The sequence below is a fragment of the Nonomuraea sp. NPDC050404 genome (genome assembly GCF_040655495.1).
In the GTDB taxonomy this organism is placed as follows: domain Bacteria; phylum Actinomycetota; class Actinomycetes; order Streptosporangiales; family Streptosporangiaceae; genus Nonomuraea.
Genome location: NZ_JBFAKB010000038.1, coordinates 57672 through 114931 on the forward strand (window position 1 = coordinate 57672; position 57260 = coordinate 114931).

Here is a 57260-nt window from a genome sequence, read left to right on the forward strand (position 1 = left end):
ACGACTACCACGGCCGCCCGTACTTCCACGGCGACGACCTCATGCTCGAAGTCCCGTGCACGTCACTGACGATCACGGCCGCCAGGGGAATGGAGTACGGCGAGGCCAGGCTGGAGCTGACCCCGCGCCCCGGCCTGGAGCACCGCGTCGGCCTGGCCCCCGCCCGCCTGTACGACGCGGCCGCCCGCGGCTGGTACGGCGGCGACATGCACGTGCACCTCAACTGGGCGGGCGACATGGTGGCCGTGCCCGCCGACGCGGCCGTCGCCCAGCACGGCGAGGACCTGCACGTGCTCAACCTGCTGGCGGGCAACGTCTCGGGCAGGCGCGTCTACGACCGCGAGGCGCTGGAGCACTGGACGGACCGGGACCTGCCGTGGTCCGACGCCACGCACGTGGCCAGGATGGGCGTGGAGTACCGCAACGACCTGCTCGGTCACATCTACGCCTTCGCGCCCCGCGCGGCCCCGGGCCGCTACCACACCGGCTTCGACGGCGACGCCGACTGGCCGCCCAACGCCGACGGGCTGCGTGAGTTGCGCGGGCTCGGGGCGCTGGTCGGCTACAGCCACCCCTTCCGCACGCCCATCGGCGACGGCGACCCGCCCAAGGGCGTCGTGTCGCCCGTGCCGCGCAACTGCGCCGCCCGCGAACTGGTCGCCGACGCCGCGCTGGGGCTGGTGGACAGCCTCGACGTGCTCACCCACGCCTCGATCCCGGCCACCGCGGCGGTGTACCGGCGGCTGATCGGCGCGGGCAACCGGATGGCGGTGACCGCGGGCACGGACGCGATGATCTCCTTCACCCGGTCGGACAACCAGTCGAACCCGCCCGGATGGGCCCGCGTGTACGCGCGCGTCGAGGGCGAGCTGACCGCCAGGTCCTTCGCGCAGGCCGTACGTGCCGGCCGGACGTTCGCCACCACCGGCCCCTGGCTGGAGCTGAGCGTGAACGGCCACGGCCCGGGACACGTGATCGACGCCCGCAGGGGTGAGCGCATCAGCGTCACGGCCACCGCCATCGGCCCCGAGGTGGTGGCGGTGCGCATCCGCACGGCGGACGGCACGCGGGCCGGGGCGGAGCGGCTGCGCGCGGCCGGCCGGGGCGACGACCCGCTGACCGTGACGGCCGAACTGGTCGTGGACGCGCCCACGTACGTGATGGCCGAGGTCCTGTGCGACCCCCATCCGCGCACCCTCACCTCCACCGGCTACGCCCTGACCAGCCCGGTGTACGTGGACCTGGACGGCAGGAAGGTGGCCAGGCGCGAGGACGTGTTGTGGTGCCTGGAGTGGCTGGACCTGCTGGAGGACCTGATCAAGCAGCACGGCAGGCTGGCCAGCCCGTACCAGGTCGGCGACCACATGTCCCTGTTGCAGCAGGCCAGGGCGGTCTACCAGGCGCGGCTCGGTTGAGAAACTGGCCCGGCGGGACAAAACCAGGCCGTGTGTGTTAAATTTTGGCCATGCGGCCAGAAAATGAGCCAGCGGGCCAGAAAGGACGCTCCTTCATCGAGGAGGCCAGACGGGCCCAGATCGTGGCCAGCGCCATCGAGGTCATCGCCGAGGTGGGCTTCGCGCAGGCGTCGCTGGCCAAGATCGCCAAGCACGCGGGCATCAGCAAGGGCGTCATCTCCTACCACTTCACCGGCAAGGAGGAGTTGATGGAGGAGGTGGTCGAGCGCACCTACGGAGGCATCGCCGAGAACGTGGTGGTGAGGATGGACGGTCTGACGACGGCGACCGAGCTGCTCAGGGCGCACATCCTCAGCGTGGCCGAGCAGATGGCCGACCACCGCACCCACATCAAGGCGCTGGGCGAGATCCTGATCAACCTGCGCACCGCCGACGGCGAGCTCCGCTACGGAATGCACACCAACGAGGGGCTCTACCAGCCGATCGAGGGGATCTTCCGCCTCGGCCAGGAGAGCGGGGAGTTCCGGCCGTTCGACCGCCGTGTCATGGCCGTCACCCATCAGGCGGCCGTCGACAACATGTTCGCGTATTGGATCGCCAACCCGGGCCACGACTTGAACGCGCACGCGGCGGAACTCGCCGATCTTATGGAAAGGGCCTGCAAGGCATGAAGGTGGAGACACGCACGCGCCTGTACGCGGTGGACAACCTGCGGATCTTACTGACCGCGCTGGTCGTCGCCCACCACGTGGCGCTCACCTACGGCAACATCCCCCTGTGGTACTACTCCGAGCCCGCCAAGGACCCCACGGGCATCGCGCTCGATGTCCTGGTCGTGGCCGACCAGGCGTTCTTCATGGGGTTCTTCTTCCTGATCTCCGGCTTCTTCACCCCCGGCTCCATCGACCGCAAGGGGCCGCGCGTGTTCGTGCGCGACCGGCTGGTGCGGCTGGGCATCCCGCTGCTGGTCTACCTCCTGCTGCTGCGCCCGCTGGCCGGCATCGGCGGGGTGCTGGGGCGCGGTGAGCTGTCCTTCTGGGAGTACTACCTGATCTCCTGGGACCCCGGCCCCATGTGGTTCGTCGAGGTGCTGATCGTCTTCGCGCTGGCGTACGCGGCCTGGCGGGCCGTGCGCGCGCCGCTCGACGAGCGCAGCGCCCCGCTCAGGCTGAAGTGGATCGTGCTGTTCACGCTGGGGCTGGCCGTGGCCACGTTCGCCTGGCGGCTGCTGGTGCCGACGAACACGTACTGGCCGGTGATCGGGCTGCCGACGCCCAGCTTCCTGCCGCAGTACGCCGCCATGTTCGTGCTGGGCTGCGTGGCCTTCCGGCGCGGCTGGTTCGAGACGCTGCCCGAGCGGGCCTCCGCGCTGGGCTTCACCGTGGCAGGTGCGTCGGTGCCGGTGCTGCTGGTGCCCTCGCTCGTGACCACCGGGGCGCTGTCGTCGGGGCTGACGGCCCTGTGGGAGTCCGTCTTCGCGGTCAGCCTGATCCTCGCGTTCTCCGCCTACTTCAGGAAGCGGCACAACACGCAGGGGCCGCGCGGCCGGTTCCTGTCCGAGCACGCCTTCACCGTCTTCATCATCCACCCGCTCGTGCTGGTCGGGCTGGGCCACGCGCTGCAGTGGCTGGACACGCTCGCCATCGTGAAGTTCGCCGTCATGCTGGCGCTCGCGCTGCCGCTGTGCTGGTGGCTGGCCTACCTGGTACGGTCCCTGCCGGGCGCCAAGCGGGTGTTGTGAACAGCCGCCGGCGCCCTCGGCGAGTGCGTCAGGTGTAGAAGGAGTCGAGGGTGGTGCCGTGGCGTTCCTCGACGGCCTTGCGCTTGATCTTGAGGCTGGCCGTCAGCTCGCCCGTCTCCACCGAGAAGTCCTCGGCCAGGATCGCGAACTTCTTGACCGTGGCGTAGCCGGCCTCGTCCGCGTTGACGCGGGTGATCGCCTGCTCGACCTCGGCGCGCATGCGCGGGTGCTCGCGCAACTCCTCGGCCTCCGTGGGCAGCGACTCGGCCCGCGCCCACGGGCCGACCACCTCCATGTCGAGGGTGACCAGCGCCGTGACGTAGTTGCGCCGGTCGCCGTGCACGAACACGTGCGACACGTACGGGCAGGCCGCCTTGATCCGGCCCTCCAGGTACGTCGGCGCCACGTACTTGCCGCCCGAGGTCTTGATCAGCTCCTTCTTGCGGTCGGTGATGCGCAGCCGGCCGGCCTCGTCCACCTCGCCGATGTCGCCCGTGTGCAGCCAGCCGTCCTCCAGCGCCTCGGCCGTCTCGGCCGGCAGCCCGTGGTAGCCGCGCATGATGCCGCGCCCCCGGATGAGGATCTCGCCGTCGTCGGCGACGCGGACCTCGGTGCCGGGGAACGGCTCGCCGACCGTGCCGAACCTGACCGTCTCCGGCCGGTTGAGGAAGCTGCCCGCCGACGACTCCGTCAGGCCGTACCCTTCGAGGATCGTCAGGCCGGCGGCGTCGAAGAACTCGGCGACGTCCTGGTTCAGCGGGGCCGCGCCGGAGATGAAGTAGCGGATCCGGCCGCCGAACCGATCACGCAGCTTGGCGAAGACCAGGCGGTCGGCCAGGGCGTACTCGGCGCGGGTGGTGATCGGGATCGTGGCGCCGCGCTGCCTCGCCTTGCTGACCCGCAGGCCCGTCTTGCGCGCCCAGTTGAAGATGCGCAGCTTGACGCCGCCGTCGCGGATCATGTTCGCCGCGACCGTGTTGTGGATCTTCTCGAAGATGCGCGGCGCGGCGGCCATGACCGTCGGCCGCAGCTCGCCGAGGTTGTCGGCGATCTTGTCCAGGCGGCCGTCGATCGCGGTGGGCACGCCGATGTCGATCATCACGACCTCCAGCAGCTTGCCGAACGAGTGCGACAGCGGCAGCCACAGGAAGTGCAGGTCGGAGGGGGAGATCAGGTCTATCTCGCGGACCGCGCCGGCCGCGTAGAGCCAGTTGTCGTGGGTCAGCTCCACGCCCTTGGGGCGGCCGGTGGTGCCGGAGGTGTAGATGAGCGTGGCCAGGTCGTCCTGGGCGATGGCGTCCACCATCGTGTCGTAGGCGGCCTGCCGGTCCTCGCCTTCCGCCCCGGTCAGCGAGTCGAGCGTGACCACCCAGCCGTCGTCGCTCGGGGAGCCGTCGATGACCACCACGTGCGTGACGTCGGGCATCTCCTTCTGCACCGAGCGCAGCTTGGTCACCTGCTCGTCGTTCTCGGCGATGACGATCGTGCTGCCGGAGTCGGTGATGACGAACGCGCACTCGGCGGCCGTGTTGGACGGGTAGATCGTGGTCGTGGCCGCGCCGGTGGCCAGGACCGACAGGTCGCAGAGGATCCATTCGAGGCGGGTGGAGCACAGGATCGACACCCGGGTGCCGGGGGCGGAGCCGAGCCCGGACAGGGACAGGGCCAGGGCGCGTACCCGTTCGCCCACCTCGCGCCATGACAACGAGGCCCACGCGCCGTCCGAGGGCACACGGTAGGCCTCGGCGTCGGGGGTCGCCGCGATGCGGTCGCGCAACAGGGAGGGAATGCTGGACATGCCGGACCTCCTGGGGGTGTTGGCCCCGACTCTAGGACGGCGGCACCGTCTCAGTCGATGGTCACGGCCGATCAAGGGCGTGGCGTCGCGGGTCGGGTACGAGGTTGGGGTGTCTGCTTGCGATGTGCTCCGGGCTCGTGTATAGTGCCCAGCGTCTTATCGCCAATCTACGGGGGCAGTTGACGTGAGGGTCTGAGGTCGCGGGCACCGCGCCGTTCCGCCCTTTCCTGGGCACGTGCGCATCACCTGGACCTCGTAGGCACCCTCGTCCCCCGATTGCGGGCCGCGGCGAAGCCTGGTTTCCACGTGTCGCGTGCGTATGCGGTGATTCCCGCCAAGTCACGAAATTTCGACTTTTGTGATGGGAACCGCCTTATGTCATTTTCCATTGTCATCGACCACGTGTCCTTCGGCTGGGCCGACGGGACCAGGGTGCTCGACCGGCTCGACGCCGCGTTCCCCGCCGGCCGTACCGGGCTCATCGGGGTCAACGGGTCGGGCAAGTCGACCCTGTTGAAGATCATCGCTGGGGAGCTGGCCCCGCTGTCCGGATCCGTGTCGGTCTCGGGGGTGGTGGGCTATCTGCCGCAGAACGTGCCGCTCGGCGCCGACCGTACCGTCTCCGACCTGCTGGAGATCAGCGGGAAGCGGGCCGCGCTGCACGCCATCGAGAGCGGTGACGTGGCCGAGGAGCACTTCACCGCCGTCGGCGACGACTGGGACGTCGAGGAGCGCGCCCGCGCCGAGCTGGACCGGCTCGGGCTGGACCACATCGGCCTGGACCGCACGGTCGGCACGCTGTCGGGTGGCGAGACCATCATGGTCGCGCTGGTCGCGCAGCTGCTGAAACGGCCCGACGCGCTGCTGCTCGACGAGCCCACCAACAACCTCGACCTGGAGGCGCGGCGGCGCCTGTACGCCGCGGTCGCCGCCTGGCAGGGGGTGCTCCTCGTGGTCAGCCACGACCGGGCGCTGCTCGAACTGGTCGACCAGATCGCCGAGCTGCGCGACGGCGACGTGCGCATGTACGGCGGCAACCTCACCTCCTACGAGGAGCAGGTCGCCACCGCGCAGGAGGCCGCCGAGCGCTCGGTGCGCAACGCCGAGGGCGAGGTACGCCGCCAGCAGCGCGAGCTCATCGAGGCCAGGACCAGGCTCGACAGGGCCGCGCGGACCGGTCAGAAGGCGTTCGAGAACAAGCGGGTGCCCAAGATCGTCGCGGGCACCCTCAAGCGCAAGGCCCAGGTGAACGCGGGCAAGCAGCGCAACCTGCACATCGACAAGCTGGAGGAGGCCCGTGAAAGGCTGACCGAGGCCGAGCTGGCCGTGCGCGAGGACGCCGAGATCCGCATCCAGCTCCCGGGCACGGAGGTGCCCGCCGGCCGCACCGTCCTCACCTTCCCTCTGGAGTGGCAGCAGGATCGGGCCGGGAAGGCGGCACCGGAGCGGGAGGCCGTGCCGGAGCAGGGGAGTGCGCCGGAGGGACAGGGCGTGCCGGAGGGACAGGGCGTGCCGGAGGGACAGGGCGTGCCGGAGGGACAGGGCGTGCCGGAGGGACAGGGCGTGCCGGAGGGACAGGGTGCGCCGGAGGAGCAGGATGCGCGGGCGGCCGGGCGGGTGGCCGTGCTGGAGACGCTGGTCGTGCGGGGGCCCGAGCGGATCGCGTTGCTCGGCCCCAACGGCTCGGGCAAGACCACGCTGCTCAGGCGCATCGTCGAGCAGGGCGCCCACGTGCCCGTCCGCTACCTGCCGCAGCGGCTCGACCTGCTCGACGACGCCCTGAGCGTGGTGGACAACGTGCGCGCGGTGGCGCCGTCCGCCTCGGTGAACGACGTGCGCGCCCGCCTGGCCCGCTTCCTGTTCCGCGGGAACCGGGTCAACCAGGCCGTGGGCACGCTCTCGGGCGGCGAACGGTTCCGCGCCACGCTCGCCGCGCTGCTGTCGGCCGAGCCGCCGCCGCAGCTCCTGCTGCTCGACGAGCCCACCAACAACCTGGACATGGCCAGCGTCCGGCAGCTCGCGCAGGCGCTGGCGGCGTACAAGGGGGCGCTCATCGTGGCCAGCCACGACCTGCCGTTCCTGGAGACCCTGGGGATCACCCGCTGGCTGCGGCAGGATCGGGACGAGGGACTGGCCGAAACGTCATTGACGGTTGGGGATGAACCGGACGATAGTGTGGCAGGTGGTTAGACCCCGGTTGATCTCCTGCGTTGTGGCTGTGGCGACGCTCTCCACCCTTGGCGCGTGCTCCACCGGCACGCCGGCGTCCACCGGCGGCGAGCCGAGGGTCACGGGCGTCGCCGGCGGCGGTGGCGCCGTCAACGGCGGTCCCACGGGCGGGACCCCGGGCAGCCAGAGCACGGCGGCGCTGACGCCGGAGGCGTACAAGGGCGAGCTGGAGAGCAGGCGCAAGCCGACGGCCGACGCCATCTCCGCGCTGGCCTCCGCGCGCGGCGTCAAGGCCCTGGACCAGCGGGTGGGGCGGGCCGAGGAGACGCTGACCGGCGCGGCCGACGCGCTGTCCGCGCTCACGCCGCCCGAGGCCGTACGCGCCCAGCACGAGGCGTACGTGAGCAGCCTGCGCGACGTCGCCACCGAGCTGGGCTCCACCTCGGGCAAGGTCGGCGCGCGGGACCTGTGCACCTCCTCCGCCGTGCTCGCCGACCTCGGCGACAAGCTGGGCACGCTCGACGAGGCGGGCCGGGCACTGCAGGAGGCCGGCGACTACCCGGCCGACGTCGTCTCGGTCAAGGCGGGGAACCGGCAGAGCAGGAGGCTGAGCAACGGCTCCTACATCCGCAAGGGCACGCTCAACGGCCGCGGCTCACTGGAGATCAACAACGGCAGCAGCCTCGACGGCGTGGTGACCGTCGTCAGGGGCGGCAGCAAGGCGTTCAGCGTCTATGTGCGCAAGAAGGCGAAGTTCAAGGTCAGGGGCGTGCGGGACGGCAGCTACAAGATCTACTTCACGCACGGCGCCGACTGGGAGGGCAAGAGCAGGGCGTTCACCAGGAACTGCAGTTTCGAGCGGTTCGACAAGACGGTGAAGTTCAAGACGACGTTCACCGCCACCCAGGTCCTCTGGCACGACTATCGCATCACGCTGCACGTCATCTCCGGCGGCAATGCCCGCACCGCGCCCGTGAACCCGGAGGATTTCCCCAGCTGAACCCATCAAATTCGGACAATTACCCCATTTGGGGATATTTCTCCTTCTGGAGGCTCGCCGAGAAGGCCGCGCACCCCCGGGGTGCGCGGCCTTTCCGCATCAGGTCGAGAACAGCATGCCCACCCAGCTGTCCTTCTTGCGACGGTGGCCATAGTGGCCGCCGCCGTGGTGCGGGGCGCCCCAGGCGGGGCCGGGGGCGTGTCCGGGGGCGGGGGGAGGAGGCGCGTGGTACTGCGACTCCATCCGGCTGAGGGTCTCCAGCTCGCCGTAGTCGAGGAAGATCCCGCGGCAGTTGTCACACTGCTCGATGTGGACGCCGTTGCGCTCATAGGTCCGCATGTTTCCGCGGCACTTAGGGCACTGCATCTAAGTCGCTCTCCTTGGCTTTGAGGTCTCCAAAGTGAAACCTACCGCGCACAACTCCGTCACGCTCTGACGATTCTGTTGCACGATTCGATTAACGAATGTTCGACCTCGTCCAGTTCCCGGCCTTCGTAGTCCGCGTTCATCACCGCCACGGCGGCCAGTTGCACGGTGAGCGCGCGGGCGGGCACGTCGAGCCGCGCCCAGGGGTCGTCGCCCTGGCCGAGCGCGGGACCGCCCGAGGCCAGGTACGCCCCCAGGAAGCGTTCCCACACGGCCGGTTCGAGCAGCCCTGCGGCATACCAGGCGGCAGGTCTGGCCAGATCCCAGGCCGGGTCGCCGACGCCCAGGTCGTCCACGTCGATGAGCAGCCACCGGTCCCGGTGGACGAGCTGGCCCAGATGCCAGTCGCCGTGCGTGAGCAGGCCGGGCAGCGGAGGCGGCTCCGGCAACTCCTTGAACGCCCGCCGTACGAGCTGCTCGACCGGGCCGTCGCCGACCATCCGGCCCACCGCCCGCGCCGCCCTGGCGGGACCGCCCGCCGCCGGCAGCCCCGGCAGCAGCGTGAGGGGAGTGGCGTGCAGCCTGGCCAGCAGCCTGGCGCCCTCCTCCCACGGCGCGGAATCGGGATCCTCGTGCGAGACCGGGCGGCCCGCCGGCCACACCGTCACCGCGCGCCCGGCCGCCGACAGCACCTCGGGCTCCAGCGGGGGCAGCATCACGCCGTTGACCGCGGCCGACGCGACGGCGCGTAACCTCGGCCGCAGCTCGTCGGCGTCGTCGCGGGCCGAATGGGCCTTGACCACCACCTGTCCCATCCGCAACACCACGACGTCCGTACGCGTCGGGTGTAACACGGGCTTGCCCGTGCCGCCGTACGCCTCGGCGATACCCGCCAGCTCCGCTCGAAGACCCACTCATACAGACTAGATCTCATGAGAGTCGGTTTCGCCGTACCCGTGTCAGGGCCCTGGGCCACACCACAGAACATGCGCCGCATCGCCGTCCGGGCCGAGGAGCTCGGCTACGACGCGCTCTGGACGTTCCAGCGGCTGCTGTACCCGGTCGGCCATCCCATGGGCGGCACCTACCGCGCCGTGCACGACCCGCTGATCACCCTGGCCCACGTGTCGGCCGTGACCAGCCGCATCGGGCTGGGCGTCGCGGTGGTCAACGCGTACGTGCAGCCCGTGCTGCTGGCCAAGCAGCTCGCCACGCTGCAGACGCTCTCCGGCGGCCGGGTCACCGCGGGGCTCGGCCTGGGCTGGCTGCCCGAGGAGTTCGAGGCGACCGGCGTGGACATGGCGCGGCGCGGGCGCAGGGGTGAGGAGTTCGTGCAGGTGCTGCGCAAGGCGTGGGCCGACGACGTCGTCGAGCACGACGGCGACTTCTACCGGGTGCCGCCCGCGCACATCGACCCCAAGCCCGTGCCGGGGCCGCCGCGGATCCTGCTCGGCGGCACGGCGGAGGTCGCGCTGCGCCGCGCGGCGCGGCTGGCCGACGGCTGGGTCAGCTCCAGCAGGGAGGACCTGGCCGCCATCGCCGGCCGGATCGGGCTGATCAAGGACGAGCTGGCGGCGGGCGGGCGGGACGCGGACGGGTTCCGCTTCGTGTGCCGCGGCGTCACCCAGGTCAGAGCCGCGGATGAGGATCGTCCGCTGACCGGAACGTACGACAAGATCAGGCGCGACGTGGACGGGCTGGCCGCGCAGGGCGTCACGGACGTCTTCCACGACCTGAACTTCGACCGCGAGATCCCCGCGGCCGGCGCGGGGGAGGCGATGCGCCGGGCCGAGGAGGCGCTGGAGGCGCTGGCGCCCTAGCCGCCGCCGTACGGCACCGTGATCAAGGCCCTGAAGACCGCAGGCTCCGTCCTTCAGGGTGGAGATGGGCCGGGACAAACGAGCGAGCTTTGACACGATCATGCGATATCATGTTAAGCATGTCCCAGGTCGTGAAGCGGGCCTACAAGTACCGCTTCTATCCGACTCCTGAACAGGCGGATCTGCTGCACCGCACGTTCGGCTGTGTCCGGCTGGTCTGGAACAAGGCGCTGGCCGAACGCAATCGCCGCTATACCGACGAGCATGCATCGACCTCGTATGTGGACACCGCGAAGTGGCTGACCGCGTGGAAGCAGGACCCGGACCTGGAGTTCCTGCGCGAGGTGTCGAACGTGCCGTTGCAGCAGGCGTTGCGTCAGCAGCAGGTGGCGTTCAACACCTTCTTCGCCCGACGCGCCAAGTATCCGCGGTTCAAGTCCAAGCACAAGTCACGGGCGTCGGCGACGTTCCAGAACAACGCCTTCTCCTTCCGGGATGGCGTGCTGAAGCTGGCGAAGATGGACGCGCCGTTGGCCATCGTGTGGTCGCGTCCGCTGCCGGGGGACGTGGAGCCGTCCACGGTGACCGTGTCGAAGGATGCGGCCGGCCGCTGGTTCGTGTCGCTGCTGGTCGAAGAGAAGATCAGTCTGCTTCCGCCCGCGCCGGTGGACGTGGGGATCGACGCCGGGCTGACCCATCTGCTCACCCTGTCCAGCGGAGAGAAGATTGCCGGCCCGCGTCACGAGCGGGCCGGTCGGCGCAAGCTGGCCAGGGCGCAGCGCGCGTTGTCCCGCACGGCCAAGGGCAGCGCGAACCGGGCCAAGGCCAGGCTGAAGGTCGCCCGGGCCCACGCCCGGATCGCCGACCGGCGGCGGGACTTCCTGCACAAGGTCACCACTCGATTGGTGCGTGAGAACCAAACGCTCGCGATCGAGGACCTGACCGTCCGCAACCTGGTCAAGAATCACGCTCTGGCCCGCGCCATCTCCGACGCCTCGTGGCGGGAGTTGCGCTCGATGCTGGAGTACAAGGCGGCCTGGTACGGGCGCACACTGGTGACGGTGGACCGCTGGTTCCCCTCATCGAAGCTGTGTTCGGCGCGGGGCTGCGGACACATGCACGGCTCGATGCCGCTGAACGTCCGGCAGTGGAGGTGTCCCTCGTGCGGGACCGTCCACGACCGCGACGTGAACGCGGCCAAGAACATCCTCGCGGCCGGGCTGGCCGAGAGGTAAAACGCCTGCGGAGGGCTGGTGAGACCGGCTCCGGAGCCTTCCGGGGAGGCACGGCCCGATGAAACAGGAAACCTCACGGGCGACCGTGGGAATCCCTCTCGCTCACGGGAGGGAGGATGTCAAGGTGTGGTTCAGATGGAGCAGCAGCAGCCCCGATCCCCCGGGCATGACTGCAATCTACGCCAGGGAGATCGGAAGAGCCGCTACGCCGTTGATGAAATTCGACGGCAGCCAGGTCACCGGGCCGGTCACCTCGACGGCCGAGACCGTGGCGCGCAGCTCCGTCAGCAGGGCGCCGATCTCGGCGCGGGCGAGCTGCGCCCCCAGGCAGAAGTGCGGGCCGTAGCCGAAGGTCAGGTGCCTGTTCGGCCGCCTGCCCACGTCGAAGCGGCCGGGCTCGTCGAAGACGGCCTCGTCGCGGTTGGCCGACACCGTCCACAACGCCACCACGTCACCGGCCGCGATGTGCCGGCCCGCGAGCTCGGTGTCGCGGGCGGCGACCCGGCCGACGTGCGCGGCCGGGGTGGTCCAGCGCAGGATCTCCTCGGTGGCCGTGCCGACCAGGCCGGGGTCGGCGCGCAGACGCTCCCACTCCTTCTCGTACGTGGCCAGCGCCAGCAGCCCGCCGGCCATCGCCAGGCGGGCGGTCTCGTCTCCTCCGATGATCAGGTTGTAGCAGTTGAGCAGCACCTCCTCCTCGGTGAGGCCGGCGTCGGCGGAGACCAGCAGGCTGATGACGTCGTCGCCGGGGGCGCTCCTGCGCTCGGCGGCCAGGCGGGTGTAGTAGAGCAGGATCTCGCTCTGCGCGATCCTGGCGGACATGTCGGCGGGGCCTGTGTCGCCCTCGCCCAGCATGGCCTGGCCGGTCAGCTCAAGGACGCGCTGCCGGTCCTTGGCGGGCACGCCGAGCAGCTCGCAGATCGCGCGCAGCGGCACCTGGGCGGCCACCCGGGTCACGAAGTCGCCGCCGCCCTCGCGGACCAGGGCGGCCAGCAGGTCGCGGGTGGCCTCGGTGATCGAATGGGTGATCGGGCCGAGCGTACGGGGGCCGAAGCCGGGGGTGAGCAGGCGGCGCAGCACGGCGTGCCTGGGGCCGTCGGTGACCACGATCATCCGGCCCGAGCCCGGGTCGTGGCCGCGCAGCAGGGTGCGCAACATGTTGCCCTGGAGCGAGGTGAAGGTGTCCGGGTCGCGCACGACGCGCAGCACGTCGGCGTGCCGGGTCACGCTCCAGAACCGGTCGTGCCTGCGTACCGGGTCGTGGGCGCGCAACCTGGCCCAGACCGGGGTGAGGTCGTGGGTGGCGTGCAGGTGGGGGTCGAGGAGGTCCAGGTCGTCGATCCCGGCGGGGTCCGGCTGGGGACGGGTCATTCGAGTTCGTCCAGGAGGTCGTTGAGCAGGTCGTCGTCCTCGCCGTGCACGGCTCGGGAGATGAGGTCGCGCAGGGGGAGCTCGGTGAGGAACAGCTCGACCGGGACCTCCAGGGCGAAGCGGTCGCGTAGCTCGCTGACCAGGAAGACGGCGGTCAGGGAGTCGCCGCCGACCGCGAAGTAGGTCCGGGACAGGTCCTCGGGGCCGGACAGGGCCAGGGTGGCGGTGAACAACTCGGTCACCGCCACCGTGAGGTCGCCGTCCTGGGGGCCGGGGTTCTGGGAGGCGGGGTCGTGGGAGGCGAGATCCTGCGGGGCGGGGTTCTGCGGGGCGGGGTTCTGTGGGGCGGGTGGCGTGCCGAGGGTGAGTGCGCCGTGGTGTTCGCCCGCGAAGGGGTAGGTGGGCAGCTGCGCCCGCCTGCCTCCGGTCCGGGGCCACACGACCTCCTGCCCCGCCACCCACGCCGCGCCCAGCCGGCTCGGCTGGGCCGGTGCGGTTGCCCGCGTCGTTTCCCGGCCGGTCGGCTGGGCCGGGTCCGGCGCGCTGCCTGTGGCGAGGGCCTCCAGGGCGGTGGCAGCCTCCTCGTGGGTCCTGGCGACCACGCAGGCGCGGATTTCCAGGGCGGTGCGGCCGTGGGCGAGGGTGTGGGCGACGTCGGCCAGCGGGGGAGCACCCGGTGTGCGCAGGGCGGCGGCCAGGCGTGCGCAGGCGGCGGCGAGCTGCGCCTCGGTCCTGGCCGACAACGGCAGCGGCAACGCGTCCTGTGCCTGTCCGGAGACCCGGGAGGGTTCCGGGGCCTCGGAGAGGACCACGTGCACGTTCGTGCCGCCGATGCCCAGGGACGACACCCCGGCCAGGCGAAGTCCCGAGGCCGGGCGCGGCCACTGCTCGGTGGTGGTGAGCAGGCGGAACGGGGTGGTGTCCAGGGCGAGGTCCGGGTGCGGGCGGGTCACGTTCACCGTGGGGACCATCGTGCGGTGCCGCAACATCAACGCCGCCTTGATCAGCCCGACGATGCCCGCCGACGCGTTCAGATGCCCGACGTTGGACTTCACCGACCCGATCGCACACCGCCCCGCGCCCGTGGCGTCAGTACCCTCGAACGCGGCCGCGGCGGCCGACACCTCGATGCGGTCACCGAGGTCCGTGCCCGTGCCGTGCGCCTCCAGGTACTGGGCGTCGGCCGGGTCCAGGTCCGCCGCCGCCCACGCCTCCACGATGGCCGCGACCTGCCCGTCCACCCCCGGCGCGGTGAACCCCACCCGCCCCGGGCCGTCGTTGGTGGCCGCCGTCCCGCGGATCACTGCGTAGATCGGGTCGCCGTCCGCCACCGCGTCCTCCAGCCGCCGCAGCACCACCAGCCCGACGCCGTTCCCGCCGACCGTGCCCGCCGCCTTCTCGTCGAAGGGGCGGCACCGCCCGTCGGGGGAGGAGATGCCACCGGGCTCGTACGAGTACCCGCGCGGATACGGCGAGTCGATCGACACCCCGCCCGCCAGCGCCAGGTCGCACTCGCCCACCAGCAGCGCCTGCACGGCCACGTGCACGGTGGTCAGCGAGGTCGAGCAGCCCGTCTGCACGGTCATGCTCGGCCCGTTCATGCCCAGCCGGTAGGACAGCCAGCCCGCCAGGAACTCCCGGTCGGTGAAGACGCGCACGTGCATGGCCCCGAGCCTGGTCCGCAACCGCCCGTCCACCTGGGCCGCGACCGAGTGCTCGCTCGGCCCGCCGCCCACGTACACGCCGGTGCGCGGGGGCGGGCGGCGCGGGTCGTACCCGGCGTCCTCCAGCGCCGACCAGGCCGTCTCCAGGAGCTGCCGGTGCTGCGGGTCCAGCGCCGCCGCCTCCGTGGCGTTGAAGGCGAACAACTCGTGCTCGAACCGGTCCGCCTCCGTCAGAAAGCCCTTCGACGCCACGTAGCCGGGGCCGCGCAACTCGGCGGCGTCCACCCCGGCCGCCAGCAGCTCCTCCTCGGTGAAGTCGGTGATCGAGCAGACGCTCCCGCGCAGGTTCGCCCAGAATTCGCCCAGGTCGCGGGCGCCGGGGAAGCGGCCGCTCATCCCCACGATGGCCACCGCCGGTACGTCGGTCATTGCGTGTCCCCCTTGTGCGTGTTCCTGCGAGCTTGTGCGTTCCTGCGGGCGGCCAGCCGTTCGCGTCTGCCCTGTCCCTGCAGCCGGGACCGCTCGCGATCGTCGGAGTCCGCGCCTTCGAGGCGGGCGGCGAGTGCGGCGACCGTGGGATGCCGGAACAGCTCCACCAGCCGGAGCCCGCCGTCGTGCCCGCCCTCGCGCAGCGCCGCCAGCACGGCCAGCAGCCGGATCGAGTTGCCGCCCAGGTCGAAGAAGTTGTCGTGCAGCCCCACCTGGGTCACGTCGAGCGCGCGGGCCCACACGTCGGCGACCAGCCGCTCGGTGGCGGTGGCCGGGGCCACGTACGGGCTGTCCAGGTCGGGACGGGTGAGCGGCGGCTCGGGCAGCCGCTGCCGATCTACCTTGCCGGACTTGTTCACGGGCAGCTCCGGCAGGAACACCACCGAGTCGGGCACCATGTAGCCGGGCAGCCGCGTCCCCAGCCAGGAGCGCAGCTCGGCCGTGGACGGCGGCGACTCTCCGGAGGGCACCGCGTACGCGGCCAGGCGGTCCCCGCGCACGGTCGCCGCCGCCACCGAGACACTGGGATGGGCGGCCAGCACGGTCTCGACCTCGCCCAGCTCGACGCGGAAGCCGCGCAGCTTGACCTGCGTGTCCACCCGGCCCAGGTAGGACAGGACGCCGTCGGCGTCGTAGCGGCCGAGGTCGCCGACCCGGTACATGCGCGTCCCCGGCGGCCCGTAAGGATCGGCGACGAAACGCTCGGCCGTCAGCCCCGGCCGGTTGGCGTAGCCTCGGGCCAGGCTCGCCCCCGCCAGGTAGATCTCGCCGGTCACCCCGACGGGCACCGGGCGCAGCCGCTCGTCCAGCACGTACGCGCGCGCGTTGGCCACCGGACGGCCGATCACCACGGGCCGTCCGGGCACCAGGTCGGCGGTGGTGGCGTACACCGTGTTCTCGCTCGGTCCGTAAGCGTCCACCACCCGGCGACCGGGCACCGCCCAGCGCTCCACGAGTTCCTGAGGGCATGCCTCGCCGCCGATGGCCATCGTGCGCAGCTCGGGCAGCGCGTCCGGCGGGCACGGCAGCGACATGGCGGCCGACGGCGGTAGGAAGACGTAGGTGATGCGGGAGTCGCGCAGCCGGGCGTACAGGTCCTCGCCGAGCCGTTCGCACTCGGCCGCCACGTGCAGCTCCGCCCCGGCCACGAACGCGAAGAACAGGTCGGACACGGCCACGTCGAACCCGAACGACACGTACTGCAGCACCCGGTCCTCGCCGGTCACGGGGAACTGGGGGCGTACGGCGGTGGCCAGGTTGAGCAGGGCGCGGTGCTCGACCGCGACGCCCTTCGGGGTGCCCGTGGAGCCGGAGGTGTACAGGATGTAGGCCGTGTTGGAGAGGGAGGGGCGTGCGGTGAGCACGGGGCCGACGGGCGGGATCGGGCCGCCGTCCACCGTGGCCACCGGCACGCCCAGCTCCCGTTGACCGTCGGCGATCAGCAGGCGGACCCCGGCGTCCTCGATCATGAACCTCAGGCGGGCCTCGGGGTGGCCCGGGTCCAGGGGCACGTACGCGCCGCCGGCGCGCAGCACCGCCAGCGCGGCCACCGCCATGTCCGTGCCCCTGGGCAGGCAGAGCCCCACCGGGACCTCCGGCCCCACGCCCGCCGCGCGCAGCCGGTCGGCCAGGTGGTCGGCCGTGCCGAGCAGTTCGCGGTAGGTGAGCCTGGTCGTGCCGTGGACCAGCGCCGTGGCCCCGGGCCGCCCGGCCGCCGTCTCGGCCACAAGGTCGGGTACGAGGGTCGCGGGGGTGGGGGCGGCGGTGTCGTTCCAGTCGCCGAGCACGAGGCGGCGCTGCGCGGCGTCGAGCAGGTCCACGGCCGTCACGGGCAGGTCGGGGCGGTCGAGCAGGCCGTCCAGCAGCGTCTCGAAGGCGCGGCCCCAGTGGCGGACCGTGCCCGGCTCGAACAGGTCGGCCCGGAAGACGAGGTGCCCCGCCAGGTCGTCGCCGACCCGCTGCACGCTCAGCAGCAGGTCGAACTTGGCGTCGTCGAGGAGGAGTTCGAGGCGCTCGGTGGTGGCTCCCGGCAGGTCCAGCCGGAGGTCGGTGTCGTCGTCGTAGGCGAGCATGACCTGCACGAGGGGGTCGTGGCTGAGCTCCCTGCCGGGGGCCAGGGCCTCGACGACCGCCTCGAACGGGGCCTCCTGGTGGGGGCGGGCGGCCAGGAGGCGGTCGCGTACGCGGGCGACCAGGCCGAGGAAGGACGGCTCGCCCGCCACGTCGGCGCGTACGGCCAGCGTATTGGCCAGCAGGCCGATCAGGTCCTGCACCTCCGGATGGTCGCGGCCCGAGACCGGCACCCCCACCACGAAGTCCCGCTGGCCGGTGACGCGGGACAGGAACGCGGCGAACGCGGCGAACATCACCGTGAACGGCGTCGCGTCGCACTCCGCGGCGACCTTGGCCAGGCGGTCGCGCAGGTCGGGGGCGAGATCGAGGCGGTGCACGCCGCCCGCCACGGACTGCACGGCCGGGCGGGGGCGGTCGGTGGGGAGCGCGAGGGTCCTGGGGGCGTCCTTGAGCGAGTCCGCCCAGTACGCGACGGCCTCGTCCAGGGCATGCGAGGCGAGGCGCTCGCGCTGCCATCCCGCGTAGTCGGGGTACTGCAGGCCCGGATCGCCGGACGCGGGCCGGTCGAGGGAGGCGGCGAGCTCGCGCAGCAGCAGGCGCAGGGACCAGCCGTCGCACACCAGGTGGTGGGCCGTGAGCAGGACGCGGTGGGTGCCGTCGTCGAGCGCGTACACGACGCACCGCAGCAGCGGCCCCGCCGTCACGTCGAACGGCGCCGCCGCCTCCGCCGCCAGCCGCGCGTCCGCCCCGGCCACCGGGACGTCCCGCTCCACCCGCAGCGCCGCCCTCGCCTCCTCCGCCACGACCTGCAGGTGCTGCCCGTCGTGCCACCGGAACACCGTGCGCAGCGACTCGTGCCGCGCCACCACCGCGTCCAGGGCCGCCCGGAAGGCGCCCACATCGAACGGCCCGCGCACCGCGAAGGCCACCGGCACGTTGTACTGCGCGGTTCCGGGGTGGAGCTGGTCGAGCACCAGCATCCTGGCCTGCGCGGGCGAGACGGGGAATTCGTACTCAACCGGGTCCATCAGAACTCCCTGAGCAGCGGTTCGAGGACTGACGCGATCTCGGCGGCGGGTCCCGGCCGCAGCAGGTCGCTGTGACCGCAGCCGACGTCGTGGACCCGCACGCGGGCGGGCCCCCACCGCTCGGCCTTGGCCGCCGAGGTCAGGCCGCCGGGCTGGGCCGTGGCCGAGAACAGCAGCACCGTCCCGTCGTACGGGGAGGGCCGGTAGGTGACGGCCAGCCGCAGATGCCCGGCCACCGTGTCCGCCACCGCCGACAGGCGGGCGTCGTCCATCCCGGACAGCGGCCCCTCGCTGTCGCGCACGGCGGCGAACACCCGCGCCCGCTCCAGCGGCCCCGGCTCGGCGTAGGGGTGCAGGGCGCGGGTGCGCAGCAGGATGGTCAGCGCCTCCTGCTCGGCGTCGTGCGGGTCCGCCCGGGTGCCGGGCGGCCAGGGGACCGCGTCCAGCGAGGCGACCAGCCCCGCCTCCTGCCCGTCCGCGCGCAGGCGGGCGGCCATCTCGTACGCCAGCAGCCCGCCGAAGGAGTGCCCCAGCAGCAGGTACGGCCCCTCCGGGCGGACCTCCCGCAGTCGCGCCAGGTAGTCATCGGCCATCTCCCGCATGCTCTCCGGCGGCCGGTATCCGGGATCCCGGAGCACCGGCGACTGCAGGGCGTGCACCGGGCGGCCGGGCGCGAGGTGGGGGAGCAGGGCGGTGTAGGACCAGCCGATGCCCCGGCCGGGGTGCACGCAGACCAGCGGCGGTCCCTCGCCGTCGGCGCGCAGCGTCAGCAGCGGGGACAGGTCCAGCTCCGGCGCGGTCCTGTCGAGGCGGACGGCGAGCGCGGCCGGGGTGGGGGCCTCGAACAGGGCGGCTATCGAGGTGCGCAGGCCGAGCCTGGACTCGATGGCGGCGGTCAGGCGCATGGCGAGCAACGAGTCGCCGCCGGACTCGAAGAAGTCCGTGTCCGCGCCCACCCGAGCGCCCGCCAGCACTTCCGAGTACAGCTCGCACAGCTCCTTCTCGCGCGGCGTCCCTGGCTCGGTGACCACGGCGCGGCGGGCGGCCGGTTCGGGGCCGGGGAGTGCCGCGCGGTCCACCTTGCCGTGCGGAGTCAGCGGAAGGTGGTCGAGGGAGACGTACTGGGCGGGCAGGAGGTGCTTCGGCAGGCGGGCGGCGGCGTGATCGCGTACCTGCGCCAGTCTCCCGCCACCGCTCAGCACCACGTACGCGACCAGCCGGGCGGGCCCGGGGACGGCGGCCACCACGGCCCGTTCCACGTCGGGGCAGCTCTCCAGCGCGGCCTCCACCTCGCCCGGCTCGATCCGGTACCCGCGGATCTTCACCTGGCCGTCCGCCCGCCCCGCGAACTCCAGTTCCCCGCCGAACGTCCACCGCGCCAGATCCCCGGTCCGGTACATCCGCGCACCCGCCGCGAACGGGTCCGCCACGAACCGCTCCGCCGTCAGCCCCGGACGGCCGAGGTAACCGCGCGCCAGCCCGGTCCCGGCCACGTACAGCTCGCCGACCGTGCCGATCGGGGCGTGGCGCAGGCGGGAGTCCAGGACGTACACGCGGGTGTTGTCCAGCGGACGGCCGATCGGGACAGGGCCCGCGCCCGGCTCGGGACCCACGCGGTGGCCGGTGGCGAACGTGGTCGTCTCCGTGGGCCCGTACCCGTTGACGACCTGGACACCGCGCCGCGCCAGCCGCAGCACCGCGTCCGGCGAGAGCACGTCGCCGCCCGCCCACACCTCGGGCACCCCGGCCAGCGCGTCCGGCGCCACGTCGGCCAGCGTGCGGAACAGCTCGGCCGTCAGCCAGATCGCGTCGAGCCCGGCCTCCTCGACGGTTTCCCGCCGGAGCGGGCCGGGCGGGGCGATGACGACGGTGCCGCCGTTCAGCAGGGGCGCCCACAGCTCGTACGTGGCCGCGTCGAAGGTGTGCGGGCTGTGCAGCAGCACCCGGCGGTGCGCGGCGAAGCGCCGGTCGCGGGCCAGCTCCAGGATGTTCGCGTGGGTGGTGACGACGCCCTTGGGGGTGCCCGTGGAGCCGGAGGTGTACATGACGTAGGCGGCGGCGTCCGGGCGCACGGGCTCCGGCCGGAACTCCCGATCGCTCTCTTCCAGTTCCGTCAGGACGACGCGCGCGCCGCTGTCCTTGATCAGCCAATCCAGCCGGGCCCGTGGTTGCCCCGGGTCCAGCGGCACGTAGCAGCCGCCCGCCTTCAGCACCGCGAGCTGGGCCACCACCAGCTCGGGCGAGCGCTCCATGAGCAGCGCGACCGGCGTCTCCGGCGCCAAATCCAGCCGCGCGGCCACCCGATCGGAGCGGGCGTCCAGCTCGGCGTAGGTGATCGTGTGCCCGCCGTGTTCGATCGCCACCGCGTCCGGTGTCCCGGCCGCCCGCGCCGCGAACCGCTCGGGCACCGACCCGCCCGCCCCCTCGCGGGCCGTGTCGTTCCAGGCCGCCAGCCGGTACGACTCCGACGGCGGCAGCACGTCGGCCCCGCCCTCCAGCGTGTGTGCGAACCGCGCCATGATCGCCTCCGCCTCGACCTTGGTCACCAGGTCGGGGCGGTACCCGAGACGCAACCAGAGCCGCTCGCCCGCCACCGCCGTCACCGTGAGCGGGTAGTGCGTGGCGTCGTACACGGCGGTCAGCCGCAGGCCCGGGGCGGACAGCCCGTCGCGGGGGTAGTTCTCGAAGGCCAGCAGGGTGTCGAACAGCTCGCCGGTGCCGCGTTGCACGTCCGCCAGCCGTACATGGTGGTACGGGGTGAGCCGGGACTGCTCCTCCTGCAGCCGCCGCAGGAGATCGGGCTCGCCGGTCCTGACGCGTACCGGCAGGGCGTTGATGAACAGCCCCGCCATCGACTCCACGCCCGCCACCTCGGGCGGCCGGCCCGACACCACCGCGCCGAACACCACGTCCGCGCGCCCGGTCATCCGCGCCAGCACCAGCCCCCACGCGGCCTGCGCCAGCGTGTTCACGGTCACCCCCGCCTCGCGGGCGCGCTGCCGCACGGCCGCGCCCGACGCCCGCGACAACTCGCGCTCCACGCTCTCCTGACGCGGGCTGGCCGCGCCCGCACCCGGCCTGAGCAGGGTCGGGCCCGGCAGGTCCGCGAGCGCCTCACGCCAGGCCCGCAGCGCCTGCTCGCCGTCCTGGGCGCGCAACCAGGCCAGATAGTCGCGGAACGGCGGCGCGGGCGGCAACGTGTCCCCGCCGCCCGCGTACAGGGTGGCCAGCTCGCGGGCCAGGATCGGCATCGACCAGCCGTCCACCAGGAGGTGGTGCAGCGTCAGCACCAGCTCGTGCCGCCCCACCAGCATGGCGCGCAGCAGCGGCGGCCTGGTCACGTCGAACGGGCGCAGCAGGTCGGCCTCCAGCATGCGCTCCAGCTCGGCCTGCGACGGCGGGTCCACCTCCGTCCAGGGCAGGCGGACGCGGTGCGGCACGAGCTGCACCGGATGGTCCAGGCCCTTGTGGCGGAAGCAGGCCCGCAGGTTGGGGTGCCGGGTGAGCAGGGACTCCAGGGCCGCGCGCAGCCGGGCCGGGTCGGCGGGCTCGTCGAGGGTGAACCTGGCCTGGATGACGTACGCGTCGGCGCCGCCGCCGTACAGGGCGTGGAAGAGCAGGCCCTCCTGGGCGGGGGAGAGCGGCAGCACGTCCGCCAGCCGGCCGCTCACCAGTCGCCGTCCAGGTCCGCCTCCAGGGCCTCTATCTGGCTCTGTGTCAGCTCGACCAGCGGGAAGTCAGAGCTGGTCGCGCCGCCCTCACCGGCGTGCTCGGCCAGCTCGGTCAGCGCTTCTTCCCATCCCTCGGCCAGCGCCGTCACCTGCTCCTCGCCGATCGCCTGCGCGGCGTAGGACCAGCTCGCGATCAGGTGGGTGCCGTCGCCGTCCGTCCGGGCCACCGCGTCCAGCTCCACCGCGTACGCCATCGGCGTGTCCGGCATGCCCAGCAGTTCGCCCTCGAACCTGCCCAGGTAGTTGAAGCGCAGGTCGGGCTCCGGCAGGGCGCTGAGCTGGGCCGACGTGCCCGGGTTGAGGTGGCGCAGCAGGCCGTGACCGAGTCCGCCCGAGGGGATGGCGCGCAACTGTTCCTTGATCCGCTTCAGGGCTTCGGCGGGGGTGCCGGTGGCGTCCAGGGCGACGGGGTACTGGGTGGTGAACCAGCCGACCGTGCCGGAGATGTCCACGTCGTCGGTGAACGGCTCGCGGCCGTGGCCCTCGACCTCCACCAGCAGGCCCCTGCCGCCGCGCCACCTTGTGACGGCCCTGGCCAGCGCGGTCAGCAGCACCTCGTTGGGACCGCAGTGGAAAGCGGCGGGGAGGTGGGTGACGGCCTGCTCGGTGAGGTCAGGGGGGAGCGTCCTGGTGAGGGTGGAACGTGTGCCGCCGCGCGCCGAGGTCCCTCGGCCGGCGGGCAGGAGGGGTTCGCCGTCCGACGCCATGCGCTGCCACAGCGGCAGCTCGGCGGCCACCCTTTCCGGGCGTGCCGCCTCGGTGGTCAGAAGGCGGGACCAGCGGGCGAACGAGGTGCCGCGCGGCGCCGGATCGGCCCGGCCGGTCTGGTCGGCCTGATCCGCCTGGGTGGTCTCGGCGGGGCCTGGGTCGGGGCCTGGGTCGGGGTCGGGGTCGGCGAGGAGGGCGGTGAGTTCCGGGCCTAGCACCCGCCAGGAGACGGCGTCCACGGCCAAGTGGTGCGCCGTCACCACCAACCGGCCGGGAGCCGTCCAGGTCGCGGCCAGCATCTGGCCCCGCTCCGGATCCGGCCGCGCCTGCGCATCGTCCCGCGCGCGGTCGGCGGGCGTGTGCATGAGGTCCCACGCGCGGTTGGCGGGTGTGCGCGTGTCGTCCTCCCACGTACGGGCGAAGGGGGGCTGTGCGGCCTCCGCCACGGGTGGGACCTCCAGCTCCCAGTCGGTCTCCGAGTGCCGCAGCAGGCGCATGCGCAGGGCGGCGTGCCGGGCGGTCAGCGTGGCCAGGGCCGTTCTGATGCGTTCCTCGTCGCAGCCGTCAGGGACGGGCAGGGCCAGGGACTGGGTGAAGGTGTCCAGGGGGCCGCCGTGCTCGCGCCACCAGTGCATGATCGGCGTGATCGGGAACCTGCCGACGGGGGAGTCGGCGACCGCGCGCCGGGCGAGCCGGGCCAGTGCCGCCAGCGCGGCCGGGGTCCTGGCGGCGAACACCTCGCGCGGCGTGAGCCCGAGGCCCCGGTCGCGGGCCCGGCTGACGAGCTGGATCGCCGTGATGCTGTCCCCGCCGAGCCGGAAGAAGTCGTCCTCCGCGCCCACCTCGGGCAGCTCCAGCAGGTCGGCGAAGAGCGCGCACAGGACCGACTCGCGGTCGGTGACCGGCTCGCGCGAGCCCGCCGAGGGAGTCTGGGGAGCGGGCAGCGCGGCCCGGTCCAGCTTGCCCTGCGGCGTGAGCGGCAGCGCCTCCAGCACCACGAAGTCGCTCGGCACCATGTGCGCGGGCAACGCGGCCACGGCGTGCGCGAGCACCTTGGCGGTGTCGAATCCGGAGGTGTCGGATTCGGGGGCGGCGGTGGCCGCAGGGGGCGCGATGGGGCCGCTGGACGGGGCCTGGGGGATGAGGTAGGCGATCAGGCGGTCGTCGTGGAGGGTTACCGCTGCCTGGGCGACCGTCTCGTGGGCCGCCAGCACCGCCTCGATCTCGGCCGGTTCGATGCGGAAGCCGCGTACCTTCACCTGGTCGTCCGCCCGGCCGAGGAACTGGAGCTGGCCGTCGGCGCGCCGGTGGACCAGGTCGCCGGTGCGGTACATGCGCTCGCCGGCCGGCCCGTACGGGTCCGCGACGAAGCGTTCGGCGGTGAGGCCGGGGCGGCCGAGGTAGCCGCGTGCCACCCCGGGGCCGCCGATGTACAACTCGCCGGGCACGCCGATGGGGACCGGGCGCAGGCGGGCGTCCAGGACGTACAGGCGGGTGCCGATGAGCGGGCGGCCGATCGGCGGGAGTGTGCCGTCCGGGGCGAGCGGGTCGCTCACGCTGGCGGCGACCGTGGCCTCGGTCGGGCCGTAGGCGTTCCAGAAGGGGATGCCCGCCCACCTGGCCACCAGCTCGGGCGGGCAGACGTCGGCGCCGGCGGACAGTCCGGCCAGGTCGGGGTAGTCGCCCTCAGGGACGGTCGCCAGGACGGTCGGCGGGATCAGCGCGAACGTCACCCGCCGTTCGCGCAGCACCCGCCCCAGCTCGTCGCCGGCCAGCGGGCCCTCGGGCGGGACGACGAGCGTGCCGCCGGAGCCGAACGCCATGCACAACTCGGCCACCGAGATGTCGAACGTCGGTGAACCGAGTTGCAGGACGCGGCTGGTCTCGTCGAGGCCGAAGTGCGTCACCAAGGTCCGGGCCAGGCTCGCGACACCCGTGTGGCTCACCACCACGCCCTTGGGACGTCCGGTGGAGCCGGAGGTGTAGATCACCCAGGCCGCACTGCGCGGATCAATGTCCGGAAATTTCGCGTTAGAGCGCGAAATTTCGGGTGTGATGCGCTCGACGTCCAGACCCGGCAGCACCCCGGGCTCCGCGACCAGCAGGTCCGCCCCGGCGTCCTGGAGCAGGTACGCCAGCCGCTTCTCCGGATGGTCCGCATCGAGCGGCAGGTACGCCCCGCCCGCCCGCTGCACCGCCAGGATCGCCACCACCATGGCCACCGACCGGCCCAGCGCCAGCGCCACCACCCGCTCGGGTCCGACCCCCCGCTCGACCAGCGCACCCGCCAGCCCATCCACCCGCTCCAGCAACTCCCGGTACGTGAGCCGCTCACCACCCGACGCACTGGCCGGTGAGTTGTCCGACGCGCTGCCCGACGCGCTGCCCGACTCCACGGCGACGGCGTCAGGGGTGAGGTGTGCCTGGCGTGCCACCAGGTCGTACAGGGTCGTGTGGGGTGGAGTCGCGGTGGTCGCGGGAGTGCCCAGCAGGCGCCGGGTCTCCTGCTCGGGCAGTAGCGCGGCCCGCGCCACGGGGGCGTCCGGTTCGGTGACCAGCGCGCCGAGCAGTGCGGTGAAGCTGTCGGCCCAGGCCCGTACGACCTCGGGCGCGTACAGATCGGTACGGATCTCCAGGCTCGCCTCGAATCCGTCGTCACCGTCGCGCACGATCCCGATCAGGTCGTGCTCCCCACCGGTGTGCACCCGCTCCGGGTCGGCGATCTCGCGCAGCCTGGCCACGCTCTCCTGGCGCGGCAGGTGCATGAACACCCACTGGAACAGCGGCGAGCGCCCGGCCACCCGCTCCGGGTCCAGCGCCTGCACGATCCGGCCCACCGGCACGTCGGCGTGCGCGAGCACCTGCGGGAACTCGGTGGTGAAGCGGGCCAGCAACTCGGCGAACGTGGTGTCGCCGCCGACCCGCCAGCGGACGGGGACGGAGTTCATGACGTACCCGATCACCCGGTCCAGGCCCTTGGCCGACCTGTTGGCCACGGGCGTGCCGGTGATCAGGTCGGGCTCGCCGGTCAGCCGGTGGGCGAAGACCGCGAAGGCCGTCATCAGCACGCCGTACACGGTGGCGCCGCGCTCCCTGGCCAGCGCGCGCACGGCGGACTCCACGCGGGCGTCGATGCGGAAGGCGATCTGCTCGACGCCGAAGTCGCCGCCCGGCGTGGCCGAGCCGACGGTCAGCGGCCTGGGCGGGTCCGCCAGGTAGCCGCGCCACCAGGCGAGCTGGGCGTCGAACGCCCCGGCCGACTCCAGCTCCCGCTGCCATCCGGCGAAGTCGGCGTACTGGATGGCGGGGCGGCCCAGACGCGGCTCGGCCCCGTCGCGCACGGCCCGGTAGGCCTCGGTCAGCTCGCCGTGCAGCACGTCGAACGACCACCAGTCGGTGGCGATGTGGTGCAGCGCCAGGACCAGCGTGGCGCGCGTGTCGTCCACGGTGATGAACTGGCCCCTGACCAGCGCCCCGCCGTCCAGCTCGAACGTGCGGCGGCTGAAGGCGTGCAGCGCCTGGCGCAGGGTGACGCCGGTGCCGCGCAGGTCGAGCCGCTCCAGCTTGAACGGCTCCGCCGGGGCGAAGTCCACCCGCAGGTCGCCCACCTCGCCCGTGATGCGCATGCGCAGGCCGTCGTGCTGGCCCTGCACGATGGTCAGCGCCGCCTCCAGGTCGGCGGGGTCCACAGGGGTGTCGAAGTGGTAGGAGCAGCACAGGTTGAGCGCGGCGGTGTCCGGATAGAGCGACTCGTACACCCACAGGTCCTCCTGCGCGGGGCTGAGCCGCACCGGGCGGGCGGGGTCGCGCGGGGGCACGACGTCGGGAACCGCCTCCAGCCTGCCCGCCGCGACCAGCCGCCGCAGCAACTCCACCCGGCGCTCACCGTCCAACGCGGCGAACCGCTCAGCCGCACTGCCCGCCCCGCGCCCCTGCCCGGCCGCACTGCCCGCCGCCCGTCCCTGTCCGGGCGCGCTGCCCTGCCCGGCCCCCGGGTCGTTCTCCCGCCTGATCTCGCCCGTCCGCTCGCTCACATGCTCCCCCGCAGGTCGGCCAGCCGTTCCAGTCCTGCCAGCACCTCGTCCCTGCCGAGGCCGAAGTCGACGAAGCAGGCCACCTCGTCGCAGCCCAGCTCGGCCAGGTCCGCCAGGCTCTTGCGGCACGTCTCGGGCGAGCCGATGAGGCTGCCCCACGTCAGGTAGCGCTGGAAGGCGAAGCCGGTGAGCGTGTCGAGCTGTTCCTCGCTCAGCGCCGCGGCCCGTCCGCCCGCGCCCTTGTCGGCGGCGGTCTGCCGCACGTACGACCTCAGGTACGCCTTGAGCGGCCCGCCCGCCCGCTCCCTGGCCTCCTCGTCGGACCCGGCCACGTAGGTGTGGGCCATGAGCGTGACCGTTCCCGTGGGCGGGGCGCCGGGCTGCCCGGGGGCGGCGGCGTAGGTGTCGCGGTAGCGGCCGATCTTCCCGGCCAGCTCCTCGCGGGTCTGGCCGATGGTGGCGCCGAGGATGTTCGTCCGCATGCGCCCGGCCGCCTCCCACGTCTGCGGGCTCCCCGAGGTGGTCGTCCACAGCGGCAGCGCGGCCGAGTACGGCCTGGGCTGCGGCGCGACCGAGACCCGCTCGCCCTTGCCGTCGGTGAACTCCGCGGCCTCGCCCGCCCACAACCGCCGCAGCAGCGCCACGTCGCGGAAGGCCCGCTCCCTGCGGTCCTCGTAGGCGTCGGGGGCGAGCACGAAGTCCTTGGAGTGCCAGCCGGTCGCCACCGACACGCCGACCCGGCCGCGCGACAGGTTGTCCACGACGGCCCAGTCCTCGGCCACCCGCAGCGGGTGGTGCAGGGGCAGGACGAGGCTGCCCGCGCGCAGGTGGATGCGCTCGGTGGCGGTGGCCAGGGCGGCGCTGAGCAGGGCCGGGTTCGGGAAGACCTGCCCGACCTGCTGGAAGTGCCGCTCCGGCGTCCAGACGGCGGTGAAGCCGAGCCGGTCGGCGGCCCGCGCGATGGTCAGGATGTCGTCGTACTTGGCGGCGTGTCCCGCGGCGCTCGCGTCGTCGGCGCCGAAGAACATCACACTGAGGTCCATGGTCGTGCTCCTCACCTGGGGCGGGTGCGCGGGGTTCTGGGCAGGCGGGTGATCGAAGGCTCGGGCCGCTCCGCTGTGCGTGCCAGCTCGGCGGCCAGCGTGGCGACGGTTGGGGCGGCGAACAGGTGGGCGGCGGTGACCGGCAGGCCCTGGGCGGCCAGGCGGGCCGCGACCCGTACGGCGCTGAGCGAGTTGCCGCCCACCGCGAAGAACCCGTCGTCCCGCCCCACCCGCGCCAGACCGAGCACCTCGGCCCAGACGGCGGCGATCCGCCCTTCAAGCTCACCGTCCCCGCCGACGGCCGCGCCGTTCCCCGAGGGGATCGGCGCGACGTCCTGGCGGGCGATCCGCGGCACGTCAGGCGCGGGGTATCCGGAGGCGGGCCGCGGTACGGGCGGCACCACGATCCCGGAGACGGGCGCGTCCGGAGCCGCCGCCAGACCCTCCAGGACCCGCACCAGCGCGTCGGCCAGCCATTCCATCAACGGCCGCTCGAAGGACTCCATGCGGTACTCAAGGGTCACCGCGATCCCAGCGGGCACGCCGCCGGGCCCATAGTTGTCGGTCACGTCCACCAGCAGCTCGAAGCGGGCCGCCCCGGTCCTGACCACCTCCACCCGCGACCGCACGCCGGGCAGCGCCACCTCGGCCCGCAGGTTGTTCTGCAGCGCCAGCACCACATCCACCAGCGGGTGCCGTCCCGGGTGCCGCGCCGGGTTCAGGTCCTGCACGACCTGCTCGAACGGCACCTCCTGATGCGAGAACGCCTCCAGGTCCGTCTCCCGCACCCGCGCGACCAGCTCTCCGGCGGACGGATCGCCCGACAGGTCGGTACGCAGCACGAGCAGGTTGACGAAGAACCCCACCAGGTCATCCACCGGGCCCCCGGCGGACCTCCCGGCGACCGGCGCCCCGATGGGCAGGTCGGTCCCCGCGCCCGCCCGTTCCAGCACGACGCCGAGTCCCGCCTGCAACACCATGAACAGCGTCGCCCCACGCCGCCTGCCCAGCTCGGCCAGCCGTGCGTGCGACTCCGCCCCGATGTTCCTGACAACGGTGTCAGCCGTGTTCGCGGTGGAGGGGCGGGTGGCGCGCGGCAGCGCCAGGCGCTCGGGCAGGCCCTTCAGAGCCTTGCGCCAGTACGTCAGCTCGGCGGCGGCGATGGCGTCCACCCGCTCCCGATGCCGTACGGCGTACTCCGCGTAGCGCACGGGAAGGGGCGGCCGGGCGGCGGGCACGCCGTCCAGCCGCGCCCGGTAGGCCAGGGACAGGTCGCGCATGAACGGCGGCAGCGACCACCCGTCGGTCGCGATGTGATGCATGACCAGCAGCAGCGCGTGCTCGTGCGGCCCGGTCGTGAACAGCACGGAATGGATGGGCAGTTCGGCGCCCAGGTCGAACCGGTGCCGCGCCGCCCCGGCCACCCGCTCGTCCAGCTCGCCTGCCGACACTTCGACGTGGGTGAACCCGGGCCTGGCCGCGTCGGTGGACAGCACCCGCTGGGCGGGCTCGCCGTCGTACACGGTGAAGATCGTGCGCAGCGGCTCGTGCCGGGCCACCACGTCCTCCAGCGCCCCGCGCAGCGCGTCCGCGTCCACGGGGCCGTGGAGCCGTACGAGCATGGGCATGTTGTAGGCGACGCCCGCGTCGATCTGGTCGAGGAACCACAACCGGCGCTGCGCCGCCGACAGGGGTGCCGTGTCCTGGTCCGCCTCCACCGGGAGTGGGGCCGGTTCCCCAGAGGCGAGCGCCGGAGCGGCCGGCTCGCCGACGTGGTCGGCGATGGCCGCTGGAGTGGGGGTCTCGAACAGGGTCCTGACGCCGACCTCCGCGCCCAGTTCGGCGTGGATCCTGCTGAGCAGCCGGACCACCATCAGCGAGTCGCCGCCCAGCGCGAAGAAGTCGTCGTGCGGCCGGACCAGCGGCACCCGCAGCACTTCGGCGAACAGCCCGCACAGGGCCCTTTCCACCTCGGTGCGCGGCTCGCCCTCAGGCGGGTTCGTCGTGGCCGGCTCGTAGGAGGGCGCGGGCAGTGCGGCCCGGTCCAGCTTGCCGGTCCCGGTCAGCGGTAACGACTCCAGCAGCACGAACGCCGACGGCACCATGAACTCGGGCAGCACGGCCGCCGCATGCTCCCGCAACGCCTCCACGTCAGCAGGACCCGGCCTGGCAGGATCCGCGTCGGCAGGGTCCGCGTCGGCAGGGCTCGCGCTGGCAGGGTTCGTGTCGGGCACCACGTACGCAACCAGCCGCCGGTCTCCCGGCACGTCCTCCCTGGCCACCACGCACGCCCGCGCCACCCGCGGATGCCGCGCCAGCACCGCCTCGACCTCCGCCGGTTCGATCCGGAAGCCGCGGACCTTCACCTGGTCGTCCGCCCGCCCCACGAACTCCAGCGCCCCGTCGGAGGCCCGCCGCCGCACCAGGTCACCGGTGCGGTACATGCGCCCGCCGGGCGGGCCGAAGGGATCGGGCACGAACCGCTCGGCCGTCAGAGCAGGGCGTCCGACGTAGCCGAGCGCCAGCCCGTCCCCGGCCGCGTACAGCTCCCCGACCTCCCCGTGCGCGACCGGCCGCAGCCGCGCGTCCAGCACGCGTACCGGCTTGCCCCGCAGCGGTGTGCCGATGGGGACGGGGCCGTCCACCGCGGTCACCGGATGGGTGGTGATGAAGATCATGCCTTCGACGGGGCCGTAGCCGTTGCGCAGCCGCAGCCCCGGATGCCGGTCGAGGGCCCGCGCCACGTGAGTGGGCGACAGCGCCTCGCCGCCCACGATCAGGTGGCTCAGCCCGGCCAGCGCGTCCGGGCACTCGTCCACGATCACGTCGAACAGGCTGCTCGACAGGTACATGCTGCGCACCTCGTGCTCGGCGACCAGCCGCGCCAGCACGACCGGGTCCACCCGGGGCCCCGGATACAGCACGCACGTCCCGCCGGACAGCAGCGGGCCCCACAGTTCGAGCGCGAAGGCGTCCCACGACGTCGGCGAGCACTGCAGCCACACCGTGTCGAACGGCGCGTACGACTGCCCGGTCACCGTGGCCGTGATCGCCAGGTGCGGCGCGGCCACCCCCTTGGGCCTGCCGGTGGAGCCGGAGGTGAACATCACGCACGCCACCCCGTCGTGGCGGGCCGGGCCGGGCAGGCGTTCGAGACCGGAGGGGGAGAGCACCGCCGCGGCGCCCGCGTCGGCGAGCATGCCGCGCAGCCGCTCCCCGGGGAAGGCGGGGTCGAGCACCATGTAACCGGCCCCGGCCCGCAACACCGCCAGCAGCGCGACGACCATCTCGACGCCGCGCTCCATGCGCACCCCGACCACGCCGCCGGCCAGGTCGGCCAGGTCGGGCAGATCCAAGGCGCGGGCGCGCGCGTCCAGCTCGGCGTAGGTCAGCCGGTCCGCGCCGCAGATCAGCGCCGTCCTGTCCGGGGTGCGCGCGGCCTGCGCCGCGAACTTCTCGTGCACCGATTCAGACGCGAACGCCTCATGCACCACTTCGGGTACGCCCATGGTCACTCCCGCGTCAGACTCGCCGGGCGCAGATCCGTCCAGTGCGTCTCGATGTAGGTCAGGCAGTCCGCGCGCGGGCTCGGCTCCAGCGCCACCCGCCAGCCGGCCGGCACGTCGATGTCGGCGGGCCAGAGCGAGTGCTGGTTCTCCTCGTTGACCAGCACCAGGTAGGTGCCGTTCTCGTCCTCGAAGGGGTTGGTGGTGCTCATCTCAGCCTTCCGCGGGTTGCTTGTCGAGGTCGGGAGTCAGGACGTCGATGTCGCGTACGGCACGCAGCGCCAGCCCCACCAGGGCGGCCCCGGCGCCCAGCAGACCGGCGATCAGCAGCATGGCCGCCATGCCGCTGCCGGGTCCGGTGCCGACCAGGGGGCTCAGCAGGCCGGGCAGGCCGGTGCCGGCCGCGGCGTGGGGCTCGAAGACCCGGTCGGCGAGCGGGCCGGAGAAGGCCATCGCGACGGGGGAGGAGATCTGGGAGACGAACATGACGGCCCCGAACACCCGTCCGCGCCGGTCCTCGGGCACCTTGGTCTGGATGATCGACTGCATCGAGCCGTTCACGATCGGCATGAGCAGCGCTCCGATGAGCATGGCCGCGGTCCAGGCCACGATCCCGCTCACCGCGGACATGACGATCTGCGCGCTCAGGCACATGCCGACGACGCCGATCATCATGCCGCGTACCCGGTTCTTCGGACCGCCCCAGGCCGCCAGCAGCAGCCCGCCGGCGATGCCGCCGGCGCCGATCCCGGCGTTCACGCTGGCCAGGACCGACACGTCACTGCCCGTCCTGGCCAGGATCATGGGCTGCACCACGGCGAACCCGAACACCATCACCAGGTTGACCGTGAAGAACACCAGGATCAGGCCGCGCAGGCTGGGGTGGGCGAACAGGTAGCGCAGCCCTTCGAGGGAGTCGGCGCCGAGTCGTTTGCGGCTGCCCATCTCGCCCGGCAGGTCGCCGTCCATGCGGACGAGCTGCACGGTCACCAGCGCCAGCACGAAGCTGATCAGGTCGATCCAGAGCACCACGCCGAGCCCGCCGGTCACCACGAGCAGCCCGGCCAGCGCGGGGCCGCCCACGTCGGCGACGCTCTTGGCGGTGGCCAGCAGCCCGTTGGCGCGCTGCAACTGCTCCTTCTCGACCAGCAGCGGCACGGCTGAGGACAGGGCGGGGAACTGGAAGGCGGCGGCGGCGCCGAGCAGCGCGACCGTCAGGTAGATCTGCCACAGGTGCAGGTCGCCGAGGAAGTACACGGCCGCCATGCCGCCCACGGCCACCAGCCCGCCGAGGTCGGCGAGTTGCAGCGCGGTGCGTTTGCGGAGCCGGTCCACCAGCGCGCCCGCCGTGGGGCTGAGCAACATCTGGGGCAGCAGCGCGCACAGGGAGAGCGCCACGACCTGGGTGGCCTGCTGTTCGACGGTCCATGCCTGGATGACCAGGGAGAAGCGGAGGACGGAATTTCCGACCAGGGTGACGACCTGGCCGCACCAGATGGCGCTGAACCTGCCCATTCCCGTGAATCGTTGGAAAAAACGAGATTGCTGGGACGACAGAGATCCGCCCATATGTCCCCGGAGCCCTTCTGGTGGTGCAAGGGCGTCCCCCCGATGACCCGGACGCCCTTGGTACCTTCACACACGTTTTCGAGGCCGGGCAATAAGCTACTTGTGGTGCCGCAATTACCCCGGGTCAAGGGGCCAGGTCAAGCCAGATGCGCGGCCTCCGCGGCCACCGTATTGCGCAGTTCGCGGATGCCGTCGCGGCCCCGCAGCGGGTGCACGGCGTTCGTCAGCAGCACCACGGTCAGGCGGCGGGCGGGGTCGATCACGAGCGAGGTGCCGGTGAAGCCGGAGTGGCCGTACGCGCCCTCCAGCGGGCCCACGATGCCCGGGTCGCCGATACGCACGCCCAGCCCGTGCCGGAACGGCGCGCCCTCGGCCCCCTGGTCGCGCGTCATCTCGGCCACGCTTTCCGGCCGCAGCACCGGCCCGCCGCCGCGCCGCAACGTCTCACCGAAGGCCAGCAGGTCCCCGGCCGTGGCGAACAACCCGGCGTGGCCCGCGACGCCGCCCAGCGCGTACGCGGTCTCGTCGTGCACCTCGCCCCGCACGCAGCCGGGCCCGGCCCGCTCGGGCTTCCACTCGGTCGCGGCGATCCGCCCCACGACGTCCCGCGAAGGGCGGTAGCCGGTGTCGGGGAGGCCGAGCACGTCCGTGATCCTGGTGCGGACCAGCGCGTCCAGCGGCGCGCCGCCGGCCAGCTCGGCCATGCGGCCCGCCATGACCATGCCGACGTCGCTGTACAGGTAGGGCCCGCCGGCCGGGTGGATGGCCGGCGTGCGCACCATGGCGGCCATGCGCGTCTCCGCGTCCGCGTCCGGCAGCTCCAGATCGACGCGGCGGGTCGGCGGCAGGCCGGCCGTGTGGGTCAGCAGGCGGCGCGGCGTGATGGCCGGGTCGGTCACGGGGAGCAGGCGGGCGACGGGCTCGTCGAGGTCCAGCCGGCCCTCCTCGGCCAGCGAGAGCAGCACGACCGTGGTGAACAGCTTGCTGATCGAGGCCAGGTCGAAGATCGAGTCCCGCCGCGCGGGCGGGCGCCCGGCCGCCAGGGTCCCCTGGGCGTCGGCGTGCCGGACCAGTTCCCCGGCGGCGGCAGCGGCCACCACGGAGCCGTCCACCGCGATCAGCGCGACCGCCGCCGGACAGACACGCGGCACCGCGCCGGCCAGAATCGCCTTCAACCGGCCGGACGTCTCCGCCGCCCCCTGCCGGTCGCCGTCAGCCGGTCGCACGTCTCGGCCCCTCCGCCGGTCGCCGTCAGCCGGTCGCACGTTTCGGCTCCCCTGCCGGTCGCCGTCAGCCGGCCGCTGATCTCGGCCGCTCCCGTCACTCGCCGTCAGCCGGTCGGACATCCCCGAAACCCCCTCCTCAGCCGCTGAGCGCGTCGCTGAGGCGCTCGCCGTGGGACTCCAGCAGCGCGCGGGCCGCGTCGGCGTCGAGGCCGTGCCGGATCATCAGCACCGCGACCTTCGCCTGGCCGCCCGCCGCGTCCAGCGCCGCGCCCGCCGTCTCGCGGTCGGCCCCGGTGATGTCGCTGACGATGCGCTGGGCCCGCCCGGCGAGCTTGCTGTTCATCGCCGACATCTCGATCATCTTGTTCCCGTACGTGCGGCCGAGCTTGACCATGCAGATCGTCGAGATCATGTTGAGAACCAGCTTCTGCGCCGTGCCCGCCTTCAGCCGGGTGGAGCCGGTGACCACCTCAGGCCCCACGACCACCTCGATGGCGTGCTCGGCGGCGGCCGACAGCGGCGCGTCGTCGTTGCACGACAGGGCCACGGTGAGCGCGCCGCGGCCGGCCGCCTCGGCCAGCGCGCCCAGCACGAAAGGGGCCCGCCCGCTGGCCGACACGCCCACCACCGAGTCCAGCGGGCCCACGTCCAGGTCCTTCAGCGCGGCGGCGCCCGCCTCCTCGTCGTCCTCCGCCCCCTCGACCGACCGGGTCAGCGCCTCGGGACCGCCCGCGATGACGCCCCGCACCAGCGACGGATCGGTGCCGAAGGTGGGCGGGCACTCGCTGGCGTCGAGCACGGCCAGCCGGCCCGACGTGCCGGCGCCCACGTACAGGAGCCGGCCGCCTTCCGCCATCCGGTCGGAGATCGCGTCGATGGCCGCCGAGATCGCCGGGATGACCACCGCGACGGCGGCGGGCACGGCGGCGTCGGCCTGGTTCATCAAGCGGGCGATGCGCTCAGTCGGCAGCCGGTCGATCTGGCTGTAACGGGGATCGCTCTGCTCGGTGGACAGCTCGGGTAGCGGATCAATCATGTCGCTAATTTCCACCCTTAACTTCTCTCTTGTAAATATCTTTCAGACAATGGGTTCATGCCGTACGTACGAACCGGAGCCGAGAGACTGGCCGCAGATCCCGCACTCGCGGGAGGCGACCGCCTCGGCCTGATCACCAACCCCACCGGAGTCCTGCCCGACCTGACCCCCACGGCCGACGCCCTGCTGGCCGCCGGGCTCAACCTGACCGCGCTGTTCGGCCCCGAGCACGGCCTGCGCGGCACCGCCCAGGCGGCGGGCGCCGAGCCCAACGCGGTGGACGGGCGGACGGGACTGCCCGCGTACGACACCTACGAGTCCTCCGGCCACTCCCTGATCGACCTGGTGGCCTCCTCCGGCGTGGACACACTGATCTTCGACATCGCCGACGTGGGCGCGCGTTTCTACACCTACGTCTGGACCATGTACGACCTGATGAGCGCGGCCGCCCGGCTCCGCCTGCGCTTCGTGGTGCTGGACCGGCCGAACCCGCTGGGCGGCGCCGTCGAGGAGGGGCCGCCGCTGCCGGGCCCGGAGTTCGCGAGCTTCGTGGGCCGATTCCCGCTGCCGCTGCGGCACGGCAGGACGGCGGGGGAACTGGCCGGGCTGTTCGGCCTGGACGTGGAGCTGACCGTCATCGAGATGCACGGCTGGCGGCGGGAGATGACCTTCGCCGAGACCGGGTTGCCGTGGGTGATGCCGTCGGTCAACATGCCGACCCCGGACACCGCGCTGGTCTATCCGGGCACCGGGCTGCTGGAGGGCACGAACTTCTCCGAGGGGCGCGGCACCACCAGGCCGTTCGAGCTGATCGGGGCGCCGTACCTGGATGAGAGGTTCGCGCCCGCCCTGGCCGCGCTGGACCTGCCGGGGGTGCGGTTCAGGGAGGCGTGGTTCACGCCGATGTTCCACAAGCACGCCGCCACCCCCGTGCGGGGAGTGCAGCTCCACGTGCACGACCCGGCCGCCTTCCGTCCGGTGCTGACGGGCCTGTCCATCCTGCACGTGGCCCGTACGCTGCACCCGGACGACCTGAGCTGGCAGGGACCCGAGCTGTTCCTGGACCGCCTGTGGGGCTCCGACGCGCTCAGCCGGTGCCTGGAGGCGGGCGGCGACCCGCGCGAGCTGTGCCCGCCGCCCGGCCGCCCCGAAGGATCGTTGCTCTACGCGTGACATCACGCCAGATCGCGCCGGTAGAGCCAGAAGACGCGTTCGGCTCGCGCGCCCACCGCGCGCGAGTAGAACCGCAACGGCCCCACCCACCCGATCTGGGCGCCGGCCTGCCCCGCGGCCCGCTGCTCCGCCAGGCACCTGCGCAGCAGCACCCGGCCCAGGCCCAGCCCGCGGGCGTCCGGGGCGGTGCCCATGGGGCCGAACCAGGCAGGCCGCGCGCCCCAGGCGGCGAAGCCCAGGATCCGGCCGTCGCGCTCGGCGTAGTGCAGGCCGGTGGCCTGCACGGCCTCCCAGGCCCACCGCTCGTTCCAGTGTTCCTCGACGAACGCCGCCACCCGGTCACGATCCGCACCGGCCGCGCGCACCACGACGCCGGACTTCTCCAGCCGCGCCAGGTCCCCGTCCACGGACAGGTCCGCGCCCAGCAGGTCGGCCGTCATGTTCCAGGCCACGTGGTAACGCTCGTAACCGAGGCTCTCGGCCAGGCAGGCGGCGGCGGTGTAGCGCACGTCGATGCCTGGCCAGGCGTAACACGGCGGGTTCCCGGCGAAGCGGGCCTGCCGCGCCCCCTGCTCGCGCAGCCACTCCTCGGCCGCGCGCACCAGCGCCCGCCCGCGCCCCTCGCCCTGGGCCTCGGGGTGCACGGCGAGCAGGTCCAGGTGCCCGACCTGCGGATCCTTGCCCGACATCGAGGCCATCACCACGCCGCCGTCCGTCGCCAGCGCCGTCCACCGCCGCTCCGCCGGAGGCCGCGACAGGCGCGCGACCAGGTCGGCCGCCTCCCCGGCGTCCAGCGTCAGCGCGGCCCGGGCCACCCCGGCCGACTCGGCGGGCTCGGCGGCCCGTACGGCGTGGGACATCACACCTCGCTCATCGGGCGGGCGATCACACTGCGGCGTTCGGGATAGAGACACGCGTGCTCCTGCGGCACGCCCTCGGTGATCCGCAGCAGCGGCCGCTCATCCACGCACCCCTCGCCGCGGAACGGGCAGCGCCCCGCGAACAGGCAGCCCTCGTCGGACTGGCCCTCGTCCAGCGACTTCAGCGGCACCACGGGCTGCTCGCCCGGCCGCTCCAGGCCGTGCAGCACCGGGATGGCCGACAACAACGACTGCGTGTACGGATGCACGGGATCGGCGATGATCGTGTCCACCGGGCCGCGCTCGACGACCTGGCCACGGTAGATCACGTACAGCTCGCCGTCGTCGCCGATGTAACGGGCCGTGGCCACGTCGTGCGTGATGAACAGCACGCTCACGCCGAGCCGTTCGCGCAGGTCCTTCAGCAGGGCCAGGATGCCCAGCCGGAGCGAGACGTCGATCATCGAGACGGCCTCGTCGGCGACCAGCATCTCCGGGTCCACGGTCAGGGCGCGGGCGATGACCACCCGCTGCCGCATGCCGCCGGACAGCTGGTGCGGGTAGCGCGCCAGCACCGAGCCGGGATCCAGCCCCACCAGCGCCAGCACCTCGGCCGCCCGCTCCTCCATCCACTCCCGCGAGCGCCCGGTCTGCCTGGCGCGCAGGGCCAGCGGGGCGTGCAGCGTCTGGTGGATGGTCCTGGTGGGGTTCAGCGCCGAGTACGGGTCCTGGTGGATCATCTGGATCTTGCGGAAGTGCGGCTGGCGCTGCTTGGGCTTCAGCCCGGACATGGACACGTCACCGATGGCGATCTCACCCTCGTCGTACGTCTCCAGCCCCGCGATGATCCGCCCCAGCGTGGTCTTCCCGCACCCGGACTCCCCGATGAACGAGGCCGCGCCGCCCTTCGGGATCGCGAAGTCCACGCCCCGCAGCGCCCGCACCTCGTGTGCCCCGAGCAGCTTGCCCCGCTGCTTGAAGGTCTTGACGACCCCGGTTCCGGTGATCATGCGTGCTCCTTGACGGTCACGGCGTGGCAGGCGACGACCCGGGAGCCGTGCGCGACGGCCTCGGGGTCCACGGTGTCGCACACGTCCATGCGCAGCGGGCAGCGCTCCCTGAACACGCAGCCCTCCGTGGGGACGGTGGCCAGCGTCGGCGGCCGGCCCGGCAGCGCCCGAGCCTCCCCGATGTCGCCGACGAGCCGGGGGATGGCCCTGATCAGGCCCTTGGTGTACGGGTGCTGCGGGGAGCCGAGCACCTCCCTGGTCGGGCCCTGCTCGACCAGCCGGCCGCCGTACATGACCGCCAGCCGGTCGGCCACCTCGGCCACGACGCCGATGTCGTGCGTGATGACCAGCGTGGTCAGGCCGCGCTCCGCGTGCACCTCACGGACGATCTTCAGGATGTTCGCCTGGGTGATCATGTCCAGCGCGGTCGTCGGCTCGTCCAGCACCACCAGGTGGGCGTTGAGCACCAGCGCCAGCATGATGCCGACCCGCTGGCGCATGCCGCCGGACAACTCGTGCTGGTGGGAGTCGAGCACCCGGGCGCCGTCCAGGCCCATCCTGCCCAGCAGCTCCTTCGCCTCGCGCACCAGGCCGCGCAGCTCCTCCACGCCGTGCGAGCGGCCGAGGTCGAGCAGTTGCTTGCCGACCGTCTTGAGCGGGTTGAGGGAGTTCTGGGCGGCCTGGAAGACGTACCCGATGTGCTTGCCGCGCGCCTTGCGCAGCGCCTCGCCGGAAAGGGCCGCCACGTCGCCGAGCCCGTCGATCTCGACGCTGCCCGCCGCGATCCTGCCGGGCGGCTGCACGGCGTTGAGCAGTGACAGGGCCAGCGTGGACTTGCCGGAGCCCGACTCGCCGACGATGCCGGTGATCGTGCCGGGCTCCAGCGTCAGGCTGACGCCCCTGACCGCGGGCAGTTCGCCCGCGGCGGTCTTGTAGACGACGGTCAGGCCGCCGATGCGCACTCCCGGCGCTTGGTTGCCCACTTCCTACTCCTCGCGCAGCCGGGGGTTGAAGATCTCGTCCATGGCGTCCACCACGAGCACGATGCCGAGCGTCAGCAGCAGGATCGCCAGCAGCGGGGCCATCAGGTAGCCGAGCGCGTACGGCGTGATCATGGCGCCGGCCTGGAAGACGGCCAGGTTGAGCATGACGCCCCAGTTGTCCGACTCGTACGGCAGCACACCCAGAAAGAACAGCCCCACCTGCGAATAGACGGCCCCGGTGACCGAGATGAGCATGTTCATCGCGATGTACGGCGCCATGCTCGGCAGCAGTTCCTTGCCGATGATGTGCGTCGTGGACAGCCCCAGCCCGCGCGCCGCCTCGATGAAGCCGCGCTCGCGCAGCGACAACGTCTGCGCGCGCACCGCCCGCGCCACGCCGCCCCAGCCGAGCAGGCCCAGCACCAGGCCCATCTGCCACGGGCTGCCGAACTGCCACACGGTCGCCAGCACCAGCAGCAGCGGCAGGCCGGGGATGGTGAGCTTCATGTCGGTCAGCCGCATGAGCACGGTGTCCCAGCGGCCCCGCTTGAACCCGGAGTACAGGCCGATCGCGGTGCCGACCACGACCGTGATGAGCGCGGTGATCGCGGCGGTCAGCAGCACGTACCTGGAGCCCTTGATGACCAGCGCGATCACGTCGCGGCCCTGCGGGTCGGTGCCGAACCAGTGCTCCCAGCTCGGCGGCTGGGTGATGGCCTGCGCGTCGGTCGGCAGGTGCGCGGGCAGCAACATCGGCCCGAACACGGCCATCAGGATGAACCCGGCGATGATCACCACCCCGGCCATCCGGCTGGGCTTGCGCCTCATGACCCGCCACACGCCGCGCCAGAAGTTGCGCCGCATGGCCGAGGCCGTCGAGCCGGTCTCGGGGACGAGTGTGGCGCTCACGACGCCTCCTCTCCGCTGCGGACCCGTGGGTCGATCACGGTGTAGAACAGGTCGGCCACGATGTTGGCGATGATGGTCGCGACCGTGATCAGCAGGAAGGCCCCGCTCATCAGCGCGTAGTCGCGATCGGTGACGCTGTTGACGAGCAGCAGGCCGAGCCCCGGATAGTTGAAGATCTTCTCGATGAACACCGCGCCGCCGAGCAGCAGGCCGAGTGACAGGGCCAGCAGCGTGAACAGCGGCAGGATCGCGTTGCGCGCGATGTAGCGGAAGACGATCGAGCGCTTCACGCCGCGCAACTCGGCCGCCAGGATGAAGTCGTCGCCCAGCACGGTGACCACGCTGGACTTCATCGCCAGGATCCAGCCGCCGTAGGCCGACAGCGCGTACGTGACGACCGGCAGGACGGCGTGCTCGATCAGCGAGCCGATGTAGCCGGCGTTGAAGCCCGGCTCGTACAGGATGTCCGCCGACCCGTCAGGGGGCAGGATCGGGATCAGCGTCGCGAAGATCACCACGAGCAGCATCGCCAGCACGTACTGCGGGATGCCGTGCAGCAGCGAGCCGGAGACGGCCAGCACGTCGCCCAGCTTGCCGGTGCGCTTGATGGCCGCGAACACGCCGAGGATGATGCCGACGAGGAAGCTGAGCAGCGTGCCCGCCAGCACCGGTAGAACGGTCCACTTGGCCGCCTCGGTCAGCACGTCGAGCACGGGCGTGCCCGGCCTGGTGACGGACTGGCCGAGATCGAGGCGGAACAGGCCGGACATGTAGTCGGTGTACTGCTGCCACAGCGTGCCGTCCGGCTGGAACCCGTACAGCACCTGGACCGCCTGCTGGGCGGCCTCCGGCGACATGCCTCCCTCGATGAGCTTCTCGTAGCGGGCGGCCATGGGGTCGCCCGGGATGTTGTTGACGATGAAGAACGTGATCGTCGCCACTACGAGGATCATGACGAGCCCGCGGGCCAGGTGGCCCGCGAGTCGCCGTGCGATGAGCGTCATAGGCTACTGCTTCGCCTTGATCAGACCTTGCTGGATCCACACACCGGCCATCAGGACGTTGCCGCCGCCGCGCAGGACCTCATCGTCCTTCGGCCAGCCGGTGAAGCGGCTGTTGTTGACGAACTGGACGTTGACGTAGTCCCAGAGCTGGATGACCGGCAGGTCCTGGTTGGCGGCCTTGGCGAGCTGGGCCATGATCGGCTTGGCCTCGTCCTCGCCGACCGTGTTCAGCTTGGCGGTCAGCTCGCCGGGGTTGATCTTCTCGCCGTCGACCTCGATCTCCTCGGGGCCGCCCATCCAGTTGCCGTTCTTGCCGGGCGCGGCGTGGCTGACCTTCTGGCCGACGTTCGTCCAGCCGTTGGAGGCGCCGTAGAGGCGCTGGAAGATGTCGTACGGCGCGGGGCCGAGCGCCATCAGCCAGAAGCCGACGTCGTACTTGCCGTCCGCCAGTTCCTGGAGGTAGAGCGGGTAGTCGGCGGTCGTCACGACCTCGGCGTCCACGCCGGCCTTGATGAGCTGGCTCTTGATGTTCTCCTGGGCCGACAGCCAGTCGGAGAACCCGGAGGGCGCGTGCATGGACACCTTCCACGGCGAGCCGTCGGCCAGCGTCCACTTGCCGTCCTTCTTGGTCAGGCCGGCCTCCTTGAACTCCGCCTCGGCCTTGGCCACGTCCACCTTGTACGGCTCAAGCTGCGGAACCGTGTCCGGGATCCACGCCTGCGCGGGCTTCTGGTGGATGCCGCTGGTCGTGGCGGCCGGCGTGCCGCCCTCGGGCGAGGCGACCTTGGTGACCTGGTCGCGGTCGATGAGGTAGGCCAGCCCGCGGCGCACGTGCACGTTGTCGTAGGGCTTCTTGGCCTGGTTGAAGGCCATGCCCACGGCGACCGGCGAGTAGCCCTTGATGATCTCGTTGCCCGGGGCCTGCTTGATCCGGTTCATCACGTCGGTCGGGGTGGCGGTGAAGCCTGACTGGTCGAGCTTGCCCTGTGTGAGGTAGTTCCAGACCTGCTCGTTGCCGGTGTAGTTGAGGAACTTCACCTGCGCGGGCGCGACGTTCGCGGCGTTGAAGAAGTGCTTGTTCTTGACCAGCAGCGCCTCGGACGGGTTGACCCGCTCCAGCACGAACGGGCCGGCGGAGACGTCCTTGGGCGGGGCGAAGGCGAGTACCTTCTCGCCGAGCGCCGGGATCTCCTCGCGGGCCTTCTCGGCGTCCGCGCCGTCACCGCGGGCGGTCTTGAGCTTGTCCCAGAAGTCGGCCGGCAACACGCTGCTCCACACGTGCGCGGGCAGGACGGTGGTGTCCAGCACGCCGCGGGCGAACTTCGGGCTCGGGTTGGCCATGTCCTGGGTGATCTTCAGGGTCTGCGGGTCGACGACCGTGACCTCGGCCGCCGCGCCCGCCGCGCCCGGCGTGATCGAGAAGGCCGTGCTGCCCTGCGTGTAGGCGATGCCGATGGACATCTTGACGTCCTCGGCGGTGACCGGCTTGCCGTCGGACCACTTGGCGTTCGGCTGCAGCTTCAGCGTGATCGAGGAGTTGTCGGGCGCGATCTCCCAGCTCGCCGCGATGCCGGGCAGGGCCTGGTTCGGGTCGGTCAGGTGGTTCTTGACCCAGCCGATCCGCATGGCGTTGAAGCCGACGAAGGAGTTGCCCTTGGGGTTGTACGGGTTGGCCGGCGCCGTTGCCTCAAGGCCCGGCCTGGTCGCGTCGATCGTGGTGAAGAGCCCGCCGCCACCACCGCCCGAGCCGGACTGATTGGTGGGACCACCACTGCACGCCGCTGTCGCGGTGGCAAGGCCCAGCAACGCCACTACCGCTGCCAGTCGCTTCATTTGCCGCTCCGGGGGATGTCTCTAGGGATTGACCGGACATTACGATCGCGCCTTATCGGCGTCAATAATCTCCAGAGGTTGTGAGGTTAATGTAACTTTCCTTCATCAGTGTACGAAGTGGTGCTAAGCGCCATCAAGTATTTCCTCAGCTCATTACCAGGACGGCGGCCCCATCGACCCTCCCGGCGGCCAGATCGCCCAGCGCCCGGTCGGCCTCCGCCAAGGGATAGGGAATCGTGCTCACGCGCGGCGGGCGCGCCAGGGCCAGCTCCAGGTAGGCCCGCCCGTCGGCCCTGGTGTTGGCGGTCACGCTGCGCAGCGTACGTTCCTGGAACAGGTGCCGCTCGTAGTTCAGCACCGGCACGTCGCTGAGGTGGATGCCCGCCACGGCCAGCGTCCCGCCCCGGTCCAGCGCCTCCAGTGCGGGCGGCACCAGATCGCCGACCGGCGCGAACAGGATCGCCGAGTCCAGCGGCTCCGGCGGCCGGTCGCCAGCCGAGGCCGCGCCCAGCTCCAGAGCCAGCCGCCGGGCGGCGGCCGACCTGGTGACCACGTGCACGGTGGCGCCCTGCGCGAGGGCGGCCTGCGCGGTCAGATGGGCCGAGGCCCCGAACCCGTAGATCCCCAGCCGCCCGCCGGGCGGCAGGTTGCACTGGGCCAGCGCCCGGTAACCGATGATCCCGGCGCACAGCAGGGGCGCCAGCCGCTCGGCGGGCGGGTCGCCGGGCAGGGGGTAGACGTAGGCGGCGGGCGCGAGGAGATATTCGGCGAACCCGCCGTCCGCGTCCCACCCGGTGTAGGCAGAAGAGGGGCACAGGTTCTCCTTACCCCGCCGGCAGTATCGGCACGTGCCGCAGGTGGCCCGCAACCACGCCACCCCCACGCGCTCACCGAGGCTCACGTCCGCGTGCTCACCGAGGCTCACGTCCGCGTGCTCGCCCAGGCTCACGTCCGCGTCCGCCCGCTCGCCGGTGCCCACGACCCGGCCGACCGCTTGGTGTCCTGGCGTGGTGCCTGGGCGGTGCGGCGGCAGGTCGCCCTCCGCCAGGTGCAGGTCCGTACGGCACACGCCGCACGCCTCCACCCGCACCAGGACCTCGCCGGGCCCCGGCTCGGGCACCTCCCGCTCGACGAGCGCCAGCGGCCCCGACGCCATCGGCCCCGGCCGCCGCACCACCCACGCGCGCACGTCAGGACAGCCGCGCGAACGCCAGCGAGGCGTACAGGGCGGCCCCGTCCGGCAGCACCGCGTCGTCGAAGACCGCCTCGGGGGAGTGGTTGTAGGGCGCGGTCGCGGGATCGCGGTCGGGCGGGCAGGCCCCCAGGAAGACGAACGCCCCCGGCACGTTCTCCAGCACGTACGAGAAGTCCTCAGACCCCATCACCGGCTGCGGCGAGACGAAGTAACGCCCGGGACCGAACAGCTCATCGGCCGTCTTGCCCACGAACTCGGCCTCGCCGTCATCGTTGACGGTCACCGGGTACCCCATCCCGAACGACGCCTCCACCCGCAGCCCGTGCGCCGCCGCGACGCCCTGCACGACCTCCACCAGCCGCCGCTTGACCAGCTCCCGGTTGTGCTTGCTGAAGGTACGCACCGTCGCCTCGAACCGGGCATCGTCCGGGATCACGTTGTCCGCCGACCCGCCGTGGAAGCTGCCCACCGTCACCACGACCGGGTCGAACACGTCGAACGTCCTGGTCACCATGGTCTGCAGCGCCGTCACCATCTCACAGCCCGCCGCGATCGGGTCCAGCGCCCGGTGCGGGCTCGACCCGTGCCCGCCGCGCCCCTTCACCGTCACGCAGAACGTGTCCGCCGCCGCCATGATCGGCCCCGGCCGCGAGGCGAACAGCCCCGGCGGCAACATCGAGGAGACCACGTGCATGCCGTACGCCGCCACGGGCCGCGCGCCCGCCGCGTCCAGCACCCCTTCGGTGATCATGTGCTTGGCGCCCTCGTGCCCCTCCTCGCCCGGCTGGAACATGAAGATCACGTCACCGGCGAGCTCCTCGCGCCGCGCGCTGAGCAGGTGCGCCGCCCCCGCCAGCATCGTGGTGTGCAGGTCGTGCCCGCAGGCGTGCATCTGGCCGGGCAACTGGGAGATGTAGGGCAGGTCGTTCTTCTCGGTCACAGGCAGGGCGTCCATGTCGCCCCGCAGCAGCACCGCGGGGCCCGGCCTGCCGCCCCGCAGCACGGCGGTGACGGAGCTGAGCGCCTTGCCCGTCTGGATCTCCAGCGGCAGGCCCTCCAGCGCCGTCAGCACCTTCTCCTGGGTGCGCGGCAGGTGCAGCCCCAGTTCGGGGGTGGTGTGCAGGGAGTGCCTGAGCCGGACCAGCTCGTCTCGCATGTCCTGGGCGGATTCAGTGAACGACATGATGAACATTGTTCACGTGCCGGGCGGGAAGTCGATAAGGCGCGCTCGGTACGATGGGCGCGTGACTGAGCGTAAGCGGATCGACTCCTGGTTGTCGGACATGGACGGCGTGCTCGTCCACGAGGGACGGCCGGTCCCCGGGGCGGACGAATTCATCAAGCGGCTCAGCGAGTCCGGCAAGAAGTTCCGGGTCCTGACCAACAACTCGATCTACACCCAGCGTGACCTCTCGGTACGCCTGGCGGGCGCGGGCCTCGACGTGCCGGCCGAGTCCATCTGGACCTCCGCCCTGGCCACGGCGCAGTTCCTGGACGACCAGCGGGCGGGCGGATCGGCGTACGTGATCGGCGAGGCGGGGCTGACCACGGCCCTGCACGAGGTCGGCTACGTGCTGACCGACCTCGACCCCGACTACGTGGTGCTGGGCGAGACCCGCACCTACAGCTTCACCCAGATCACCCGCGCCATCCGCCTCATCGAGGGCGGCGCCCGCTTCATCGCCACCAACCCCGACCCGATCGGCCCCTCCACCGAGGGCTCCCTGCCGGCCTGCGGGGCCGTCGCCGCCATGATCACCAAGGCCACCGGCGTGGCGCCCTACTTCGTCGGCAAGCCCAACCCGCGCATGATGCGCAGCGCGCTCAACGAGATCGAGGCCCACAGCGAGACCACGGCCATGATCGGCGACCGCATGGACACCGACATCGTCTCGGGCATGGAGGCCGGGCTGTACACGATCCTCGTCCTCACGGGCGTCACCCAGCGGCACGAGATCGACCGTTTTCCCTACCGGCCGTCCCTGGTCGTCGAGTCGGTGGCCGACCTCATCGACCTCATCTGAACCTGACGCCCCCTGACAGGTACACCTGGCAGGCTCGTTGGCATGACACGCCTTTACCTGGAGACCGGACCGAAGAAGGTGTTCGCCTGCTCGCTCGACTGGCCGGGCTGGTGCCGGATCGACAAGGGCGAGGAGGCGGCCATCGATCGGCTCATGGAGTACGCGCCCCGCTATCGGCAGATCGCCGAGCGGGCGGGGCTGGCGTTCACGCCCGGTGAGCCCGAGGTGACGGCCAAGGTGCGGGGAACGAGCACGACGGACTTCGGCGTGCCGTACGAGGTGCCCGATCTGGACCTGGAGCCCCTGTCAGGGGCCGAGGCCGAGCGCTCGGTCGCCCTGATCCGCGCGGCCTGGGAACTGTTCGACGAGGTCGCCGGGGTCTCGCCGGAGGATCTGCGCAAGGGGCCGCGCGGGGGCGGGCGCGACCTCAGCAAGATCGTCGCCCACGTGACGGAGGCCGAGCGCGGTTATGCCCGCAAGGTCGGGGTGCTGCACAAGCCGTACAGGTCGCAGGGGGACCGTGCGGCGATGCGGGCGGAACTGACGCAGGTGTTGTCGCGGGCCTGGGAGCCCCCCGTGACCGAGAAGTGGCCGCCCCGGTACGCGCTGCGCCGCGTCGCCTGGCACGTCATCGATCACCTGTGGGAGATCGAGGACCGGCGGTGAGGCCCGGGTAGAGAATTCTCCCCCGCCCTCCGCTCGCGTTACTCTCGCCGAGAGATCGGCAATGTCCCCGCTTGTCCGCAGGGTTTTGTACCCTAATGCCGCATATGGCGAGCCGCCGTCGTTCGGGCCGGGGGAAAGAACCACACCCCGGTTCTTCATCTGAACCCCGATCCTGCTCACTCCCTGCGACGATGGGTTGACAGGAGTAAGGGACGACAGGCAAAGGCGGGGCACGGGTGGACGTAAGAGCGGAGATTCTCGACCTGAAACTCCGTGTCGAGGATCTTGAGACCACCACGGAGCAGGCGGGAGGGCTGGAGCAGCAGGAATCCCTCCTGCGCGAGATCATCGAGCGCTCCAGGAAACTGCAGGCGGAGGTCGCCTCACTCAAGGCCGAGCTGTCGCGCGCCAGAACGGAGATCGGCGAGGAGTTCGCCGCCGTCGGGACCGAGGTCGAGGGCGTCAGACGGGAAGTGTCGGCACGGCCGGCCCCGTTCACCCCGTTCCCGTCGTTTGACGGTCAGGACGGCACCGACGTGCGTGCGGAGATCGCCGCCGAGTTCAGCGTCATCCGCTCGGAGGTCCAGCACGAGTTCGACTTCCTGCGCTCGGAGGTCCTGGACCTGAGCATCAAACTCGACCGCCTGCTGAACGCCAAGGAGTGACCGCCCTCCTCACAGGGACAGCGCCGGCTCCATGACCTCGGCAGGGCAGAGCTGGCGGATCACCTTGCGCACCTGCGCCCGCAGGTCGGCGGCGACCAGATGGCCGTCCTCGTCGAAGTGCGGGCAGGAGGGCGAGACCACCAGCTCGGCCCCCATCACGACCGCGCCCGCCCCCAGCAACTGCTTGTAGAGCTCCGCCTGCGCCCACATGGCCCCGCAGGCCCGCGCGCTCGCGCTCATCACCGCGATGTGCCTGCCCGACAGCCCGTCCCGCGCCGACATCCAGTCCAGCGCGTACGTCAGCTCCAGCGGCAGCAGGCTGTGCTCCGGCGCGGTCAGCAGGATCGCGTCCCCGCCCGCGACCAGCGTGAGCAGCTCGCGCGCGCACGCGGGAACGGGCCCGGGACGGTATGGGGAGATCTCACCCAATCCGCGCCAAACCTCGAAGCCGACGCCGGTGGGCCGTTCGGCGCCCGTCGCGTCCAGCAATCTGGTGATGAATGACCCCGCGTGGAGACTGGCGGCGATCCCGATGATTTTCACCACTGCTCCCCAGGGGTTCCGGTGTTACCTGGAACCTGCCCGATGCCTGGGATGTCCAAGACCATCCCCAGGTCAAGAGGGCGCACACGCTTCGCCGGACGGGGGTGGCGTTCGACCACGGACGGGGCCGAGCGAGCGCCGTAACGGCGGCCGGCCCCGTGAACCGGAGGAGCGTCTCCCTGGACTGGGCCCAGCCACGTGCGGTGGTCGGGCCCTCCCGCGCGGAGCCGTAAAACCAGGAGTTTTGAGAGGGAGACGGCGCGGCGCTACTGCCGGCGGGCGGCGGCGCGGGCGCGGCGCTCCTCGCGGCGCTCCACGAATCGGGCCGCCGTGGCGTCGGCCTTGGCCAGGAAGGCCGACAGTTCCTCGCGGGCCTGCTCACCGTCGCCGTTCAGCCCCTGCTTGTCGAACACCGACCACTGCCGCAGCACCGGCATGAGCACGTCGTCCAGGTGCAGGCGCAGGTCGTAGATGCCCTCGTTCGCGATGATCATGGCCTTGCGGGCGAAGCCGTCCATGCCCTGCCCCGGCATCTGGAAGGTGGTCACCACGTCCGTCACCGCGCGCATGGTCTGGTTCGGGTCGAGCTCGAAGGCCGCCTTGAGCAGGTTGCGGTAGAAGAGCATGTGCAGGTTCTCGTCGGCGGCGATCCTGGCCAGCAGCCGCTCGCAGCCCTCGTCGCCCGAGGCCATGCCGGTGTTGCGGTGCGCGATCCGGGTCGCCAGTTCCTGGAAGGACACGTACGCGAGCTGCTGCAACATGGTGTTGTACTCGGTGGCGAAGCCGGACTCCATGTGCGCCATGCGCGCCCGCTCCAGCGCCACCGGGTCCACGGCGCGGGTGACGGTGAGATAGTCGCGCAGGGCCGTGCCGTGCCGGTCCTCCTCGGCCGTCCACCGGTGCACCCAGGTGCCCCAGGCCCCGTCGCGGCCGAACGTCGAGGCGATCTCGTGGTGGTAGCTGGGGAGGTTGTCCTCGGTCAGGAGGTTGACGATGAGCGATACGCGCGCGGCTTCGGGGATCTTGGAGTCCCCCTCCTGCCAGGCCTCCCCCCCGTAGATGCCGTCGAAGTCGCGGCCCTCGCTCCACGGGATGTACTCGTGCGGGAACCACTCTTTGGCCATCTTCTCGTGGCGGTTGAGTTCCACGGCGACCACGGGCTCGAGCGCGTGCAGCAGCTCCGTCTGAGACATCGCCATAAAAGATCTTCTCCTTCAGGTTACGGTACCGTAGGTTAGGCTACCCGAAGGAAAAAGCGGTCCAAAAGTGAGGACCTATGCGACCTGGTGTCCGCGGTGTCCTTCTTGATCGTCACCTCTCCTGTCGTACGGTGTACGGCGCAATGCGGGGCGTGGATCGTTCCAAAAGCGGTGAAACGCCTCGCGGAAAATGTCCCGTCAGGGGTTGCGGCGCAGGCGCTTGACGTCGGAGCGGTGCTTCTTGGCGGTGATGCGGCGCTCGACGGAGCCGCGGCTCGGCTTGGTCGGGCGGCGGCGCTTGGGCGGCGGGGCGATGGCCTCGCGCACCCGCTGGGCCAGGCGGTGCTCGGCCGCCTCCCTGTTGCGCAGCTGGGAACGGTACTCGGAGGCGGCGACCGTGATCGTGTCCGAGCCCAGGCGCTCCAGGGCCCGCGCCTTGAGCGCCGGCGGCAGCGCGGTGCTCGCGGCCACGTCGAAGGTCAGCTCCACGCGGCTGTCGGTGGTGTTGACGCCCTGACCGCCCGGGCCTGAGGAACGGGAGAAACGCCAGACGAGCTCGACGTCGGGGATGACGATCGAGTCGTTGACGACCAGCGGGCCGGGCATGCGCGGAGCTCCTGTCCACGGAACGGGCGTTCGTTACAAGATGTCACCGTATACGGCGGCCCCATGCCGTCCGCAATGGCATTTTCCCCTACCCGGACACCGGTTGGCCGATCGCAAGCGGCGTATGTGAGTATCGCGCGCAGGATCACGGGGTTGGGGAGGCAGCGGTGGCCGTCATCGTCGGCGTGCACGGGATCGGCAAGTACAACTACTACCTGCGGGCCGGCAGGTCCGTCCCGGGGGCGGCCGAGGCCATGCGGCTGAAATGGGACCGCTACCTGCATGCGGCTCTGGGGGGCGAGTCGCGGGCGTACTTCGCCGAGATCGCCTACTTCTCCCACTTCCTGCACGACGGCGGGAACGACGGCCCGGCGCCCCGGGCGGCGGCGGCCGACCTGGAGACGCGGGCCGAGCAACTGCTCGAAGGCTGGGCGCGGCAGATCGGCGTGGGCGAGCACGTCACGGGGGCGCTCAAGTCGTTCACCGGGTGGCTGCTGGACCGGCTGGACGGCCGGTCGGCGGCCTTCGCCAAGCTGTTCGCGCCCGAGGTGGCCGCCTACCTCACCGACCAGGCCAGGCGCGAGCGGTCCCGGCAGGCCGTGGCCGCGTGCATCAGGAAGAACCGGCCGCAGGTGGTGATCGCCCACTCGCTCGGCAGCGTGGTCACGTACGAGGCCCTGTGGGCCAACCCGGACCTGCGGGTCGATCTGCTGATCACCCTCGGCAGCCCGCTGGGCATGCGCAACGTCATCTTCGAGCACCTGCTGCCCGCCCCCGTCAACGGCCGGGGCGAACGGCCCAAGGGCGTCAGGCGCTGGGTCAACATCGCCGACAAGGACGACATCGCCGCCATCCCGCCGCAACTGGCCCGCAGCTTCACCGGCGTGGACGTCGAGGAGCTGGTCAACCTCGACTGGATCGACTTCCACACCGCCGAGAAGTATCTGGGCTGCCCGGCGCTGCACCCGCATCTGCGACCATTTCTCGCATGACGTGGATTGTCTTCGACTACGGCGGTGTCCTCTCCCTGCCCCAGCCCGACTCCGACGCCGAGGCCATGGCACGGGCCGTGGACGTCGAGCCCGAGACGTTCAAACGCGGCTACTGGGAGCACCGCCTGGAGTTCGACCGGGGGAGCCTGACACCGCACGCCTACTGGTCGGCCGTAATCGGCCGGACCGCCACACACAACGAGGTTGCCCGGATGGTCGCGATGGACGTCGCGAGCTGGGCCTATCCCAACACCGGCACGGTCGGCCTGCTCGGCGAGCTGATCGAGGCGGGCCGTGACGTGGCGCTGCTGTCCAACGCGCCGGTCTGCGTCGGCGAAGGGCTGGACGAGCTGCCCTGGATCGCCGCGATCGGGCACCGCTTCTACAGCGGCAGGATGGGCCTGGTCAAACCCGACCGGGAGATCTACGACGAACTCGCCCGCGACCTCGGCACCGACCCCGCCGAGGTCTTCTTCATCGACGACCGTCCCGAGAACGTCGAGGGCGCCCGGCGCGCGGGCATGAACGGCGTGCACTTCACCCCCGGCACCGACCTGCGCGCGGCCCTCCCCGGCACGAACGGCGGCCGCCGCCCCTGATCGGTCAGCGCGCGGCACTCCCCGGCACGAACGGCGGCCGCCGCCCCTGATCGGTCAGCGCGCGGCACTCCCCGGCACGAACGGCGGCCGCCGCCCCTTCTTCGTGAACGGGTGATGCCGTTGCCGGGGGGTGGCGCCCGCTGACCGACCGGTGCTGTTCATCCGCCCTTGACTCCGCTGTCACGGCGGGGTCAGCGCGGGTGGACATACCTGGTGACGTGGACCGCAGAGCCTTCCTGACAGCGGCGACAGCCGGCCTTCTCATCCCGCCGCCCGCCATCCCCGCGGCGGCCGCCTCATCATCGTCCAGAACTCTCAGAGCCGACCCCTTCTCGCTGGGTGTGGCCTCGGGCGACCCGTCCCTCGACGGCTTCGTCCTGTGGACCCGGCTGGCGATCGACCCGCTGGGCGGCGACGGCCGCGGCGGCATGCCCTCCCGTGACATGGAGGTGGACTGGCAGGTCGCCACGGACGAACGCTTCACCAAGGTCGTGAAGTCCGGCACCGCCACCGCCAGGGCCGGCGCCGCCCACAGCGTGCACGTCGAGCTCAAGGGCCTGCAGCCGGGGCGCGACTACTTCTACCGCTTCAGAAGTCAGGGCAGGCTCTCACCGGCCGGGCGCACCAGGACGACGCCGCAGGGCGATACGCCGCTCAACTTCGCGGTGGCCGCCTGCGCGCACTACGAGCACGGCTACTACACCGCCTACCGCCGCCTGGCCGAGCAGGAGCCCGACCTGGTGGTCTTCCTCGGCGACTACATGTACGAGTACGGCCCCAGCGGCTACAAGTCCATAGCCGGCCGCGTACGCGACCACACCCCCGGCAAGTGCGAGACGCTCGCCGACTACCGCCTGCGGCACGCCCAGTACAAGAGCGACCCCGACCTGCAGGCCGCGCACGCCGTGGCCCCGTGGCTGGTGTCCTTCGACGACCACGAGGTGGAGAACAACTGGGCCGGCGAGGTCTCCGGCAGTGACACGCCGGGCTTCGAGCAGCGGCGGTCGCAGGCGTTCAGGGCGTACTACGAGAACATGCCGCTGCGCCGCGCCACCCTCCAGGGGGCGGTGCTCAAGGTGAACCGGCGCATCTCCTGGGGCACGATGGCGCGTTTCCACCTGCTCGACACGCGGCAGTTCCGCGACGACCAGGCCTGCCTGGACGGGGTACGGGCCGGCTGCGACGAGCGGCTGGCGGACAAGCGCACGCTGCTCGGCTCCGACCAGTGGCGCTGGCTGGAGAGCGGCCTGCACGACTCCACCACCCGCTGGAACCTGCTCGGTCAGCAGATCATGGTGGCCCACCGCGACTTCAAGATCGGGCCGGGCCGCGAGGTGAACCTGGACTCCTGGGACGGTTACGCCGCCGAACGCACGCGGCTGCTGGAGTCCCTGTCCAGCACGCCGAACCCCGTGGTCCTGACGGGTGACGCGCACATGCACCACCTGGCCGAGCTCAAGACCGACTTCGACGACCCGGACTCGCCGGTGGTGGCCAGGGAACTGGTGGCCTCCTCCATCGCCAGCGACGGCGACGGATACCGGGACCGTACGTGGATCGCCGAAGCCCTCCAGGAAAATCCCCACATGTCCTACATCGACCAGCGGCGCGGCTACCTGATGGCGCGGCTGACCCGCGACGAGATGTCGGTGGACTTCCGCACGCTCGACTACATCTCCCGCAAGGGCGCCCGCGCCAAGACCTCACACCGCCTGTCCATCCCGGCCGCCACCCCTGACTCGGCCGCCGCGCGGGCCGCCGCCGCTCCTCGCGTTGGCTGAAGGTTGGCTGGGAGCCCGCTGAAGATCGGCTCAACCGGGACCCGGCCGGGAAGGCGCGGGGCGGATCGTCATGGTGGGCCCGGCCGGACTTCGGGTGGCAGGTACGAAGTCCGGCCGGGCGTCAGCCGGACACCGGGTGGCAGGTTCGGGGTCCGGCTGGATTGACCGGGCCGGGCGGGCGGGTGGTTGCCGTCCGGACCGGTCAGCTCATGGGCAGGGGCGGCCCCCGGCGCGTCGTCCTGCCGCCCCCGGCGAGCACGCCCGCCTCATGCGTCCGCCCCATGCGTTCGGCTCATGCGTCCGGCCAGGTTCCGTCGGGGAACTCGCCCGAGGTGCCGCCCGACATGACCACCTGGTCGCTTTCGCCCAGGCCCGAGACGACCTCCACGTACTGGTCGCCGCGTACCCCGGTGCGCACCACGGTCGCCGAGTCCCGCCCGCCGGAGCGCACGGTGACCACCTGAGTGCCGTCTGAACGGGTGCGTACGGCCGCGGCCGGCACGTACACGGCGTCGTTCCCCGACTCCTCCGTGGTGACCGTCACCGAGGCGGTCTGCCCGAGCATGAGCCCGGCCGGCGGCTCGTCGAAGGCGAGGGCGACCGAGTAGCGGACGAGCTGGCCGTCCACCGTCGAGGTGGGCGCGATGGCCGTCACCGTTCCCTGGTGGTGTTCGCCGTTTCGGGTGGCCAGGGTGATCCGGGCCTTCTGGCCGAGCTTGAGCCGGTTCACGTCGGACTCGGTGACCATGGCCTGGACCTGGAGTTCGTTCAGGTTGCCGAGGCTGATGAAGGTGCCGGTGCCGACCGTGTCTCCGGTCTTGCCGCCGACCGACAGCACTGTGCCGGCCGCCGGGGCCACGATGCGGGTGCCGCGTACGGCCTCGGCGGCCTGCTCCACGGCGGCTTCGGCTCGATCCACGCTCGCGGCCGCCTGCTCCTCACCGACCCCACCCTTACCCACCGCCTCCGGACCGCCGGTGCCAGGGGTGCCAGGGGTGTCAGGGGTGTCAGGGGTGCTGTCGGCGTGGCCAGTGCTGCTGGTGCCACCGGTCTTACCCGCGTTGCCGGTCCCGTTGCGGGCGCAGGAACCCTGCGAGGGGCTGGTGCTGGGCCTGGCTGTGGACTTGCCGGTTGCGGACGGTTTCGCGCTGGTGGAGGGCCTGCCGGTGGCGGACGGCGCGGCGGTGGGGGAGCCGGTCGAGGACGGTCCGCCCCCAGGCTGCACATCCCCGCCGTCCGAATCCCCGCCTGATCCACCGGGACCGCCGGGATCACCAGGACCACCAGGACCACCAGGACCACCAGGATCGCCGGGACCGCCTGTTCCGCCGTCGGACGCGCCGCCCGTCGGAGTGACGGTGACGGTCCTGATCACGGTCTTGGTGGCCGTCACGGTGACCGTCACCGTGGGCTGCGGCTCGGGCTCGGAGGGACCGGACGTCGGCGTGGGGTGCGTCGAAGGTCCCGGCGTGGGCTCCGTCGCCGGACGCGAAGTGGAGCCGGACACCGGGCGTGCACCCAGGCCCGCCTTCTCGCCGGACGGCGCCGAGGACCCGAGGACAGGCGTCGCAGGCCCAAGCACCGGTGCCGCAGGTCCGACGGCACCATCGGCCCCACCACCCGCCACAGCCCCGCCGGTCCCGGAGACGCGGGCCACTGCGCCCCCGGGACCGGCCACTCCGGCGGAAACGGCACCAGGGGTCGCCGCGCCGGACGAAACCGGCGTCGCGCCGGTGGCTCTACTGGAAGGTGTCGCGCCGGTCGCCTTGCCGGTGGCAGCGGGAGTCGTGGCGTCTGGGACCGCGTTACCCGCCGTCGTGGCGCGAGGCGTCACGTTGCCCGTGGCCGTGGACGTGGCGCGGGGTGTCGCGTTGCCCGTGGCCGTGGCGCGGGGTGTCGTGTTGCCCGTGGTCGGTGCGCAGGTGGTCGTCGTGGTCCCAGCGCCGCGAGTGGTGGAGGGCGTTCTGCCGGTCGAGGCGGGCGTGTCGCCTGCTGTGGCGGCCGTCTTCAGGGACTCCTCCGCCGCCGCCAGATCGGCCTTGGCCGCCTCGTACGCCTCCCGCGCCGCCCGCCCATCGATCCTGGCCAGCACCTGACCCTTCTTCACCTTCGCGCCCACCTTGACGTACACCTTGGTCAGCGGCCCGGAGGAGCCGAACGCCAGGTCCCTGCGCGAGCCGTCCACGGTGTTCCCCGCCGCGCTCACCGAGGCCGTGACGGGCCCGCGGGCGGCGGAGGCCAGCCGCACCCGCGCGGCCGGCGGGGCGTCGTCGCGCAGCGCCAGTGCCAGGCCGGACCCGGCCACGAGCACGGCCAGGGCGAGCCCGCCCAGCGCGAAAGTCGCTCTCATGACGGGCCATCCTGACCGAGCAGTATGGCGCCAGGCTGCGAGCACCCTAAGAGTTACCTGTACGCCCGGCGCCAGGACCCGGTTGTCAGCGAACGTTCAGCTTGCTCGCGGCTGCGGCGCAGCATTGTGTGCAAGGGTCACCGCCTGTGAAGGTGTCGATCAGGCGCAGAGCGCTGATGACGAACGGGACGCTCACGGTGCTCCTGCTCGGTGGCGCCGGGCTCGCCTATGCGCAGCTCGGCACGGGACAGGCCGCCGGTGAGACCGCGGTGCGCACGGTGACCGCGGGCCGGGGCTCGGTGACCGCCTCGGTGTCCGCCTCGGGAGCGGTCGAGAGCTCCCGTTCCAGAGCGCTCTCGTTCGGTACGAGCGGGACCGTGGCGAAGATCTACGTCAAGCCGGGCGACAAGGTGGCCAAGGGCGACCTGCTGGCCAGGCTGGACGACTCCGCCGCCCAGGAGAGCCTGTCGGCGGCCAAGGCCGACTACGACAGCGCCCTCGACGACGGGACCGGCACCGCCCAGCTCTACGCCGCCTACGTCAAGGCCCGCAACGCCTACCGGGAGGCCCGGCGCACGGTGGCGGCGACCGTACTGAAGGCCCCGTTCAAGGGCACGATCACCGCCGTGAACGGCTCGGTCGGCGGGCAGGGCACCACGAGCACCGGAGGCGCGGGCTCCACCGGTTCAAGCAGCTCAGCCGGTTCAAGCAGCTCCACCGGTTCGAGCGGCTCCTCCGGGTTCGTCGAGCTGGCCGACACCACCAAGTTGCGGCTCGTCGGGACCTTCACCGAGTCGGACGTCGGCAAGCTCAAACAGGGCCAGAAGGCCGCGATCACGTTCGACGCGCTGCCGGGCGTGAGCGCCACAGGCGAGGTCACCCAGATCGAACCGGTCGCCGCCACCAGCGACAACGTCGTGCGGTACCCGGTCACGGTCACCTTCACCAAGGTCCCGAGCCAAGTCAGGCTGGGCCAGACGGCCGCGGTCCAGGTCGTGGTCGGGCAGGCCGACGACGTCGTCACCGTACCGTCCACGGCGATCTCCACCAGCGGCGGCGGCACCACGGTCACGGTGCTCACCGACGGCCGGCAGAGCAGGACACCCGTCGAGGTCGGCGTGCGGGGCGCCACGCTCACCGAGATCAAGTCCGGCGTCTCCGAGGGCGACCAGATCGTGCCGCCGGCCACCACGAGCGGCACCTCAGGAAACGGCGGCGGGGGACAGCGGCAGTTCGGCGGGGGCGGCGGGTTCCCCGGAGGCGGCGGCATGCCGGGGGGCGGGCGATGACGGCCGCGGCCGGGCAACCGGCGCTGAGCGTCGTGGAGCCGGTGCCGGTCCTGCGGGTGCGGAACCTCGTCAAGGAGTACGGCGAGGGCGACGCCAGGGTACGGGCGTTGCGCGGCATCGACCTGGACGTCCAGCGCGGCGACTACGTCGCCATCATGGGCGCCTCCGGCTCCGGCAAGTCCACGCTCATGAACATCCTGGGCTGCCTCGACGTGCCGACCTCGGGCACGTACCGCATCGACGGCACCGACGTGGGCCTGCTGGACGAGCACCAGCTCGCCATCCTGCGCAACCGCAGGGTCGGCTTCGTCTTCCAGTCCTTCAACCTGATCCCGCGCATGAGCGCGCTGGCCAACGTGGAGCTGCCCCTCGTGTACGGCGGCGTCGGCCAGGCCGAGCGGCGCGCCCGCGCGCTGGCCGCGCTGGAGCAGGTCGGCCTGACCGACCGCGTACGCCACGAGCCGAACCAGCTCTCCGGCGGCCAGCAGCAGCGCGGGGGCGGGGGCCCGGGCCGGGGGCCCCCGCCCCCGCGGGGGGGGGGGCCGGCGCCCCCCCGG

Annotated in this window: 42 protein-coding genes (1 of these 42 only partly in view); 16 read left to right on the top strand and 26 right to left on the bottom strand. The window is 72.1% G+C overall.

The window, feature by feature from the left end:
- The 3 genes in view from AB0I81_RS56245 to AB0I81_RS56255 are tightly spaced (at most 50 nt apart) and all read left to right on the top strand, a layout consistent with a single transcriptional unit that may run on beyond the window.
- On the top strand, positions 1–1415 hold the 3' portion of the coding sequence (locus AB0I81_RS56245) for a CehA/McbA family metallohydrolase (RefSeq protein WP_360677227.1). The gene continues 802 nt to the left of window position 1, outside the view; 1415 of the gene's 2217 nt are visible here — the last part of the coding sequence; its start codon lies beyond the left edge, outside the window; its stop codon occupies positions 1413–1415.
- Positions 1416–1465: 50 nt separating this feature from the next.
- Positions 1466–2086, top strand: coding sequence for a TetR/AcrR family transcriptional regulator (locus AB0I81_RS56250; protein WP_360677229.1), 621 nt, complete (start codon positions 1466–1468; stop codon positions 2084–2086).
- Positions 2087–2088: 2 nt separating this feature from the next.
- Positions 2089–3156, top strand: a complete 1068-nt coding sequence (locus AB0I81_RS56255) for an acyltransferase family protein (RefSeq protein ID WP_360677231.1) — start codon at positions 2089–2091, stop codon at positions 3154–3156.
- 28 nt (positions 3157–3184) lie between these two features.
- On the opposite strand, the gene AB0I81_RS56260 is transcribed toward AB0I81_RS56255, so the two are convergent.
- Positions 3185–4954 (bottom strand): long-chain fatty acid--CoA ligase, encoded by a 1770-nt coding sequence (locus AB0I81_RS56260; RefSeq protein ID WP_360677233.1) that lies wholly within the window; start codon positions 4952–4954, stop codon positions 3185–3187.
- A gap of 375 nt (positions 4955–5329) precedes the next feature.
- Between AB0I81_RS56260 and AB0I81_RS56265 the strand changes: the two genes are divergently transcribed.
- Positions 5330–7144 (top strand): ABC-F family ATP-binding cassette domain-containing protein, encoded by a 1815-nt coding sequence (locus tag AB0I81_RS56265; RefSeq protein ID WP_360677235.1) that lies wholly within the window; start codon positions 5330–5332, stop codon positions 7142–7144.
- A gap of 28 nt (positions 7145–7172) precedes the next feature.
- Positions 7173–8123: a hypothetical protein gene (locus AB0I81_RS56270; protein ID WP_360677237.1), complete on the top strand. Its 951-nt coding sequence runs from the start codon at positions 7173–7175 to the stop codon at positions 8121–8123.
- Between the two features lie 99 nt (positions 8124–8222).
- Here the strand turns inward: AB0I81_RS56270 and AB0I81_RS56275 are convergent, their stop codons facing one another.
- The gene (locus AB0I81_RS56275) at positions 8223–8489 is read right to left on the bottom strand and encodes a zf-TFIIB domain-containing protein (RefSeq protein ID WP_360677239.1); all 267 of its coding nucleotides are present in this window, start codon (positions 8487–8489) and stop codon (positions 8223–8225) included.
- A gap of 59 nt (positions 8490–8548) precedes the next feature.
- Positions 8549–9403, bottom strand: a complete 855-nt coding sequence (locus AB0I81_RS56280) for a phosphotransferase (RefSeq protein WP_360677241.1) — start codon at positions 9401–9403, stop codon at positions 8549–8551.
- Positions 9404–9421: 18 nt separating this feature from the next.
- Between AB0I81_RS56280 and AB0I81_RS56285 the strand changes: the two genes are divergently transcribed.
- Positions 9422–10309, top strand: coding sequence for a TIGR03619 family F420-dependent LLM class oxidoreductase (locus AB0I81_RS56285; protein ID WP_360677243.1), 888 nt, complete (start codon positions 9422–9424; stop codon positions 10307–10309).
- Between the two features lie 119 nt (positions 10310–10428).
- Positions 10429–11544, top strand: a complete 1116-nt coding sequence (locus tag AB0I81_RS56290) for an RNA-guided endonuclease TnpB family protein (protein WP_360677245.1) — start codon at positions 10429–10431, stop codon at positions 11542–11544.
- 177 nt (positions 11545–11721) lie between these two features.
- Here the strand turns inward: AB0I81_RS56290 and AB0I81_RS56295 are convergent, their stop codons facing one another.
- The 11 genes from AB0I81_RS56295 to murQ all read right to left on the bottom strand — a co-directional run bounded on the left by AB0I81_RS56295 (position 11722) and on the right by murQ (position 35022).
- A complete protein-coding gene (locus AB0I81_RS56295; RefSeq protein ID WP_360677247.1) occupies positions 11722–12915 on the bottom strand; it encodes a cytochrome P450 in 1194 nt (397 codons plus the stop codon).
- Positions 12912–15008, bottom strand: coding sequence for a beta-ketoacyl synthase N-terminal-like domain-containing protein (locus tag AB0I81_RS56300; protein ID WP_360677249.1), 2097 nt, complete (start codon positions 15006–15008; stop codon positions 12912–12914). Before AB0I81_RS56300 ends, AB0I81_RS56295 begins: the two co-directional genes overlap by 4 nt.
- Positions 15005–18169 (bottom strand): amino acid adenylation domain-containing protein, encoded by a 3165-nt coding sequence (locus AB0I81_RS56305; RefSeq protein WP_360677251.1) that lies wholly within the window; start codon positions 18167–18169, stop codon positions 15005–15007. Before AB0I81_RS56305 ends, AB0I81_RS56300 begins: the two co-directional genes overlap by 4 nt.
- Positions 18169–21840, bottom strand: a complete 3672-nt coding sequence (locus AB0I81_RS56310) for an amino acid adenylation domain-containing protein (RefSeq protein WP_360677253.1) — start codon at positions 21838–21840, stop codon at positions 18169–18171. The genes AB0I81_RS56305 and AB0I81_RS56310 overlap by 1 nt, the downstream gene beginning before the upstream one ends.
- Positions 21837–26642, bottom strand: a complete 4806-nt coding sequence (locus AB0I81_RS56315; RefSeq protein ID WP_360677255.1) for an amino acid adenylation domain-containing protein — start codon at positions 26640–26642, stop codon at positions 21837–21839. The genes AB0I81_RS56310 and AB0I81_RS56315 overlap by 4 nt, the downstream gene beginning before the upstream one ends.
- On the bottom strand, positions 26639–27685 hold the full coding sequence (locus tag AB0I81_RS56320) for a MupA/Atu3671 family FMN-dependent luciferase-like monooxygenase (RefSeq protein ID WP_360677257.1): 1047 nt from the start codon (positions 27683–27685) through the stop codon (positions 26639–26641). Before AB0I81_RS56320 ends, AB0I81_RS56315 begins: the two co-directional genes overlap by 4 nt.
- Before the next feature lie 11 nt (positions 27686–27696).
- Positions 27697–31194, bottom strand: a complete 3498-nt coding sequence (locus tag AB0I81_RS56325) for a condensation domain-containing protein (RefSeq protein WP_360677259.1) — start codon at positions 31192–31194, stop codon at positions 27697–27699.
- A gap of 2 nt (positions 31195–31196) precedes the next feature.
- Entirely contained in the window at positions 31197–31403 is a 207-nt protein-coding gene (locus AB0I81_RS56330; RefSeq protein WP_360677261.1) for an MbtH family protein, read from the bottom strand.
- A 1-nt stretch (position 31404) separates the two neighbouring features.
- Positions 31405–32706, bottom strand: a complete 1302-nt coding sequence (locus AB0I81_RS56335) for an MFS transporter (protein WP_360677263.1) — start codon at positions 32704–32706, stop codon at positions 31405–31407.
- A 191-nt stretch (positions 32707–32897) separates the two neighbouring features.
- Positions 32898–33986, bottom strand: coding sequence for a serine hydrolase domain-containing protein (locus tag AB0I81_RS56340; protein WP_360677265.1), 1089 nt, complete (start codon positions 33984–33986; stop codon positions 32898–32900).
- A 136-nt stretch (positions 33987–34122) separates the two neighbouring features.
- Entirely contained in the window at positions 34123–35022 is a 900-nt protein-coding gene (murQ, locus tag AB0I81_RS56345) for an N-acetylmuramic acid 6-phosphate etherase (RefSeq protein ID WP_360677267.1), read from the bottom strand.
- 57 nt (positions 35023–35079) lie between these two features.
- Between murQ and AB0I81_RS56350 the strand changes: the two genes are divergently transcribed.
- Positions 35080–36195, top strand: coding sequence for a DUF1343 domain-containing protein (locus AB0I81_RS56350; RefSeq protein WP_360677269.1), 1116 nt, complete (start codon positions 35080–35082; stop codon positions 36193–36195).
- Between the two features lie 2 nt (positions 36196–36197).
- On the opposite strand, the gene AB0I81_RS56355 is transcribed toward AB0I81_RS56350, so the two are convergent.
- The 8 genes from AB0I81_RS56355 to AB0I81_RS56390 all read right to left on the bottom strand — a co-directional run bounded on the left by AB0I81_RS56355 (position 36198) and on the right by AB0I81_RS56390 (position 45172).
- The gene (locus tag AB0I81_RS56355) at positions 36198–37055 is read right to left on the bottom strand and encodes a GNAT family N-acetyltransferase (RefSeq protein ID WP_360677307.1); all 858 of its coding nucleotides are present in this window, start codon (positions 37053–37055) and stop codon (positions 36198–36200) included.
- Positions 37055–38065, bottom strand: a complete 1011-nt coding sequence (locus AB0I81_RS56360; RefSeq protein WP_360677271.1) for an ABC transporter ATP-binding protein — start codon at positions 38063–38065, stop codon at positions 37055–37057. Before AB0I81_RS56360 ends, AB0I81_RS56355 begins: the two co-directional genes overlap by 1 nt.
- The gene (locus AB0I81_RS56365; RefSeq protein ID WP_360677273.1) at positions 38062–39048 is read right to left on the bottom strand and encodes an ABC transporter ATP-binding protein; all 987 of its coding nucleotides are present in this window, start codon (positions 39046–39048) and stop codon (positions 38062–38064) included. Before AB0I81_RS56365 ends, AB0I81_RS56360 begins: the two co-directional genes overlap by 4 nt.
- A 3-nt stretch (positions 39049–39051) precedes the next feature.
- Positions 39052–39957 (bottom strand): ABC transporter permease, encoded by a 906-nt coding sequence (locus AB0I81_RS56370; protein ID WP_360677275.1) that lies wholly within the window; start codon positions 39955–39957, stop codon positions 39052–39054.
- Complete coding sequence (locus AB0I81_RS56375) at positions 39954–40961, bottom strand: ABC transporter permease (protein WP_360677277.1); 1008 nt, start codon at positions 40959–40961, stop codon at positions 39954–39956. Before AB0I81_RS56375 ends, AB0I81_RS56370 begins: the two co-directional genes overlap by 4 nt.
- A 3-nt stretch (positions 40962–40964) precedes the next feature.
- Positions 40965–42794, bottom strand: a complete 1830-nt coding sequence (locus AB0I81_RS56380) for an ABC transporter substrate-binding protein (protein ID WP_360677279.1) — start codon at positions 42792–42794, stop codon at positions 40965–40967.
- 145 nt (positions 42795–42939) lie between these two features.
- Positions 42940–43983, bottom strand: a complete 1044-nt coding sequence (locus AB0I81_RS56385; protein ID WP_360677281.1) for a zinc-dependent alcohol dehydrogenase family protein — start codon at positions 43981–43983, stop codon at positions 42940–42942.
- 1 nt (position 43984) lies between these two features.
- On the bottom strand, positions 43985–45172 hold the full coding sequence (locus tag AB0I81_RS56390) for a M20 family metallopeptidase (protein ID WP_360677283.1): 1188 nt from the start codon (positions 45170–45172) through the stop codon (positions 43985–43987).
- Positions 45173–45272: 100 nt separating this feature from the next.
- On the opposite strand from AB0I81_RS56390, the gene AB0I81_RS56395 reads away from it, so the two are divergent.
- The 3 genes from AB0I81_RS56395 (at position 45273) to AB0I81_RS56405 (ending at position 47344) form a co-directional block, all read left to right on the top strand.
- Positions 45273–46013 (top strand): HAD-IIA family hydrolase, encoded by a 741-nt coding sequence (locus AB0I81_RS56395; protein ID WP_360677309.1) that lies wholly within the window; start codon positions 45273–45275, stop codon positions 46011–46013.
- Between the two features lie 42 nt (positions 46014–46055).
- Complete coding sequence (locus AB0I81_RS56400; protein ID WP_360677285.1) at positions 46056–46679, top strand: hypothetical protein; 624 nt, start codon at positions 46056–46058, stop codon at positions 46677–46679.
- 236 nt (positions 46680–46915) lie between these two features.
- Positions 46916–47344 carry a hypothetical protein gene (locus tag AB0I81_RS56405; protein WP_360677287.1) on the top strand — a complete coding sequence of 143 codons (429 nt, stop codon included), beginning with the start codon at positions 46916–46918 and terminating at the stop codon, positions 47342–47344.
- A gap of 9 nt (positions 47345–47353) precedes the next feature.
- Here the strand turns inward: AB0I81_RS56405 and AB0I81_RS56410 are convergent, their stop codons facing one another.
- From AB0I81_RS56410 to arfB, 3 genes are all read right to left on the bottom strand, one after another.
- Positions 47354–47887, bottom strand: coding sequence for an NAD(P)H-dependent oxidoreductase (locus AB0I81_RS56410; protein ID WP_360677289.1), 534 nt, complete (start codon positions 47885–47887; stop codon positions 47354–47356).
- Positions 47888–48153: 266 nt separating this feature from the next.
- Positions 48154–49086, bottom strand: a complete 933-nt coding sequence (locus AB0I81_RS56415; RefSeq protein ID WP_360677291.1) for an acyl-ACP desaturase — start codon at positions 49084–49086, stop codon at positions 48154–48156.
- A gap of 198 nt (positions 49087–49284) precedes the next feature.
- The gene (arfB, locus tag AB0I81_RS56420; RefSeq protein ID WP_360677293.1) at positions 49285–49692 is read right to left on the bottom strand and encodes an alternative ribosome rescue aminoacyl-tRNA hydrolase ArfB; all 408 of its coding nucleotides are present in this window, start codon (positions 49690–49692) and stop codon (positions 49285–49287) included.
- Between the two features lie 167 nt (positions 49693–49859).
- Here arfB and AB0I81_RS56425 point away from each other — a divergent pair, with 167 nt between their 5' ends.
- The 3 genes from AB0I81_RS56425 (at position 49860) to AB0I81_RS56435 (ending at position 53064) form a co-directional block, all read left to right on the top strand.
- Positions 49860–50684 (top strand): hypothetical protein, encoded by an 825-nt coding sequence (locus tag AB0I81_RS56425; RefSeq protein WP_360677295.1) that lies wholly within the window; start codon positions 49860–49862, stop codon positions 50682–50684.
- Positions 50681–51283 (top strand): HAD family phosphatase, encoded by a 603-nt coding sequence (locus AB0I81_RS56430; protein WP_360677297.1) that lies wholly within the window; start codon positions 50681–50683, stop codon positions 51281–51283. The genes AB0I81_RS56425 and AB0I81_RS56430 overlap by 4 nt, the downstream gene beginning before the upstream one ends.
- 218 nt (positions 51284–51501) lie before the next feature.
- The gene (locus AB0I81_RS56435) at positions 51502–53064 is read left to right on the top strand and encodes an alkaline phosphatase D family protein (RefSeq protein WP_360677299.1); all 1563 of its coding nucleotides are present in this window, start codon (positions 51502–51504) and stop codon (positions 53062–53064) included.
- 292 nt (positions 53065–53356) lie between these two features.
- Here the strand turns inward: AB0I81_RS56435 and AB0I81_RS56440 are convergent, their stop codons facing one another.
- Positions 53357–55414, bottom strand: a complete 2058-nt coding sequence (locus tag AB0I81_RS56440) for an efflux RND transporter periplasmic adaptor subunit (RefSeq protein ID WP_360677301.1) — start codon at positions 55412–55414, stop codon at positions 53357–53359.
- A gap of 146 nt (positions 55415–55560) precedes the next feature.
- On the opposite strand from AB0I81_RS56440, the gene AB0I81_RS56445 reads away from it, so the two are divergent.
- Together AB0I81_RS56445 and AB0I81_RS56450 are read left to right on the top strand one after the other, a co-directional pair.
- A complete protein-coding gene (locus tag AB0I81_RS56445) occupies positions 55561–56703 on the top strand; it encodes a biotin/lipoyl-binding protein (RefSeq protein WP_360677303.1) in 1143 nt (380 codons plus the stop codon).
- Positions 56700–57260, top strand: a 561-nt coding sequence (locus AB0I81_RS56450) for an ATP-binding cassette domain-containing protein (RefSeq protein ID WP_360677305.1), incomplete at its 3' end; no start/stop codon positions are given. The genes AB0I81_RS56445 and AB0I81_RS56450, both read left to right, overlap by 4 nt.

Coding starts and splice junctions, on each gene's coding strand:
- AB0I81_RS56265 (WP_360677235.1), top strand. CDS start 5,330: ATGTCATTTTCCATTGTCATCGACCACGTGTCCTTCGGCTGGGCCGAC.
- AB0I81_RS56375 (WP_360677277.1), bottom strand. CDS start 40,961: ATGACGCTCATCGCACGGCGACTCGCGGGCCACCTGGCCCGCGGGCTC.
- AB0I81_RS56285 (WP_360677243.1), top strand. CDS start 9,422: ATGAGAGTCGGTTTCGCCGTACCCGTGTCAGGGCCCTGGGCCACACCA.
- AB0I81_RS56330 (WP_360677261.1), bottom strand. CDS start 31,403: ATGAGCACCACCAACCCCTTCGAGGACGAGAACGGCACCTACCTGGTG.
- AB0I81_RS56275 (WP_360677239.1), bottom strand. CDS start 8,489: ATGCAGTGCCCTAAGTGCCGCGGAAACATGCGGACCTATGAGCGCAAC.
- AB0I81_RS56395 (WP_360677309.1), top strand. CDS start 45,273: ATGGACGGCGTGCTCGTCCACGAGGGACGGCCGGTCCCCGGGGCGGAC.
- murQ (WP_360677267.1), bottom strand. CDS start 35,022: ATGATTGATCCGCTACCCGAGCTGTCCACCGAGCAGAGCGATCCCCGT.
- AB0I81_RS56355 (WP_360677307.1), bottom strand. CDS start 37,055: ATGTCCCACGCCGTACGGGCCGCCGAGCCCGCCGAGTCGGCCGGGGTG.
- AB0I81_RS56290 (WP_360677245.1), top strand. CDS start 10,429: ATGTCCCAGGTCGTGAAGCGGGCCTACAAGTACCGCTTCTATCCGACT.
- AB0I81_RS56260 (WP_360677233.1), bottom strand. CDS start 4,954: ATGTCCAGCATTCCCTCCCTGTTGCGCGACCGCATCGCGGCGACCCCC.
- AB0I81_RS56295 (WP_360677247.1), bottom strand. CDS start 12,915: ATGACCCGTCCCCAGCCGGACCCCGCCGGGATCGACGACCTGGACCTC.
- AB0I81_RS56250 (WP_360677229.1), top strand. CDS start 1,466: ATGCGGCCAGAAAATGAGCCAGCGGGCCAGAAAGGACGCTCCTTCATC.
- AB0I81_RS56400 (WP_360677285.1), top strand. CDS start 46,056: ATGACACGCCTTTACCTGGAGACCGGACCGAAGAAGGTGTTCGCCTGC.
- AB0I81_RS56430 (WP_360677297.1), top strand. CDS start 50,681: ATGACGTGGATTGTCTTCGACTACGGCGGTGTCCTCTCCCTGCCCCAG.
- arfB (WP_360677293.1), bottom strand. CDS start 49,692: ATGCCCGGCCCGCTGGTCGTCAACGACTCGATCGTCATCCCCGACGTC.
- AB0I81_RS56320 (WP_360677257.1), bottom strand. CDS start 27,685: ATGGACCTCAGTGTGATGTTCTTCGGCGCCGACGACGCGAGCGCCGCG.
- AB0I81_RS56390 (WP_360677283.1), bottom strand. CDS start 45,172: ATGTCGTTCACTGAATCCGCCCAGGACATGCGAGACGAGCTGGTCCGG.
- AB0I81_RS56325 (WP_360677259.1), bottom strand. CDS start 31,194: ATGGGCGTACCCGAAGTGGTGCATGAGGCGTTCGCGTCTGAATCGGTG.
- AB0I81_RS56350 (WP_360677269.1), top strand. CDS start 35,080: ATGCCGTACGTACGAACCGGAGCCGAGAGACTGGCCGCAGATCCCGCA.
- AB0I81_RS56305 (WP_360677251.1), bottom strand. CDS start 18,169: ATGGACCCGGTTGAGTACGAATTCCCCGTCTCGCCCGCGCAGGCCAGG.
- AB0I81_RS56335 (WP_360677263.1), bottom strand. CDS start 32,706: ATGGGCAGGTTCAGCGCCATCTGGTGCGGCCAGGTCGTCACCCTGGTC.
- AB0I81_RS56300 (WP_360677249.1), bottom strand. CDS start 15,008: ATGACCGACGTACCGGCGGTGGCCATCGTGGGGATGAGCGGCCGCTTC.
- AB0I81_RS56380 (WP_360677279.1), bottom strand. CDS start 42,794: ATGAAGCGACTGGCAGCGGTAGTGGCGTTGCTGGGCCTTGCCACCGCG.
- AB0I81_RS56440 (WP_360677301.1), bottom strand. CDS start 55,414: ATGAGAGCGACTTTCGCGCTGGGCGGGCTCGCCCTGGCCGTGCTCGTG.
- AB0I81_RS56415 (WP_360677291.1), bottom strand. CDS start 49,086: ATGGCGATGTCTCAGACGGAGCTGCTGCACGCGCTCGAGCCCGTGGTC.
- AB0I81_RS56360 (WP_360677271.1), bottom strand. CDS start 38,065: ATGATCACCGGAACCGGGGTCGTCAAGACCTTCAAGCAGCGGGGCAAG.